Annotated in this window: 48 protein-coding genes (1 of these 48 running past the window's edge); 26 read left to right on the plus strand and 22 right to left on the minus strand. The window is 37.1% G+C overall.

All coding sequences use genetic code 11. The features are described 5' to 3' along the window. The first annotated feature begins 336 nt into the window (after positions 1–336). Positions 337–507 (plus strand): hypothetical protein, encoded by a 171-nt coding sequence (locus VKY50_RS07630; protein WP_324300501.1) that lies wholly within the window; start codon positions 337–339, stop codon positions 505–507. A 425-nt stretch (positions 508–932) separates the two neighbouring features. Here VKY50_RS07630 and VKY50_RS07635 read toward each other — a convergent pair whose 3' ends face one another. The 3 genes from VKY50_RS07635 to prfB form a co-directional block, all read right to left on the minus strand. Continuing rightward, on the minus strand, positions 933–3443 hold the full coding sequence (locus VKY50_RS07635; protein WP_324300503.1) for a TonB-dependent receptor: 2511 nt from the start codon (positions 3441–3443) through the stop codon (positions 933–935). A gap of 96 nt (positions 3444–3539) precedes the next feature. Then, complete coding sequence (gene arsC, locus VKY50_RS07640; RefSeq protein WP_324300505.1) at positions 3540–3881, minus strand: arsenate reductase (glutaredoxin); 342 nt, start codon at positions 3879–3881, stop codon at positions 3540–3542. 319 nt (positions 3882–4200) lie between these two features. Continuing rightward, the gene (gene prfB / locus VKY50_RS07645; protein ID WP_324300507.1) at positions 4201–5298 is read right to left on the minus strand and encodes a peptide chain release factor 2; all 1098 of its coding nucleotides are present in this window, start codon (positions 5296–5298) and stop codon (positions 4201–4203) included. A gap of 95 nt (positions 5299–5393) precedes the next feature. On the opposite strand from prfB, the gene VKY50_RS07650 reads away from it, so the two are divergent. Continuing rightward, positions 5394–6419: a threonine aldolase family protein gene (locus tag VKY50_RS07650; protein WP_324300509.1), complete on the plus strand. Its 1026-nt coding sequence runs from the start codon at positions 5394–5396 to the stop codon at positions 6417–6419. An 8-nt stretch (positions 6420–6427) separates the two neighbouring features. Here VKY50_RS07650 and VKY50_RS07655 read toward each other — a convergent pair whose 3' ends face one another. Beyond that, on the minus strand, positions 6428–6754 hold the full coding sequence (locus tag VKY50_RS07655; protein WP_324300511.1) for a YegP family protein: 327 nt from the start codon (positions 6752–6754) through the stop codon (positions 6428–6430). A gap of 183 nt (positions 6755–6937) precedes the next feature. After that, entirely contained in the window at positions 6938–7261 is a 324-nt protein-coding gene (locus VKY50_RS07660) for a YbaB/EbfC family nucleoid-associated protein (protein WP_324300513.1), read from the minus strand. Between the two features lie 62 nt (positions 7262–7323). Between VKY50_RS07660 and VKY50_RS07665 the strand changes: the two genes are divergently transcribed. From VKY50_RS07665 to capB, 5 genes are all read left to right on the plus strand, one after another. After that, the gene (locus VKY50_RS07665; RefSeq protein ID WP_324300515.1) at positions 7324–9462 is read left to right on the plus strand and encodes a S9 family peptidase; all 2139 of its coding nucleotides are present in this window, start codon (positions 7324–7326) and stop codon (positions 9460–9462) included. Between the two features lie 71 nt (positions 9463–9533). Continuing rightward, entirely contained in the window at positions 9534–10574 is a 1041-nt protein-coding gene (gene capA, locus VKY50_RS07670; protein ID WP_324300517.1) for a cysteate synthase, read from the plus strand. Between the two features lie 15 nt (positions 10575–10589). Beyond that, positions 10590–11450 (plus strand): cupin-like domain-containing protein, encoded by an 861-nt coding sequence (locus VKY50_RS07675; RefSeq protein ID WP_324300519.1) that lies wholly within the window; start codon positions 10590–10592, stop codon positions 11448–11450. 35 nt (positions 11451–11485) lie between these two features. Then, positions 11486–12346 (plus strand): SDR family oxidoreductase, encoded by an 861-nt coding sequence (locus VKY50_RS07680; protein ID WP_324300522.1) that lies wholly within the window; start codon positions 11486–11488, stop codon positions 12344–12346. 93 nt (positions 12347–12439) lie between these two features. Further along, on the plus strand, positions 12440–13702 hold the full coding sequence (gene capB, locus VKY50_RS07685) for a cysteate-C-fatty acyltransferase (protein ID WP_324300524.1): 1263 nt from the start codon (positions 12440–12442) through the stop codon (positions 13700–13702). A 119-nt stretch (positions 13703–13821) separates the two neighbouring features. Here the strand turns inward: capB and VKY50_RS07690 are convergent, their stop codons facing one another. Further along, entirely contained in the window at positions 13822–14940 is a 1119-nt protein-coding gene (locus VKY50_RS07690) for a GTP cyclohydrolase (protein ID WP_324300526.1), read from the minus strand. Between the two features lie 7 nt (positions 14941–14947). Next, the gene (locus VKY50_RS07695; protein ID WP_324300527.1) at positions 14948–15922 is read right to left on the minus strand and encodes a transporter; all 975 of its coding nucleotides are present in this window, start codon (positions 15920–15922) and stop codon (positions 14948–14950) included. Positions 15923–16129: 207 nt separating this feature from the next. Here VKY50_RS07695 and VKY50_RS07700 point away from each other — a divergent pair, with 207 nt between their 5' ends. The 4 genes from VKY50_RS07700 to VKY50_RS07715 are packed head-to-tail and all read left to right on the plus strand — an operon-like array spanning position 16130 to position 21649. Further along, entirely contained in the window at positions 16130–16399 is a 270-nt protein-coding gene (locus tag VKY50_RS07700; RefSeq protein ID WP_324300529.1) for a DUF4834 family protein, read from the plus strand. A gap of 17 nt (positions 16400–16416) precedes the next feature. Then, entirely contained in the window at positions 16417–18870 is a 2454-nt protein-coding gene (locus VKY50_RS07705) for a YfhO family protein (RefSeq protein ID WP_324300531.1), read from the plus strand. A 35-nt stretch (positions 18871–18905) separates the two neighbouring features. Further along, positions 18906–20183, plus strand: coding sequence for a glycosyltransferase (locus VKY50_RS07710; protein ID WP_324300533.1), 1278 nt, complete (start codon positions 18906–18908; stop codon positions 20181–20183). Beyond that, on the plus strand, positions 20183–21649 hold the full coding sequence (locus VKY50_RS07715) for a lipopolysaccharide biosynthesis protein (RefSeq protein ID WP_324300535.1): 1467 nt from the start codon (positions 20183–20185) through the stop codon (positions 21647–21649). Before VKY50_RS07710 ends, VKY50_RS07715 begins: the two co-directional genes overlap by 1 nt. Before the next feature lie 64 nt (positions 21650–21713). Here the strand turns inward: VKY50_RS07715 and VKY50_RS07720 are convergent, their stop codons facing one another. Together VKY50_RS07720 and uvrA are read right to left on the minus strand one after the other, a co-directional pair. Further along, positions 21714–22856 (minus strand): hypothetical protein, encoded by a 1143-nt coding sequence (locus tag VKY50_RS07720; RefSeq protein ID WP_324300537.1) that lies wholly within the window; start codon positions 22854–22856, stop codon positions 21714–21716. A 366-nt stretch (positions 22857–23222) separates the two neighbouring features. Further along, complete coding sequence (gene uvrA, locus VKY50_RS07725) at positions 23223–26009, minus strand: excinuclease ABC subunit UvrA (protein ID WP_324300539.1); 2787 nt, start codon at positions 26007–26009, stop codon at positions 23223–23225. 240 nt (positions 26010–26249) lie between these two features. On the opposite strand from uvrA, the gene VKY50_RS07730 reads away from it, so the two are divergent. Then, the gene (locus tag VKY50_RS07730; protein WP_324300541.1) at positions 26250–26831 is read left to right on the plus strand and encodes an RNA polymerase sigma factor; all 582 of its coding nucleotides are present in this window, start codon (positions 26250–26252) and stop codon (positions 26829–26831) included. A 224-nt stretch (positions 26832–27055) separates the two neighbouring features. Here VKY50_RS07730 and VKY50_RS07735 read toward each other — a convergent pair whose 3' ends face one another. Further along, a complete protein-coding gene (locus VKY50_RS07735; RefSeq protein WP_324300543.1) occupies positions 27056–27721 on the minus strand; it encodes an endonuclease III domain-containing protein in 666 nt (221 codons plus the stop codon). A gap of 56 nt (positions 27722–27777) precedes the next feature. Between VKY50_RS07735 and bcp the strand changes: the two genes are divergently transcribed. Next, on the plus strand, positions 27778–28239 hold the full coding sequence (bcp, locus tag VKY50_RS07740; protein ID WP_324300545.1) for a thioredoxin-dependent thiol peroxidase: 462 nt from the start codon (positions 27778–27780) through the stop codon (positions 28237–28239). A 108-nt stretch (positions 28240–28347) separates the two neighbouring features. Here the strand turns inward: bcp and VKY50_RS07745 are convergent, their stop codons facing one another. After that, on the minus strand, positions 28348–29817 hold the full coding sequence (locus VKY50_RS07745) for a TonB-dependent receptor (RefSeq protein WP_324300547.1): 1470 nt from the start codon (positions 29815–29817) through the stop codon (positions 28348–28350). Positions 29818–29997: 180 nt separating this feature from the next. Here VKY50_RS07745 and VKY50_RS07750 point away from each other — a divergent pair, with 180 nt between their 5' ends. The 3 genes from VKY50_RS07750 to VKY50_RS07760 all read left to right on the plus strand — a co-directional run bounded on the left by VKY50_RS07750 (position 29998) and on the right by VKY50_RS07760 (position 32275). Beyond that, positions 29998–30762: an MBL fold metallo-hydrolase gene (locus tag VKY50_RS07750; protein WP_324300549.1), complete on the plus strand. Its 765-nt coding sequence runs from the start codon at positions 29998–30000 to the stop codon at positions 30760–30762. Positions 30763–30824: 62 nt separating this feature from the next. Next, complete coding sequence (locus tag VKY50_RS07755; protein ID WP_324300551.1) at positions 30825–31319, plus strand: hydrolase; 495 nt, start codon at positions 30825–30827, stop codon at positions 31317–31319. A gap of 5 nt (positions 31320–31324) precedes the next feature. Continuing rightward, positions 31325–32275, plus strand: a complete 951-nt coding sequence (locus VKY50_RS07760; protein ID WP_324300553.1) for a TerC family protein — start codon at positions 31325–31327, stop codon at positions 32273–32275. A 137-nt stretch (positions 32276–32412) separates the two neighbouring features. On the opposite strand, the gene VKY50_RS07765 is transcribed toward VKY50_RS07760, so the two are convergent. The 6 genes from VKY50_RS07765 to VKY50_RS07790 all read right to left on the minus strand — a co-directional run bounded on the left by VKY50_RS07765 (position 32413) and on the right by VKY50_RS07790 (position 38270). Then, on the minus strand, positions 32413–33072 hold the full coding sequence (locus VKY50_RS07765) for an alpha/beta hydrolase (protein ID WP_324300555.1): 660 nt from the start codon (positions 33070–33072) through the stop codon (positions 32413–32415). Positions 33073–33081: 9 nt separating this feature from the next. Then, complete coding sequence (locus VKY50_RS07770; protein ID WP_324300557.1) at positions 33082–33411, minus strand: hypothetical protein; 330 nt, start codon at positions 33409–33411, stop codon at positions 33082–33084. A 9-nt stretch (positions 33412–33420) separates the two neighbouring features. Continuing rightward, positions 33421–34680 carry a dihydroorotase gene (locus VKY50_RS07775; protein ID WP_324300559.1) on the minus strand — a complete coding sequence of 420 codons (1260 nt, stop codon included), beginning with the start codon at positions 34678–34680 and terminating at the stop codon, positions 33421–33423. Then, complete coding sequence (locus tag VKY50_RS07780) at positions 34677–36584, minus strand: BatA domain-containing protein (protein ID WP_324300561.1); 1908 nt, start codon at positions 36582–36584, stop codon at positions 34677–34679. The genes VKY50_RS07775 and VKY50_RS07780 overlap by 4 nt, the downstream gene beginning before the upstream one ends. 214 nt (positions 36585–36798) lie before the next feature. Then, entirely contained in the window at positions 36799–37563 is a 765-nt protein-coding gene (locus VKY50_RS07785; protein ID WP_324300563.1) for a TIGR02757 family protein, read from the minus strand. A gap of 47 nt (positions 37564–37610) precedes the next feature. Continuing rightward, on the minus strand, positions 37611–38270 hold the full coding sequence (locus VKY50_RS07790) for an ABC transporter ATP-binding protein (RefSeq protein ID WP_324300565.1): 660 nt from the start codon (positions 38268–38270) through the stop codon (positions 37611–37613). 154 nt (positions 38271–38424) lie between these two features. Between VKY50_RS07790 and folE the strand changes: the two genes are divergently transcribed. Together folE and VKY50_RS07800 are read left to right on the plus strand one after the other, a co-directional pair. Next, positions 38425–39021 (plus strand): GTP cyclohydrolase I FolE, encoded by a 597-nt coding sequence (folE, locus tag VKY50_RS07795; protein ID WP_324300567.1) that lies wholly within the window; start codon positions 38425–38427, stop codon positions 39019–39021. A 42-nt stretch (positions 39022–39063) separates the two neighbouring features. Then, entirely contained in the window at positions 39064–39357 is a 294-nt protein-coding gene (locus VKY50_RS07800) for a hypothetical protein (protein WP_324300569.1), read from the plus strand. Between the two features lie 66 nt (positions 39358–39423). Here VKY50_RS07800 and VKY50_RS07805 read toward each other — a convergent pair whose 3' ends face one another. Together VKY50_RS07805 and VKY50_RS07810 are read right to left on the minus strand one after the other, a co-directional pair. Next, complete coding sequence (locus tag VKY50_RS07805) at positions 39424–41661, minus strand: TonB-dependent receptor (protein ID WP_324300571.1); 2238 nt, start codon at positions 41659–41661, stop codon at positions 39424–39426. A gap of 468 nt (positions 41662–42129) precedes the next feature. Then, a complete protein-coding gene (locus VKY50_RS07810) occupies positions 42130–42426 on the minus strand; it encodes a DUF6787 family protein (RefSeq protein WP_324300573.1) in 297 nt (98 codons plus the stop codon). Between the two features lie 1124 nt (positions 42427–43550). Here VKY50_RS07810 and VKY50_RS07815 point away from each other — a divergent pair. Genes VKY50_RS07815 through VKY50_RS07835 form a run of 5 tightly spaced genes read left to right on the plus strand, consistent with a single transcriptional unit; the run spans position 43551 to position 49268 of the window. Beyond that, positions 43551–44774: a sulfite oxidase gene (locus tag VKY50_RS07815; protein ID WP_324300575.1), complete on the plus strand. Its 1224-nt coding sequence runs from the start codon at positions 43551–43553 to the stop codon at positions 44772–44774. Then, complete coding sequence (locus tag VKY50_RS07820; protein WP_324300578.1) at positions 44774–45265, plus strand: monoheme cytochrome C; 492 nt, start codon at positions 44774–44776, stop codon at positions 45263–45265. Before VKY50_RS07815 ends, VKY50_RS07820 begins: the two co-directional genes overlap by 1 nt. Positions 45266–45314: 49 nt before the next feature. After that, positions 45315–47405, plus strand: a complete 2091-nt coding sequence (locus VKY50_RS07825; protein WP_324300579.1) for a M1 family metallopeptidase — start codon at positions 45315–45317, stop codon at positions 47403–47405. A 22-nt stretch (positions 47406–47427) separates the two neighbouring features. Next, complete coding sequence (locus tag VKY50_RS07830) at positions 47428–48330, plus strand: patatin-like phospholipase family protein (RefSeq protein WP_324300582.1); 903 nt, start codon at positions 47428–47430, stop codon at positions 48328–48330. Positions 48331–48350: 20 nt separating this feature from the next. Continuing rightward, complete coding sequence (locus VKY50_RS07835) at positions 48351–49268, plus strand: patatin-like phospholipase family protein (RefSeq protein WP_324300584.1); 918 nt, start codon at positions 48351–48353, stop codon at positions 49266–49268. A 5-nt stretch (positions 49269–49273) separates the two neighbouring features. Here the strand turns inward: VKY50_RS07835 and VKY50_RS07840 are convergent, their stop codons facing one another. Further along, entirely contained in the window at positions 49274–49792 is a 519-nt protein-coding gene (locus VKY50_RS07840; RefSeq protein ID WP_324300586.1) for a DUF7935 family protein, read from the minus strand. Positions 49793–49813: 21 nt separating this feature from the next. Continuing rightward, on the minus strand, positions 49814–51418 hold the full coding sequence (locus VKY50_RS07845) for an FMN-binding glutamate synthase family protein (protein WP_324300588.1): 1605 nt from the start codon (positions 51416–51418) through the stop codon (positions 49814–49816). Positions 51419–51917: 499 nt separating this feature from the next. Here VKY50_RS07845 and VKY50_RS07850 point away from each other — a divergent pair, with 499 nt between their 5' ends. Further along, positions 51918–54248 carry an ATP-dependent helicase gene (locus VKY50_RS07850; protein ID WP_324300590.1) on the plus strand — a complete coding sequence of 777 codons (2331 nt, stop codon included), beginning with the start codon at positions 51918–51920 and terminating at the stop codon, positions 54246–54248. A 26-nt stretch (positions 54249–54274) separates the two neighbouring features. Here VKY50_RS07850 and smpB read toward each other — a convergent pair whose 3' ends face one another. After that, positions 54275–54736 carry an SsrA-binding protein SmpB gene (gene smpB, locus VKY50_RS07855; protein ID WP_324300592.1) on the minus strand — a complete coding sequence of 154 codons (462 nt, stop codon included), beginning with the start codon at positions 54734–54736 and terminating at the stop codon, positions 54275–54277. A gap of 116 nt (positions 54737–54852) precedes the next feature. Between smpB and VKY50_RS07860 the strand changes: the two genes are divergently transcribed. Further along, on the plus strand, positions 54853–55599 hold the full coding sequence (locus tag VKY50_RS07860) for a DUF6503 family protein (RefSeq protein ID WP_324300594.1): 747 nt from the start codon (positions 54853–54855) through the stop codon (positions 55597–55599). Positions 55600–55956: 357 nt separating this feature from the next. Beyond that, positions 55957–57671: the 5' portion of a T9SS type B sorting domain-containing protein gene (locus tag VKY50_RS07865; protein WP_324300596.1), read on the plus strand. The gene runs 439 nt beyond the window's last position; 1715 of the gene's 2154 nt are visible here — the first part of the coding sequence; it begins with the start codon at positions 55957–55959; its stop codon lies off the right edge, out of view.

A 57671-nucleotide genomic window follows, 5' to 3' on the forward strand; every position in this document is an offset into this window, starting at 1 on the left:
TTCTAGAACGTTCTGTTTGCGCTCCCCATAGCTTGTCTGAAGGCACCTGAACTTCTCCCATGGTGTCTTTCTCAATTCTGTATTCCATAATAAATATCGAAGTTTTATTGATAGCACAAATGTACAGTATTTATTTTTTTAAACTCTTAAATTGCCTCGTTACATTTTAAGTCAAACACTTAAAAAATATACGATGGACTATGTATTGATGAAGGCATGCTGGATTAGAGATAAATGATATGAAATGCGGAAGGTTAATTAAATTAATTGATTTATTGATGTGTAAATTAAGAATTGTACTTATCTTTGAATCGAATTCAGAAAATTTCCGGAATTATGTTCGAATTTGATCAGTATCTGGGCTTTTTAGCAATTATGACTGTAATGGTCATAGGGTTTTGGTTAATGATTTTTTTATTAACCTTCGTGATACCTTATTGGTTAGGTGGTTCAATTATTGAAATCATCAAAGAAAAAAAAGCCGCTAGAAAGGCACAGGAAAATTAAGAAACAAAAAAGAAGCTCAAAAGGCTTCTTTTTTAGTTTCTAACCTCCCCTGAAAAATAACCCAGTTTAAATTGTTTTTAGCTTTTGGTGGAGCAGTTTTAACATATTTAAAATAATACTCTTTTGCTTATGTGCCTATTGTCGCCGTATAAAAGGTAAAGGGTTATACAGTTGTAATGGAAATTGAGTAGGAGGATAGGGATTAATTCTCTATATGTCCTCTGGCATTACTGCGCATACAGTAGGGTACAGGACGGTTCCTTTAGATGGACACCCTTGCCTTAAGCTAACATTTACCCTTCTAGGGCGTGCTCGGGACTTGAACCCTATAATCGCCCATGCTAGGCGCACATAAAAAAAAAGAAGCCGAGAAAGGCTTCTTTTTAAACTTCTATTATTTGTATTCTAATTACGAAACTCTTTTACTATCCCTGGAATCCTCCTCCTTGTTCATCATCCATGTCATTACCATTGGGACGATTTTGATTTCTTTCGTTTTTAGGTTGGTTAAATCGGTATACAAATGATACGGTGAATTGACGTTCTCTCCATTGAAACTCATTATCAGAGGTAAAAGATAAATCACCAACATCGTTATAAGATTGTGTGAATGAATTTCTTTTACGAGAGTTTAATAAATCACTTACATTCATTGAAATGGTTGCATTATCTCCCATGATGTCTTTGCTAAGCGCCATATCCACTGATAACATACCATCTGATTTTGTTTGTGAGTTCTCACGTGGTCCCATGTAAAAGGCGTTGGTTTGCCAAGCTACTCTTGCTGGTAAATCTACCTTAGCACTAAGTCTTGAGAACCAACTGGTGTTATCTGTACCATAATCCACTCCCTGGTATTCTCCATCTGTTTTAGATTTAAATAAGTTGAAACTTCCGTTTAGTTGTAACCAATCAATTCCACCGTACATTAAACCGATTTCTCCACCATATCGTTGGTTTGTTGAGAGGTTAATAGGAATGGTACTAATGATATTAATACCATCGGAGGTTTGTTGACCAGTTTCTCTTTGCACTCGGTCAAAAGATTCTGTTTCTCTTTGGTAATACACAGAGGAGGTTAATGTCAAGTCATCCCATCTTTTTAAATAGCCTAAGTCAAAAGCATCTGCGAATGCTGGATTTAAATCTGGATTTCCTTGAAAGATGTTTGTTCTACTTGAGCGGGATGGGAATGGGTTAATGAACCAACCTCTTGGTCGGTTGATTCTTCGGTTATACCCTAATGAAATATTTTCGTTTTCTCCCAATTCATAAGTAAGGTTAACGGTCGGGAATAATTCTAAATAGTTCTTATCGAAATCTGGATCAAATTCGAAGCCTAGGGTATCCATAAGCTGCTCATTAGTTAGATCTGAAGTTACCTTACCCTTTAATTGGGTATTCTCTAATCTCAATCCTAATAGAAATGAGAATTTACCAAATTTGTTCCCATACTGGGTGTATAAGGCATGTACATTCTCTTCGTAGTCAAAAACATTTGTCAGCCCGTAATCCACTGTGAATTCGTCAGTTTCTGGATTGTAACGCGACAACTCATAATCGTTTTTAGTATGTTCTAAATCACCACGATATCCCGCTTCAAACTGAGCATCTCCCATGGGAAGTACATAATCCGCTTGGATTAAATATTCGTTTTCTACATCGGTTTCAAATACTCTTTCTCTGTCGATATAGGCCTGACTAGGGTAGAATTGATTTTCAAAAACATCCGTATTGTTAGTCTCATCATCGGTGGAGTATTGAAAATCAGCCGTTAGTTTATGACCTTCGTCGTTAAAGTGATTGGTGTAGTTTAAAGAAATTTGATAGGACTTATCATCCTGCTTTTCCAATTCTTCACGAAGCGTTCTACTATCGATGGTGGTATCGATATATCGTGTGGTTGAGTTCTTAGTATCGTCCTGCTCATCCGAAAGTCGAGTGAACACACTAGCGGTAATGGAAGATCGATCCGTTAGGAAGTATTCCATCCCTAAATTTACATTGAATCCATTATCTTTTCTTATCATCTCTCGATCCTCAGTAACCCGATCGAATGCCGATCCCCCAAAGTAACGATTGTCGAAATTTGCTCTCCCAGGAGGCTCCCGGTAGAAATGACCCAAAGTGGTAAAGATGTTGAATTTATTGGTTCTTAAATTTAAATTGGCACTGATACGGCTTGTCGAAGGGTATCCTGTAGTTAAGCTTACCGATCCGTTAAATCCAAGTGTTTTTTCTTTCTTTAATACAATGTTTAGAATCCCAGCAGTACCTTCAGCATCATATCTAGCTGAAGGACTCGTGATAACTTCTACCTTTTCAATTGCATCCGCAGGCAGCTGCTTTAAGGCATCAGTAGAACCAAAACCTGCCATAGCAGATGGTTTCCCGTTGATAAGGATTCGTACGTTTTCGTTACCCCTTAGACTAATAGCGCCTTCAACATCCACAGTCACGGAAGGAACATTGTTCAATGCATCTGTTACGGTAGCTCCACTTGTGGTAAGGTCTTTTCCTAAGTTGTACACCTTTTTATCTAACCGAACTTCTACAGTAGTTTTTTCACCAACGACCTCTACAGCATCGAGTTGCGCTACGTCGATAGCTAGTTCAACTGTACCGAGATCTTTATCGTTTGTAATGTTTTGATTGTTCAGGGTGAAAGGGCGGTAGGAAATGAATTCTACCCGCACATTATATCTTCCAGCGGGTGCCTCAACCCTAAATTCTCCGTTTTGATCTGTGATTCCACCTGTGATAACATTCGGGTCATCCACCTTTTGTAATACTAGTGTAGCAAACTCTAAAGGTTCAGAAGTGTCGGCATCAATTACCTTGCCTGTAACAGTAATTTGCCTATTTGGACCTTGAGCATAGCTTAAAGTGGCTAGAAAAATTGCCGCAATAGCGCAGCACAATGTTTTAAATTTCATAGTAAGCGTCTAAATAAATAATTAGTTCGAATAAATTACGTTTGTATTTCAGACGCCAAAAATATAGGAAGGTTTAAGCGGAAATGGTTAAACTTTTCATAAAATTGCCTCTATATTCTTAAGAGGTCGGCCAATAACTGCCTTGTTGTCATGAATCACTATTGGACGCTCGATAAGCCTTGGATTTTCAACCATTGCAGCGATAATCTCTTGGTCACTTAAGGCTAGATCTTTATATTTTTTTTTCCAAATTTCTTCTTTGGTTCGAACCAGTTCGATAGGTGAAATCCCTAGAGTTTTAATAATTTGGGTAAGTTCAGAAATAGTAGGGGTATCCTCTAGGTATTTAATTATCTTAATCTCTTTACCAGTGCTCTCTAGGAGTTGTAATCCTTCACGAGATTTCTGACATCTTGGATTGTGGTATATCTTAATCATGATTTCTTTATTTTATAGTTAGGCATTTCCCGAAAATAAGATATTAAATACGCAAAAGCGTTTATTTTATTGGTTTATCTTGAGTTTTTTACAAGGTGAACTTTTTAAAACAGTTGAGTTTTGTAATAGCAAAAATACAAAAACATAACCCTAAAAATAGTTTCTAAGGAAAATATCATGGCTAAAACAATACAGACCAAGTCAAATGTGTATTTTTCTTAGTCATGTAATTTCTTGAAAAAAAAACCATAGTATTTCTGTACTCGCTTTAAAAAAAAAATACAAGTCCAGTTATACTCCCGAACGATGTGGATTTTGGTTATTCTTCGTGTTTTTGTCCCATCATCATTAAGTAAGCTTTTAGAAATTCATCTAGTCCGCCATCCATTACATTATCGACATTTCCTGTCTCGTGCCCAGTTCGTACATCCTTTATAAGTTTATAGGGATGCATCACATAATTTCGTATCTGAGAACCCCACTCAATTTTCATTTTTCCTGCCTCAATTTCATCCTTAGCAGCCTGTCTTTTCTTGAGTTCAATTTCATATAATTGCGATTTAAGCATTTGCATGGCTTTTTCTCTGTTCTCAAGTTGAGATCGCGTTTCTGAATTATGAATGATAATTCCAGTGGGGTGGTGCGTTAGAATGGCTTTGGTTTCAACTTTGTTTACATTCTGTCCACCGGCACCACTAGATCGTGCAAAGTCCCAGGAAATTTCGGAAGGATTTATGTCAATTTCAATGGAATCATCCGCTAGTGGATAAACATATACAGAGGCGAAAGAAGTATGTCGTTTAGCATTACTGTCAAAAGGTGATATTCTCACCAGACGATGAACACCATTTTCTCCTTTGAGCCATCCAAAAGCAAAATCTCCTTCAAATTCAAGAGTAACTGTCTTTATCCCGGCCACATCGCCATCTTGATGATTGAGCTCTTTTATTTTATATCCGTGCTTCTCTCCCCACATGATGTACATTCTCATCAGCATAGAGGCCCAGTCGCAGCTCTCTGTTCCACCTGCCCCGGAGGTGATCTGCAACACTGCACTCATATTATCACCTTCTTCTGAGAGCATATTTTTAAACTCTAAGTTTTCAATGAGATCTTTAGCCCTATCAAATTGATTAATTACATCCGCTTCCTCGGCTTCACCTTCTTTGTAAAACTCAAGTAAAACTTCAAGATCACTGACCATTGTTTTAACGAGTTGAAAATCTTCTACCCACTTTTTCTGGGTCCTTAAGGTCTTCATGATGATTTCGGCTTCCTTGGGTTTGTCCCAGAAATCAGGCGCAAAAGTCTTTTCTTCTTCATTTTGAATTTCGATTAGCTTTTGCTCTATATTGAGATATTTCCTAAGGTCTTCCGTTCTTTCAGAAAGATTTTTCACCTGTTCATGGCTGATCATATCGTAATTTTTTCCAAAAGTATAATATCTTTTTTTAATCTTGATAAGTTTTTCACCGCCGATGTTTAACTTTAGCGATTGTTAAACTAAAATTGATGGAAGTAAATTTAGTTAGTGATACCGTTACACAACCAACACCAGCCATGCTAGATTATATGTTTAAAGCTAAAGTGGGAGATGATGTATTTAAAGAAGATCCTACGGTGAATGCTTTGGAGAGAAAAGTGGCTAAAATGTTTGGGAAACAAGCTGCTCTTTTTTTTCCCAGTGGTACTATGGCGAACCAAACGGCTATAAAAGTGCATACACAGCCTGGGGAGCAACTAATTGCCGATAAGGATGCTCATGTGTTTAATTTTGAGGGCGGGGGTGTGAGTTTTAATAGCGGTGTGAGCTGTAGGCTTATCGATGGTTTATATGGGGCCTTTACTGCTGAACAATTGAAAGGTCAGATCAATACTCCAGAATTTTATCATACACCCATTACTTCCTTGGTCTGCATTGAGAATACTGCCAACAGTGCAGGGGGAACCTGCTGGGACTTAGATGAGATTCGACAAATCCGTACGGTATGTAGAGAACATGATTTAAAATTGCACTTAGACGGCGCTCGGATATGGAATGCCATGGTGGCCAAAAACGAAAATCCCATGCAATACGGTTCACTTTTTGATTCTATATCAGTTTGTTTAAGTAAAGGGTTAGGTTGCCCTGTAGGATCCTTGTTAATAGGGGATGAGCAGTTTATTTCAAAAGCACTGCGCGTTAGAAAGGTACTAGGAGGGGCAATGCGACAAATAGGATACTTGGCAGCAGCTGGCCTTTATGCCTTGGATCATCATATAGATCGTTTAGAAGATGATCACCAAAGAGCCAAGGAACTTGCAGCGGTTTTGAATGATAAAAAGTTTGTGCGATCAATTGAGCCCGTACAAACCAATATTGTGATTTTTTATTTAGACCAAGGGGTATTAGTTACTGAGTTTTTAAAACTGTTAACACAGCATGGAATTAAAATTATCCATCTAGGTCAGGGAAAGTTACGAATGGTAACCCATCTGGATTATACCAGTGAAATGCACGCTAGAACATTACAGGTGTTAAGGTCACTGGAGCTATAAAATCTCCTTTAAATCGGTAGTTTGATTTGTTTTGATTTCGAATTGTTCTTAACGGCAAGAATACCGTTCTCCATACCAGCCTCGGAGGAGTACATTTGACTTTGGCCTAATATAACACCGTTGGCATTTTTTAAGTTGAAGTAGAACTTTCCTTCGGGGGTGGTTTTACGTTCGTATCTGCTCATATTTAAGGCATTCACTTTTACACTTTCAATTTCTTTTTCTGCAGTTTCTATACTGTCAAATGCAATACTTTTAAGGAGGATATGTCCGTGTTCTGCCAGCAATAAAAAATTAAAAACATTCCCAGAATTTGATCTCTCAATCTTATACATAAGGTTACTTGGCTTAATTGATCATTTATAAGGAGCATCGCTCAACATTCCATGTGAATTTAAAAAATATATTGATAACTATATCAATACTTCTCAATTTTTCCTTCGCTCATGGATTTAAGAGAGATGATTTTGCTTTGGAAAGAGGATCCCAATGCACCAAGTATTCTTCTAATTGTGCTACTATTTAAACATGTCCATTCCAGGAATGTTGGGCATACCTTCCTTGGCAACAGCAGCTAACTCAGCTTCGTTTATTTTGGATGCCTGAGCAATGGCTTTATTGATATACAACACCAAATAATCTTCTAACTGTTCCTTATCTTGTAGGAGCGAAGGATCAAGTTCGATAGATTTTAATTCTCTGTTTGCAGTAATTGTCACCTCAATGAGCTTATCAGAGCTTTTCTCGCGAAGTGTTACGGTATCGAGTCTTTTTTTGGTTTCTTCTACTTTTTGTTGGGTTTCTTTTAATTTGCCCATCATTCCCATGAGATCTCCAAACATAGTTTTAAGTTTTTGCATCAAATTTACTAAATTACTTCAGTATTACACTAATTAAAATTTATATGAGGTACATTACTTTTATTCTTATAGTAAGTTATATTTTTGTGAGTTCCTGTAAAGAGAAACAACAAGAAGCTATGACAAAAATTACCCCACCAGTTGCAGATAAAAAAGAAGTTATTTTAGAGAAACATGGTGATATAAGAGTGGATAACTACTTCTGGCTAAATGAACGAGATAACCCAGAGGTGATAGACTACCTAGAGCGCGAGAATGATTACTACAATAAAATGACTGCGCATACCGAGGATCTTAAGAAATCACTTTTTGAAGAAATGAAATCTCGTATAAAAGAAGATGATTCTTCCGTTCCCTATAAATATAATGGGTATTGGTACTCCACTAAGTATGAAAAGGGGAAAGATTATCCGATCTATTTACGAAAAAAAGATGAAGAAGGGGCGCATCACGAGGTGCTCTTCGATTGTAATGAAATGGCAAAGGGCCATTCGTACTTTAATTTAAATGGTATTAATATAAGTCCTGATAATACTCTAGCGGTGTTTGGAGTGGATACTGTAAGTAGAAGAGAGTACGTTCTGCAGGTTAAAAACCTGGTAACTGGAGAGGTTTATCCATTACGTATAGAGAATACTACGGGATCAAGTACCTGGGCGAACGACAATAAAACATTTTTTTATACCAGAAAAGATAAACAAACCTTGCGCTCTGATAAAATTTTTAAGCACGTGTTTAATACCCAAGGTTCAGGATCCAAGGATCAGTTAGTCTATCACGAGCCTGATGAGACCTTTAGAGCTTTTGTCTATAAAACCAAGTCTCAGAAATATATTGTTTTTGGTTCTGGGAGCACCCTTACAACAGAGTTTAGTTTCATTGATGCCGATCATCCAGATCAACAACCAAAGGTTTTTCAGCCAAGAGTCAGAGGTTTGGAGTATAGTATTTCACATTATAAAGATACATTTTATATACTCACCAATGCCGATGGTGCCACCAATTTTAAACTTATGAAAACCTCAGTGGATAACACCTTGAAGGAGCATTGGGAAGAGGTTATTGCACACCGACCTGAAGTGTTGTTGGAGGATATTGATATTTTCAAAGATTACCTGGTGATTAGTGAACGCTCTGAAGGATTAAACAAAATTATGATTCGGCCATGGGACAAAGGGGATGCTTACTATATCCCATTTGACAATGAGACTTATACAGTTTTCACCTCCACTAATTTGGAGTTTGAAACAGATACGCTTCGTTTTGTGTACAACGCTTTGACCACACCGGCCAGTACTATTGACTTTAATATGAAGACTAAAGAAAGAGTGGTCAAAAAAGAACAACAAGTGCTAGGAGGTACCTTTGATAAGGATAATTATGCCTCTGAAAGAGTATGGATCCTGGCAAATGATGGGACTAAGATTCCTATTTCACTTGTTTATAGAAAGGATATGAGAAACAACGGTGGCAATCCATTATTACTCTATGGATACGGATCGTACGGCGCAACTATTGACCCTTATTTCTCCTCAGTGAGGCTTTCGTTGCTCGATAGAGGATTTATCTATGCTATTGCTCATATTAGAGGTGGAGAATACTTAGGAAGGCAGTGGTATGAAAAAGGGAAGCTCCTAGAGAAGAAGAATACATTTACGGATTTTATCAATTGTACAGAGTTTCTAATTCAGCAGGGGTACACCACCAAAGAGCATATGTATGCCATGGGAGGTTCTGCTGGTGGTTTGCTTATGGGAGCTGTGATAAACTTAGCACCAGAGTTATACAACGGTGTAATTGCTGCTGTTCCATTTGTCGATGTGTTAACTACCATGTTAGATGAATCCATCCCACTAACTACTGGTGAGTATGATGAATGGGGTGATCCAAATAAAAAGAAGTATTACAATTACATAAAGTCATACTCTCCCTATGATAATGTAGCATCAAAAGAATACCCAAATTTACTAGTGACCACAGGATTCCATGATTCTCAAGTACAGTATTGGGAACCTGCTAAGTGGGTAGCAAAGTTAAGAAGTGTTAAAAAAGGAGAACAAATATTGCTTTTCCAAACCAATATGGATGCTGGACACGGCGGTGCTTCGGGGCGTTTTGAAGCTTTAAAAGAAGTAGCCCAGGAATATGCTTTTATTTTAGATTTAGAAGGAATTCACCAATAGTTTTAAAAAAAGTCTTTAAATTTGCAAGGTTTGGAGGAATTCAAATCTATTTTGTATCTAACCAAATTTCTATGAAACAAAAGATAAATGCTTACGATAATGTTTTAGATTTAATAGGTAATACACCCTTGCTAAAACTAAGTAAAATAACCCAAAATCTTATTGGAAACTTCTTCGCTAAAGTTGAGGCTTTTAATCCAGGTCATTCGAGTAAGGATAGGATTGCACTTCATATTATTGAAGAAGCAGAGCGTAAGGGAATATTAAAACCAGGAGACACTATTATAGAAACGACCTCGGGTAATACAGGATTTAGTATTGCCATGGTTAGTGTTATTAAGGGATACGACTGTATTTTAGCGGTAAGCTCAAAGTCTTCGCCTGATAAAATTGATATGTTACGCGCTATGGGGGCAAAGGTATATGTGTGTCCTGCACATGTTAGTGCAGATGACCCTAGGTCATACTACCAGGTCGCTAAACGAATGCACGAAGAGATGAAGGGTTCGGTTTATATTAATCAGTATTTTAACCAACTCAATATGGAGGCTCATTACAGGACAACTGGTCCTGAGATATGGGAACAAACAAACGGACAAATTACACATCTTATTGCCTGCAGCGGAACTGGAGGAACTATATCTGGAACAGGACGTTTTTTAAAAGAAATGAATCCTAACATAAAAGTGATAGGAGTAGATGCCTATGGTTCTGTTTTGAAAAAATATCATGAAACACGTGAATTTGACACCAACGAAATATACCCTTATAGAATTGAGGGATTAGGGAAAAACCTTATACCAGGTGCAACAGATTTTGATGTTATTGATGAATTTATCAAAGTGACAGATGAAGAGAGTGCACATACTGCTCGAATGATATCAAAAACTGAAGGCTGTTTTGTAGGCTACACAAGTGGTGCGGCATTTCAGGCTGCCAAGCAATTGGCTGAGCTCGGTGAGTTTGATGCGAATAGCAATGTTATTATGATATTCCCAGACCACGGATCACGCTATATGAGTAAAATATATAGTGATGAATGGATGCGGGATCAAGGGTTCTTTGATTCTGTCAATACGGAAGCAATACAAAAAATTGAATATATCAAATAAATCAAAACTTATACCATGTCGGATTTCAATTTGGTTGATAAGGTTGAGGGGATCACCAAAGAGGAATTTAAAGAGCATTATCTTTCTGCCCAGAGACCTGTAATTTTTAAGGATTTAACTAAAGACTGGCCTGCTAGAGAAAAATGGACCTTTGATTTTTTTAAAAGGCAGTATGGTGAATGGGAAATTCCAATGTATGATGATTCTTATCATGAACCTGGTAATGGCTATATGAAGCCAACAACTTATAAAAAGTTCCGAGATTATTTAGAAATAATTGCGAATAAACCAACAAGCTTAAGGTTTCATAATTTTCAAATTATGAAACGTGCTCCAGAACTCTCAAAGGACTATCAGACGCCCACGATTATGGATGGCTTTATGAAATTCGCATTGATGTTCTTTGGAGGGCAAGGCTCGGCGCTTAATCTACATTACGATATTGATTGTTCTCATGTGTTTCTATCACATTTTCAGACGCAAAAAGTAGTCTACTTATACCCACCTGATCAATCTGATTTTTTATATAAATTGCCTTATACCAACCATTCTCATGTGGATGTGCTAAATCCCGATTTAGAAAGGTTTCCAGCCTTTAAATATGCAAAAGGATTTAAAGCGGTTATTGAACACGGCGAAACGTTGTTTATCCCTAAATTATGGTGGCATTTTGTATACTACTCAAAAGGAGGATTTTCACTTGCTTTACGGGCTAATGATTCCTTGAAGACTAAAATTCAGGGTGCATCAAATTTACTACGGCACTTTGCTTTTGACAGCGGAATGAATTACTTGGCAGGAAAGCATTGGAAAGATTATAAGGATAATAAAGCAAAACAAAACGCCCATAGGGCAATGATGAAAATGGGCGTTTGATAAAACGCCTTTTTTCTCAATAGTAAAAAATACCTATGAAAAGTATATTGATCACTGGAGTGTCCTCTGGAATAGGGTTGAGTACCGCAAAATTATTTCTAAAACGAGGTTACTTGGTTTTTGGAAGTGTCAGAAAACAAGCTGATGCTGATGGCCTACAAGGAGAATTGGGAGTAAACTTCCATCCACTAATCTTCGATGTAACAGATTTAAAAGCCATACAAATTGCCTATCAAGACGTCAAAGCTATTTTAAAGGATAAACCCCTGGATTGCTTAGTGAATAATGCTGGAGTTTCGGTCAATGGTCCTATGGCTTATATTGCCTTAGAAGAATTTTCGCAGCAGCTAGATATTAATGTATTAGGCCTAGTTAGAGTTTCTCAGACCTTTTTGCCTCTGCTTGGATTTAACAATAACCTCCCGAAAGGAAAAATGATCAATATCAGTAGTGGAGCTGGTCGTGTGACCCGTCCATTTATGGCACCATATGCTGCCTCTAAACATGCAGTGGAGGCGATTTCTGATGGGTTTAGAAGGGAGTTGTTGGATTTTGGTATTAGTGTAACCATTATCGAACCTGGACCTATACAGTCTGAAATATGGAATAAGGCAAAGGCGGAATCTGCCGAGCAGATCAATAAATACAAAGGCACGCCATATGAGCGGATCTATGCCAAGATGGATAAAGCTGTACAAGGGATGGAAGGAGCGGCTCTGGATGCCAGTATTGTAGCCAATTTAATATACGACATTGCAGAGGGTAAAAAAACCAGAACAAGATATTTAGTCGCTCCAAAAAAATGGCTGTTTTGGCTGGCTATACATGTATTTCCAGATAAATTCTTAGATAAGATGTTCCAAAAACAATTTCGTAATCTTTTACAAGATTCGTAAATATGTTATGAAAAGACCTTAATTTTAGTTACTTTTGGCCTCTGTTAAGTAAACACAAAATACAATTTAAAAGAATAGAAAACCTCCATTTACATGAGAGACTTATTTGATAGAATTATTGAGAATAAAGGTCCATTAGGAAAATGGGCTTCTCAGGCTGAGGGATATTTTGTATTTCCAAAATTGGAAGGACATATCTCAAATAGAATGAAGTTTAATGGAAAAGATGTTATCACCTGGAGTATAAATGATTACCTCGGGTTGGCAAATCATCCGGAGGTACTTAAAGTAGATGCTGAGGCTGCTGCTGAACACGGCGCTGCATATCCTATGGGGGCGCGAATGATGAGTGGTCATACCGACTTGCACGATCAGCTACAGAATGAACTCGCTGAATTTGTTAACAAACAAGCGGCATATTTATTGAATTTTGGATACCAAGGAATGGTGTCGTGTATTGATGCTTTAGTAACCAAGGACGATATTATAGTATATGATGTTGACTCACATGCGTGTATTATTGATGGTGTGCGACTTCATATGGGTAAACGTTTTACATATCAACATAATGATATGGAAAGCCTTGAGAAAAATCTTGAGCGTGCCACAAAAATGGCAGAACAAACAGGAGGAGGAATCTTAGTGATTTCAGAAGGAGTGTTTGGTATGCGTGGAGAGCAAGGCCGTTTAAAAGAAATCGTTGCCCTTAAGACAAAGTACAACTTTAGATTACTAGTCGATGACGCTCACGGTTTCGGTACCCTTGGGAAAACTGGTGCTGGAACAGGAGAGGAGCAAGGAGTTCAAGATCAAATCGACGTTTATTTTGCAACCTTCGCCAAGTCTATGGCTGGTATTGGTGCATTTTTAGCTGGTGATAAAGAAGTCATCGATTATCTTAAATATAATCTTCGGTCTCAAATGTTCGCTAAGTCATTGCCAATGATTTATGTGAAAGGAGCATTGAAGCGCTTGCAAATGATGAAGACGATGCCTGAACTTAAAGAAAAACTTTGGGAGAATGTAAATGCGCTTCAAAATGGCCTGAAAGTACGTGGGTTCAATATTGGAACGACCCAGAGTTGTGTGACACCAGTATACTTAAATGGAAGCATTCCTGAGGCAATGGCTCTTGTGAAAGACTTACGTGAGAATTATGGGATTTTCTGCTCCATTGTAGTGTATCCTGTTATACCAAAAGGATTGATTCTTTTGCGTATGATTCCGACCGCTACCCATGATCTAGAGGATATACAACTGACATTGGAAGCGTTCTCTGCCATTAGAGATCGTCTTGAAAATGGAACATACAAACGTCTTTCTGCAGCTGTCGAGGCCGCTATGGGCGATAAGTAAATAAATAGACAACTATTAGAAAATTTTCTAATGGATTAAAAAATAGAAGCTCTAAGTACATTAAAGGTATTTGGAGCTTTTTTTGTGCATGTTATTTTATTGCGATGGATTCTAATTCTCTAAAGGTACAGGCGATAGGTACGCCACTTTTTAATGAGTTGTGGGTTGTAGTTTTTCCATAATGCTTGTACTTGGCTGTTGGTTTCCAGCTCAGGGTTGGTTTCCATAACCTGGGTACCTTTTTTAACAAAGGACTTATAAGTCTGGTCAAATATAATGGCAGTTAAACCTTTACGCATGTACTCAGGGGCGATTCCGATTAATAAAAGAGTTACTTTCTCGCCCGATTTTTGAGCTTTTAATAAGTGATAAAATCCAAACGGAAATAGTTTTCCGTTGGCTTTTTGAAGTGCTTTTGAAAATGAAGGCATTATGACAGAAAACCCAACTAACTGGTCATTTTCATCTGCTATAAGGGTCACGAAATCGGGGTCTAAGAATTTTAAGTATTTGTTTTTATAATGCTCTACTTGATACGGTTTAATTGGTGTAAAGGACTCCAAATGCTGATGTGACCTGTTCATTAAATCAAATATCTTTTCGGCATAGGGTAGAAGGGATTTGGTGCTGGGTAGGTCTAAGACCCGTAAATTATATTTTTTTTGCAGCAGGACAGCAAATTTGGATAACTTATCAGGTACTTCCTTTGGCATAATAATTTCGTACTCCTTCCAATCAACTTCTTTTTTTAACCCGTATTTTTCCATCAGTTCTGGATAATAGGAGTAATTGTAGTTGGTCGGCATACTTCCAATTCGATCAAATCCTTCTATAAGCGTACCTGCTTTATCCATGTTTGAAAAACCTGCTGGTCCTTCGATGTATTTTAATTGGTGTTCTTGAGCGATATTTAACACTTGATCTAATAGGATATTACAGACTTTTTGATCATTAATAAAATCAAACCACCCAAATCGTAATTTAGGATTACCTTGTTTTTTCACCTCATCCCAGTTAATGATAGCACATATCCTCCCTACGATTTTTTTATCTAGATAGGCAAGGAAAAACCATGCTTGAGCATCCTTAAAGGCTGGGTTTTTAGATTTGTCAAAATTATTAAGCTCCTCGCTAATAATTGGTGGCACCCAATTTTCGGATGATTTGTATAAACTAAATGGAAATTTTACAAATTCCTTTATTTGCTTTTTCGTCTTTACTTCTATAATCTTTAACATATAGGTATTAATCTTCTATCTCTTCAAAAGGATTGGTGTTTTTTCTTTTTTTCTTGGCTTCTTTTATAAACTCTCTGTCCTTTTCTGAGAAATTGTCATACTGGTGTTTAGGGTCTCTATGAAAATCAAATCGATAAGAAGCTCCTATGGCTCCAAAAAATCGAGCAGGCGTATCTTTTATATTGATTCCAAAAGAGGCATCTAGCTGTAAATCCTTGGTAAACAAACGCGCTGCGCCCATCTTGAATATACCATCGGAATAGTAATCACTTTTAAACCCTTGATGTTCTACAAATATAGTATATCTAGGGTCACGAAGCGCATGAGTAAGTGTCAAAACATAGCTGTATAACGGATTATCAGAGGTGAATTTATCATAGGAGAAATTCATGACAAATACCCAATTAGGGGTAAGGTGGTGTTGGGTAGCCAACATCACCTTTGGCGTTAAACTTTCTTGTTCGGGATAAAATGGGTTATCACCGAAATTTAAATTAACCCCTGCATAAATAGCCACCGCTGGGATAAGATTTCTCCACTGCAGGTGGTTGTTCGCCTTCCAGCTATATAGATCTGGTTTGTTTCGTTCCGGATCTTTAAATGGATCGTAAATTAAATATTTTAATCCAAGGGTGTTTTTGGTGAAATCGTTTTGATTGTATTTCCTTGGGTTACCAATAGAGTTATCGATAACCTTTGCAAAGGTATACTGTCCATCATAAATAAGTTCAAGTTGTTCAAATAGAAAGCCATAGCGAAATACGATATCCATAGCGTAACGATTAGACTTGGTTCGGAGTCCCGAGTGATCCCATCGTTCGTAATAAAAACCACCTTCTATTTGGAAAACATTTTTTCCAACAGAAAAAGCACTATAGGAAGCGCCAGGGCGATTGGAATTAATTACCTCTGTGTACTGTGCATTTAATTCATGTGTGAGAGCGATCAGGGCGATAGCAACTAAGTAGATGGACTTCTTCATTGGTTTTGTATTTGAATTACGAATTTATCAATTTAGCGGCAATTTAAAAGGAATTTTTAAAATTCAATGTTTGATCCATAGATCAAATAATGGATTGCAAGCTTTGGGTAAGTGTATTTTGCTGATTTTATTATATTTTTAGCAGTTATAACCTGTAATTACGCCCAATGTGTTGTATTTTTGAATTTATTTTGAAAGCGAAATGTTATGCAGTTAATACGAACAATATTAATTATTATTCTAGTTTATTACGTGTTTAAAATTTTATCACGTTTGTTTGCGCCTTATTTAATGAAGTACGCTTCCAAGAAAATGAGCGAGAAGTTTGAACAGCAATACAAGGCTCAACAACAATATAAAAGAAATGGCTCACAATACAAGGAAGGGGAAACCGTAATTGATAAAAAACCCAAATCAGCAAACTCAAATTCTTCAAATAAAGTTGGAGAATACATAGAATTTGAGGAAATTGAATAACTAAATCAATTTGTTAAATGACTAACCAGTTAAGGAAAATACTACCACATAGTGTAGTATTTTTAATTTTTATATTGACTTCACTTATTTATTTTTCACCCGTTCTGCAGGGCAAGCAAATATTCCAAAGCGATATTGTTCAATATATTGGGATGGCCAAAGAACGTAATGACTTCAAGGAAAAAACAGGAGAGGAGTCCTATTGGACCAATTCTGCATTTGGTGGTATGCCCACCTATCAGTTGGGTGCCAATTACCCTCATGATTATGTAAAAAAACTGGATAAAGTTATTCGCTTTTTACCCAGACCAGCGGATTATTTGTTTTTATATTTTGTTGGGTTTTATGTATTGTTAATGGTCCTAAAAGTCGATTGGAAATTGGCCTTAATAGGATCTTTAGCCTTTGGATTCTCAACTTACTTAATCATTATTCTCGGAGTAGGACATAATGCCAAAGCCCATGCAATCGGCTATTTTGCTTTTGTACTGGCAGGAATATTGTTAGTCTTTCAACGAAAATATATCACAGGATTCTTACTCACCGCATTTGCTTTGGCACTGGAGATTAATGCGAATCACTTCCAGATGACCTATTATTTAATGTTTTTGGTACTTATTATAGGGGTGACTTACTTGGTGATGGCCTACAGGGAAAAATGGCTGCCACGATTCTTTAAATCTGTCGGAATACTTCTTGTAGCTGTTTTGTTAGCAATTGGTACAAATGCGCCTAACCTATTAGCGACCCAGGAGTATGCACAATGGAGCACAAGGGGGCCAAGTGAACTTACGATCAATCCTGATGGAAGTCCTAAAGAAGATACTGCAGGACTTGATAAAGAATATATCACCCAATATAGTTATGGGCTTTTTGAATCTTTTAATTTACTTATCCCACGTCTTGTTGGGGGAGGAAACGATGAGGCTCTTAGTACTGATTCAAAGACGTATGATTTTCTAGTGGCCCAAGGGGTCGCTCCATCGCAGGCAAGAGATTTTGTTGAAAATCAAGCGGCCCATATGATGTATTGGGGAGATCAGCCAGGAGTAGCAGCCCCAGCTTATCTAGGTGCGGTTATTTTGCTATTATTTGTCATCGGTCTGGTACTTATTAAAGGACCAATAAAATGGTGGTTAGTGGCAGGTTGTATAGTGTCATTACTACTTTCCTGGGGTCATAATTTTAGTAGTCTCACGAATTTTATGATTGATTACTTCCCGTTATATAACAAATTCAGAGCTATCACCTCCATTCAGGTTATCATCGAACTATGCGTACCTATTTTAGCGACCCTAGGATTGAAAGAATTTTTAAATAAAAAGGTTGATTATAATCAGAAGATTAAAGCCTTGAAATGGGGGGGAATTGTTTGTTTAGGGATCATCTCAGCCATATTTCTACTCAAAGGTACTTTTGATTATTCTCATGTCAATGACGCATATTACCGCCAGCAATTTGATCAAATGGGATTATCCCAGCTTATGGGGAAAATTAAGGAGGACCGGATGGGGCTACTCACCTCGGATCTTATTCGAAATTTCTTACTCATAGGGATCGCTATTGCAGTGCTGTGGCTCTTTATTAAGAATAAACTTAAAACCAATTTGTTGCTTATTGCAGTAGGAACCTTAATTCTAATTGATCTAGTGGGGGTCGATCGACACTATGTGAATCAAAAAGATTTTGTATCCGCACGATACTTAAGTCGCCCATTCCCACTAACGCCCACTGATGAACAAATCCTACAAGATAAAGGGCATTACAGAGTATATAACAGTCAGGAAGGACTCAACGGCGCCTCCACCTCGTATTATCATAAATCACTTGGTGGATACCATGCTGCAAAACCAAAAAGACTCTCTGACTTGGTTGAATATCAGCTAGCCAAAAACAACGTCGGGATTTTAAATATGCTCAATGTAAAGTACATCATCAGACCAGATGACCAAGGTCAATTGTATCCAGCCAACAATCCATATGCCAATGGCCCTGCATGGTTTGTACAGGAACTTAGAGCTGTGGAGAGTCCAGACCAGGAGATGGCAGCTTTGGATAGCATCAATACCAAAACAACTGCCGTTTTTGATCAAACTGAATTTGAGGATGTTTTACCAGCTCGTTTTAATGTCGATTCCACCGCACAGATTACGCTGAAATATTACAGCCCTAATGTACTGCTTTATGAGTCTTCAAACAACAATAATGGATTAGCCGTATTTTCGGAGATGCATTACCCTTACGGGTGGAAAGTTACTATTGATGGTGAAGAAGTAGAACATTTTAGGGTCGATTACGCGCTAAGAGCTTTAAGAATTCCTTCAGGAGAACATGAAATTAAATTTGAATTTGATCCCCAGGTGGTCAAAACTGGAGCAGCTATAAGTCTTTCCAGTACAATTGTATTATTTCTTTTACTGTTATCTGGTGTATACTTTAAGGTGAGAAAGGGAACCGAAAAGGTCGATTAAGCGCTAATTAGGAGAAATTATTTATTACTTTTGTTATGGATAAAGTTTTAATTATAACGTATTATTGGCCGCCTGCAGGAGGGCCAGGAGTACAGCGTTGGTTAAACTTTATAAAATTCTTGGCGGAATTCAACAAACAAGTGGTCGTTTATATTCCTGAAAACCCTAACTATCCATTTAAGGATGAGAGCTTTTTAAGTGAGGTACCTAGTACGATCACCATCCTAAAAAAACCAATCATAGAACCGTATAAATGGGCTTCGATATTTTCGTCTTCAAAAACCGCACAAATCAGTAAAGGGATAATCACCACTAAAAAACAATCTTGGATCGAGCGTGCGATGCTTTGGATAAGAGGTAATTTTTTTATTCCTGATGCTCGTGTATTGTGGGTGAAGCCTTCCGTTAAATTTTTAAGGGATTATATAAGTAAACACCATATAAAGACTATTGTAACAACAGGTCCTCCACATAGTCTGCATCTGATAGGTTTAAACCTAAAACAACGCAATGAACAGTTGCGTTGGATCGCAGATTTTAGAGATCCGTGGACCACAATAGGGTACCATTCAGAATTAAAACTCCTTAGAGTCTCTGAAGAAAAACATCAGAATTTGGAAGCGACCGTTTTACAAATGGCTGATAAAATTATTACCACAAGTCCTACCACTAAAAAGGAATTTGAGCAAAAAACCTCAAAGCCAATCAAGGTGATTACCAATGGATATCTAGATTACCCATCGCAGCCGATAGCCTTAACGGAGAAATTCAGTATTTCGCATATCGGATCGCTTTTAAGTGGTAGAAACCCAAAAGTATTATGGGAAACCCTCGCTCAGATTTGTAACGAGCATCCTGAATTTTCAAATGATTTAGAATTGATATTGGCCGGCACTGTGAGTGATCAAGTAATTGAAAGTATCAAGGCATCTGGTCTGGAAAAAGCAGTGCATTTGAAGGGATATTTGGATCACCAGCAGGCCATAGCTCTTCAGCGAAGTTCTCAGCTGCTTTTACTTATAGAAATTGATGCAGATAAGACCAGGGGAATTATACCTGGGAAGTTTTTTGAATACATGGCAGCTAAAAGGCCTATTTTGGCGTTAGGGCCACGTGGTTGGGATGTAGCCAAATTAATTAAACAAACTCAAACAGGACGTTTTTTTAACTATGAACAACGGAAACAACTCAAAGACTATATCCTGGAGGCTTACATGGACTACAAGAATAATAATTTACAGGTGTGTTCTAAAGGAATAGAGGCCTTTCACAGAAAGGAATTAACCAAAGCATTACTTGAATTTATAAGCTGATGGGGATTGTTGCAAGCCAAACTATAAAAAATACCCTAGTTACCTATTTTGGATTTGTAATAGGTGCCATAAATACGTTGTTCCTATATACTAATTTTTTGACCCCAACCTATTACGGGGTTGTTGGTTACTTACTTTCAGCCAGTACCATAATGATGCCTATTTTAGCTTTTGGAACACAGAATACGCTCATTAAGTATTTTAGTTTTTATAAAGATCAGAGCCAGAAAAATGCCTTTACTGGACTTGTCTTCCTATTACCTGTATTAATTGCGATTCCAGCAGCCATTATTGGTTGTATTGGCTATGGCTGGATTGTAGATATTGTCGCTTCAAAGAATCATATTCTTGTGCCCTATGTGTGGACTATCGTTGTGCTGGCTTTTTTTATGGCTTATTTTGAGCTATTTTATGCCTGGGCTAAGGTGCATTTAAAGTCCGTCTATGGAAACCTCCTCAAGGAGGTATATCATCGGGTTATGATAATGGTTTTACTCCTTGGTGTAAGTTTGGAGTTATATCCTGTTGAGACTTTTATATATTTATTAATGGCCGTTTATGGATCGCGATTGGTCCTTATGGCCATTGCAGCGATTTGGATAAAGAAACCTACTATTGCATGGTTTTTACCTAATAATTATAAAGAAGTGCTTCATTATTCTTTACTAATTATACTTACTGGTTCTATCGCAGTTGTTCTTCTAGATATCGATAAAGTAATGCTCGGCCAATTTATGAGCATTGATAACATAGCCTATTACAATGTAGCGGTATTTATGGCGGTGGTCATTGCGGTTCCTGCCAGAGCGATGCATCAAATCACCTATCCTATTACTAGTAAATTTATCAATTCAAATAATATGAATGAACTAGCGGTGCTCTATAAAAAAAGTTCTATTAACTTGTATTTGGTAGCAGGAGGAATTTTTTTGTTGGTCACCTTGAACGTGAATGCGTTGTATGAGTTACTTCCTCCAAATTATGAGCAAGGGGTGATGGTGGTTTTTTTAATAGGGCTTGCCAAGGTCTTTGATAATCTTATGGGAAATAACAATGCCATAATTTTTAATTCGGATTATTATCGAATAGTGCTTTTCTTTGGGTTGCTATTAGCAGGTCTAACGGTATGCTTGAATATTATTTTTATACCGGTTTGGGGATTAAACGGTGCTGCTTTTGCCACCTTGTTGTCTTTTATAATTTACAACTCGACAAAACTTATTTTTGTATATCGTAAACTAGGGATCCACCCTTTTACAAAGGCAACCCTTAATACCACTATGGTGCTGGTGGTGATCTTTGTACTATTTTTCTGGTGGGACTTTGATTTTCATCCCTTGATTAGTATTCTTTTAAAATCTATTCTTATCGGCTTGTTGTTCGCTTTGGGAATTTATTTATTAAACCTATCAGAGGATATCACGGCCATGATCCATGGTTTTAAAAGGAAATATCTTAAAAAGTAAAAATCCGCAGGTAAAATTACCCACGGACTTTTCCTATTTAACGAACGATTTAATTTATACCTTTCTATCTTACTCCTCTAGAATTACTTCTACTTGATCTGGCAGTAGGAGCAGATCTGTTTGATGAGGAATTTGAACTTCTATATGTTTTACTCGAGGCGTTTCTACTACTTCTTTCAATTGTAGCCTTTGGTCGAGCTGCTCTTGAGGTACTAAGACTATTTACCTGCACTGGACTTCTTTTCGATACAGTAGTAGTCTGAACCTTTTGTCTAGGTACACTTTTAGTTTGTACTGCATTTCTATTTGATGCATTGGAACTACGAATGGCTCTATTTACCGACTTAGAAGGTTGATACTTTACAGCCCTTGAACTTCTTACAGAGTTAGAAGTGTTATCCCGAGAGGCTCTCGCGGAGGAACGATTAATATTCCCATGATTTGCACCTCTACTTACTCTACTGGTATTCCTAGGCGAGACACTATTTTCACTTCTTGCTCGAATACTTCTAGTAATGGCAGCATCATTTCTTCTACTTACTCTTTTATCATTCTCATAAATACTTCTTCTTGAGTTATTGCCTTTATGATGATATGTTTTTCCAACGCTAACATACGATCTTCGATGGTTGTTCCTATAAGGCTTATAGTATGTATATCGTTCTGGAACATAGTACTTTCTATAAGGTCTATAATTTACCATACAAAATGCAGGGCTTGGTCTTCTAAAATACCTGTGGAACGGTCTGTGGACATAAACTCTATTGTACCCGTTTATAAAGCCAGTATAATGGCTAAATATACCATGGGCATTGAAATAGATGTGCATTCCACCAATTCGCCTTAAATAGTTCCCGTTATAAAGAATATTGATATTACCAATTCGTGTTACACGTCCATAGAAATCATAATAGATAGGCGTGTTTTCAATCTGTATAACTGCACCATATGCATCGTACTGTACATAAGGATCATAGGCATATCCAGAGTTAAAAGTAATGCTCACATTTCCTGTATGAACTCCTGCAGTAATTCTTGGAGTATCAATATAAAAATCGAACTCCCCATCAGGATACACTGAAAAGTTGATTCCGTTTTCTACGAAGATAAAGGAATTCCCATATCCTCTTATACTGCTTTGTGTGGAGGCAAAACTATTTTGACCACCAAAAACAAGTGCTATCAGTAATATAAATAATTGTTTCATGACTAAAGGTTTTGATTCAACAATGTTTTGGTTTTCATATTTTTTGGTCGGTCTTGCTAGTGTAAGCTCAAACTATGTGCCATAAATTAGCTTAATTCAAAAAATAGCCCATAACATACTGTAAATCAGTGTTTATAATCTTTAAAAAAATGCTATGTCTCATTCGGAAAATGTTAGATAAGTTATTTTTACAAAAAAAACCCTGAACAAACTTTACGCTGTATCAGGGTTTTCTTAACTAACCAACCAAAAAAATTATCATGAATTTTCTAGACTATAAAAGACAAATAGTATGCCAAAGTAAATGATCAATTAACTTTAGCACCACCCTTTGGGTTAAAGTATGTACAAATTGCGCTTTGGTAATTATGGTGAGTTTAATTTGTCTTTTAAATACTGCCCTGTGTAACTTTCTTTGATGTTACTTAATTGTTCGGGTGTCCCACTACCCATGAGATAACCTCCGTTTTCACCTCCTTTAGGCCCTAAATCAATGATGTGATCCGCACATTTTATAAGATCCAAATTGTGTTCAATAACAATAATGGAATGTCCGTTATCCAATAAAGCATTGAATGATTTAAGAAGTTTTTTAATATCGTGGAAATGAAGTCCTGTGGTAGGTTCATCAAATATAAATAAGGTTTTTGTGGTCGTGCTTCCTTTTATGAGGAAGGAAGCGAGTTTAATACGCTGTGCCTCACCTCCAGAGAGGGTAGAGGAGGACTGCCCCATTGTAACGTACCCGAGCCCTACATCCTGTAGTGATTGTAATTTTGAAATGATCTTTTTTTGCTTGTGATTTGAGAAGAATTCAATAGCTTGGTCAATGGTCATATTGAGAATATCATCAATATTCTTATCCTGGAATTTTACCTCCAATACTTCCTTTTTAAATCGTTTTCCAGCACATGTCTCACATTCCAGATGAACATCTGCCATAAACTGCATCTCGATGGTGACTTCTCCTTCTCCTTTACAAGTTTCGCAACGTCCTGCATCTATATTAAAAGAGAAATGTTTGGGCTGATAGCCTCTGATTTTAGAAAGTTTTTGTTTAGCAAACAAGTTTCTAATATCGTCATAGGCCTTGATGTATGTTACCGGATTAGACCTTGAGGAGCGTCCTATTGGATTCTGATCCACAAAATCAACAGCGCCAAGGTTGGAGAAATCACCACTGATACTTGAGAATTGGCCAGATTTCTCACCATAGCCTCCAGTGGCTTTTAATATGGCTGGATAAACAATCTTTTTCACCAAGGTTGTCTTTCCACTCCCAGAGAGTCCAGTAACTACTGTTAGCGCATTGAGAGGAAATTCCACGTCAATGTTTTTTAGATTATGCTCACGCGCACCTTTAATAATGATGGAGTTCTTTGAGGTTCTTCTCTTTTCAGGAATTGCTATTTGATCCTTTCCATTTAGGTAGTTGGCCGTTAGGGTATCCAATCTTATAAGCTCCTCATACGAACCAGTCCCGACAACTTCTCCACCATGTGTTCCTGCTTCTGGTCCTATATCAATGATCTGATCTGCAGCTTTCATGATATCTTCATCATGTTCGACCACAATTACTGTATTGCCGAGATCTCTTAATTGTTTTAAAACACCAATAAGGTTTTCTGTGTCTTTTGGATGTAATCCGATGCTAGGTTCATCCAGTATATACATTGAGCCTACCAAGCTACTTCCAAGGGAAGTGGCCAGATTTATACGTTGTGATTCTCCTCCTGACAAACTATTAGACTTGCGATTTAGACTCAGGTAGTTTAGGCCAACATTGTTTAAGAATTCTAATCTTGTATTAATTTCTTTAAGCAAACGACTGGCAATTTCCTCCTGGTGAACATCAAGTTTAAGAGCGTTAAAGTGTTCTTGCAATTTAGTGATAGGAATATTTACAAGGTCGGATATGGTTTTATCCCCAACCCGAACATAATTGGCTTCTTTACGAAGTCTTAGTCCTCTACACTCCGTACACCTGGTTTTTCCTCTATAGCGAGATAGCATTACTCGATTTTGAATCTTGTAGCTTTTATCTTCCAATTCTTTGAAAAAAGCAGTGAGTCCAGTAAAGTATTTATTTCCTTCCCAGACCAATGATTTTTGTTCCTCGGAAAGTTCAAACCAAGGTTTATGTATCGGGAAGTCAAATTTATAGGCGTTGTTAACCAATTGATCCCTATACCAACTCATGCTTTCACCTCTCCATGGAAATATGGCATTTTCAAATATTGATAAGGAAGTATTAGGTACAATGAGATCTTCATCTAATCCGATCATATCGCCGTACCCTTCACAACTAGGACAAGCACCATAAGGGTTGTTAAAGCTAAACAAATGCGTATTGGGTTCTAAGAATTCAATACCGTCCATTTCAAACTTAGTACTGAATACTACTTGCTCAGAGGTCCTGAGATCTTCAATAGTACAGATTCCTTTTCCTTCAAAAAAAGCCGTATCTACCGCATCTGCCAGACGGTTATAAAAGTCTTCATCATCTTTAACAATAATACGATCCACTACTAAGGAGAAGTTGTGATCGATTTCCTTGTCTATATCACTGATGCGATGTACTTTCCCTTGATACTTTATTCTCGCATATCCTTGTAAAGATAGAATTTCTAAGGTTTTCAAAACACTTCTTTCTTTGGGAATGTGTACTGGTGCAAGTAAGAGTAGTTTACTCCCTATCTCAAATGTTTTTACATAATCCAAGACATCAGATACTTGATGTTTTTTTACTTCTTTTCCGGAGATAGGAGAGTAGGTTTTACCTATTCGAGCATACAACAACTTTAAGTAATCATATATCTCAGTACTAGTTCCAACAGTTGATCTGGGATTGGTGGAGTTCACCTTTTGTTCAATTGCAATAGCTGGTGCAATTCCTTTGATGTAGTCTACCTTTGGTTTGTCGAGCCTACCTAGAAACTGTCGAGCGTAGGAAGAAAGACTCTCTACGTAACGCCTTTGACCTTCTGCATATAAGGTATCAAAGGCTAATGAAGACTTGCCACTACCAGATAAGCCCGTTATCACTACGAGCTTATTTCTTGGAATGACGACATTGATATCCTTCAAATTGTGGAGTTTTGCTCCTTTTATAATGATGCTATCCTTGGGATTAACTTTAGAAATATCTATCATAAGAAAACATAAATTACAAAGATAACAATCTAATTTGAGCTAGATTGCGCGTGGCAATTATTAAATGTAAGTTAATTTTTGAATTTAAATCTTGCATATTCTTCAATAATTATAGTATATTTGACATGAATAATTAAATCAAAAGCCTATAGTATACAATTACTTGAATAATTAATCTAATGAACCAACGATCGTTCCCATGAAATGGAATGATAGTTACATGATTGTAAAAGTAATTGTATGGAACAAACACTTCAAGATTCGGTATTAGTTGCCGACTATATAAAAGGCGACGAAAAAGCTTTAGAATTATTAATTAACCGGCATTCCCATCGTATCTACAGTTTTATCTTTTCAAAAGTATACGATAAAGATGTTACCGAAGATATTTTTCAAGATACATTTATTAAAGTCATTAACACCCTTAAACGAGGTAACTACAACGAGGAAGGAAAGTTTTTACCTTGGGTAATGCGCATTGCTCACAACCTGGTCATTGACCACTTCCGTAAAAATGCAAGGATGCCTAAATTTGAAGGAAGCGATGATTTTAATATATTTTCTGTTTTAGGAGATCAGGCATTAAATGTTGAAAAACAAATCATTAAGGATCAAGTAGAAGCTGATGTGAAAAATTTAATTAACGGACTTCCTGAGGACCAGAGAGAGGTGTTAATTATGAGGATGTATAAGGATATGAGCTTTAAAGAAATAGCCAAGCAGACCGACGTTAGTATTAACACAGCATTGGGAAGAATGCGTTATGCGATTATTAATTTGCGAAAAATGGTAGAAAAAAACCAAATCATTTTAACAAATTAATACAATATTCTATTATTGTTTGCGTTATTGATTCAAATCAAACAAACAATAGAATATGGAAAAAATTTACACGAATGAAAAATTACATGCAGAATCGTTAAAACCCAAGAAATCTACTATTGAATTCTTACTTAGTTATTCTAAGGCTTTAAGTGTTATTAAATACAAAAAGTTGGAGTTTGATACGCTTGTTAATTAAACTTTTCTAAAAAGACCCATTGGAATTAAATCTTATGGGTCTTTTTTGTTAGATAAGCTTTTAAAAGTGATTTTCTACCCACAGTTCGGGTAATAACATCTTTCTCTAAATCCCAACCCCTAGCGGGTGAATATTCTCTCGCATAGTAGATTATTTGTAAGTGCAGCTTATTCCATAATTCTTTTGGAAACAATCTTTTGGCGTCCTTTTCAGTCTGAATTACATTCTTACCATTGGATAATCCCCATCGGTACATTAATCTATGGATATGGGTATCCACAGGGAAGGCTGGAATACCGAACGCCTGAGACATTACCACACTTGCGGTCTTATGCCCCACCGCAGGAAGGGATTCTAGTGCTTGAAAATCCGCAGGAACCTCTCCGTTATACTTGTCAATTAAAATACGAGATAGCTCGTAGATTCCTTTAGACTTCATAGGGGACAGTCCTACGGGTCGTATGATCTCTCGAATCTCTTCAACCGATAGTTTAACCATTTGATAGGGATTCATAGCTCTATCGAATAGTATTGGCGTAATTTGATTGACGCGTTTATCAGTACTTTGAGCCGATAATAGAACGGCAATGAGTAGGGTATAGGGATCGGTATGATCGAGTGGTATTGGAACTGTTGGATAATATTCCTCTAAGGTATTAATGATATAGTCAACCTTTTCTTTCTTGGTCATTATTTAGTAATTTTGAGCAAACGTATTAGCATATAATTTAACAAAAATAAGCATTTATGGAAACATTGGAAGTAGGAAGTACTGTACCAGATTTTAAGGTTTTAGATCAAGATGGAAATACAGTATCAAAAGATGATTTTAAGGGTAAAAAATTCATTGTTTTCTTTTATCCCAAAGCGAGTACTCCTGGGTGTACCGCGGAGGCTTGTAACCTAAGAGATCACTATAAAGAACTTCAACAAAAAGGCTTCAGCATCCTAGGTGTAAGTGCAGATTCACAAAAAAGACAGACGAATTTTAGAAATAAATACGAATTTCCTTTTCCACTAATTGCAGATCAAGACAAAACGTTGATCAATGCCTTTGGGGTATGGGGTCCCAAGAAATTTATGGGAAAAAGCTATGACGGAATTCATAGAATGACCTTTATAGTGGATGAGCAAGGGGTTGTTTCCCATGTGATCCAAAAAGTAAAGACCAAAGATCATGCAGCGCAAATATTAGAATTAGTAGCGTAGTTACATAGAATCAATTAATCGCTCCAGTAGTTCTTTCTTATGCAGAATTAATGGAGCGATTCTTTACAATATCTCTTTATATAAGGGCAGGCAATTTAAATGAGCTAATTAGAGGTCGTTACCACTTTTAGAATTCAAAGCATTCTGAGGTTTATAATCAAATAAGCCTTGCTCTTTTATTAGTTCAGCAATTCCCTTTGGAAGAAGTTCCTCCCAGCCCTCTTCTCCAGTGGCAATTTTTTGCAATACATCTCGAGAGAAAATATGGAGCACGTCTTCATCGTAATCAAATATATCGACCACTTTTCCATTGTATTTGAAGAACTTATAAAGGCCTTTCATCCTAGGATGTACCTTGAGAGTATTACTGGTATTGGTAAGACCCGTGTCAGGATCGATCATAGGATAACAGTATACTTTAAGATCTTTGTAGAATAGTTTTCCAAAAGCCTCTAATATACCACCACTTAGGTGTCGGTAGTACTTCTCATCAAAAATATCAACCAAATTATTTACCCCCATCGTAAGTGCCATACGTTCTTTGGTGTACTCGGAGAAATACTCTACTAGTTTATAATACTCCTGGAAATTAGATATCATAACCGTTTGACCTAGGGAACATAGTAATCGCGCCCTATCCATGAAGTCTTCTTCATCAATTTCTCCTTCTGCGCGCAGGTTAGAAAGTGTAATCTCAAAAACCACTACAGTTCTATCCTCTTCAACTTTTTGCTCCCGAATAAAAATCTCATAAGACTTTTTGTACATATCCATATTCACCAAGGTCACTGGTCTGAAGCTACCTCTAAGGGCGAGTATGTTCTTTTTATATAGCATTGAAGCCGGAAGGATGTTATTGCCATCAGGGCCAAACATAACGGCGTCCGTCATTCCGTTTTTCACTAATTGCAAGCTCATTAATCGATTATCGACATCTTTGAACCGAGGTCCAGAGAAGTTGATAGTGTCTATCTCTATGGTGTCTCTATCAATATGATCATAGAGGTATTTGAGCAATTTTTTAGGTTTGTGGTATTTGTAGAACGCACCGTAAATTAAATTGACACCGACAATACCTAAGGTTTCTTGTTGCAAACGCGTTTCGTTCTGTTTAAAACGAATATGGAGTTGAATCTCATTGTACGCCTCGTTGGCTTCTAATTGAAACCTTATTCCTAACCATCCATGACCTTTAAACTTTTTTGCAAAATCGATGGTAGCCACTGTATTGGCATATGCAAAGAAGACCTTGTTTGGGTTGTCATCCTTAGGAATGCGTTCCTCCATCAGGTTCATCTCATGCGATAGCATTTTTTTTAGTCTTGTCTCGGTGACATATCGCCCGTCATCCTCTGTGCCATATATGGCATCACTAAAATTCTTATCATAAGCACTCATTGCCTTGGCAATAGTCCCCGAGGCACCCCCGGCTCTGAAGAAATGTCTTACGGTTTCCTGTCCTGCACCTATTTCGGCAAATGTGCCATAAATATCCTTGTTTAGATTAATCCGTAAAGCTTTGGCTTTTAGTGAAGGAATATTTTCAAATTCCTTGTCGCCTTTTAAAACTACTGTCATTTAAGCTAAAAAATTTGAGACAAAGTTAAAAAGATTCAAGGAGCAATTGGAATATAAATGATAAATTTGGGAAATATTTTTAAAGTTTTATGCCAAATTTATGGATAAGAATTCTCTGTCAAAAGATTTTCCATTTAATTTGGATTATAAACCTTTTAAAAGTTATTTAATGAACACCCCATGAAGATTACATTTTTAGGGACAGGAACCTCTCAAGGCATCCCCATCATTGGGAGTGACGATCCCGTATCCAACAGTACAGATATAAAAGATAAGAGGCTTCGCGTTTCCGTTATGATACAGTGGGAGCAGTTCTGTTATGTTATAGATTGTGGTCCTGACTTTAGACAACAGATGCTTGCCAATGACGTTAAGCGTATTGATGGTATTCTCTTTACTCATGAACATGCAGATCACATTATGGGAATGGATGATATACGGCCTTTTTTTTTCAGGCAAGGGGATATTCCGATTTACGCTCATAAACGTGTAATAAAATCTTTAAAAACAAAATTTGATTATATCTTTGCAACAAAAGATCGATATCCTGGTGCACCAGCAGTTCGGGTAAATAAGATAGAGAACAATGTTCCTTTTACCTTGGGTAATATAGAGGTTGTTCCGATTAATGCTTTTCACAATCGGTTGCAAGTCTTTGGGTTTCGATTCCATAATTTTGCCTACCTGACAGATGTAAAGACCATTGAAGATCAGGAGATTGAAAAGCTAAAAGGAGTCGATGTATTGGTGGTCAATGCCCTGAGAAAGCAAAAGCACCACTCGCATTTTAACGTTGTTGAGGCGTTGGATTTTATAAATAAGGTCAAACCTAAACGTGCTTATTTAACGCATATAAGCCCGTCGATGGGATTTCATGCTAAGGTACAAGAAGAATTGCCTCAGGGTGTATTTTTGGCTTATGATAATTTAAAAATTGAATTGTAGTGTATGCTAATTTGGATAAAAAGCATACCGATATGATAAAATATATAAAGTAAAAAAAAACTATGAGACGAAGTATTTTTTTGTATTTATTTATGTTTTCCCTGCTGTTCATTTTATATCAGTATGTAAGTGCAAAGAATTATTTTGAGAAAGAATCTGCTAAAATGGAACGTCTTGAATCCGAAGTGACACAATTGGAAGATTCAATTCATAGTCTCACATTAGAAAAGTTAAATCTTCAATATTTTTCTTTAGATAACAACGACGACGCGCTTTCCTATTACGATCATTTAGAGCTCAAGAACCCTTCTCGTTATATAGCGGATAAATTATTGGAGACCAACGAGAAACAAGGTAATAATCCTTTAGTCCCTTATGATGGAATGTCTGGATCTCCCATGAAACTTAATAAAATTAAAGTCTTAAACCACAAATGGATAGTGGTAGACTTTTCCGATGGTAAACATTGGGGCGAATTATTAATTGAATATAAATTGAAGGATGATTTAGGGATTGATTTTACGGTTCTTGATCATCTATTGTACACGAGAAATTAATTATTATGATTGTTTGGACTTTATTTATCACGCTTATTGTTATTTTCCTTGCACTGGATTTAGGAATTTTTAATAAAAACCCACATGAGATTTCCAATAAAGAAGCTTCCATGTGGACAGGTATTTGGGTGAGCGTTGCCTTATTATTTTCAATTGGAGTCTATTTTATATTCAAAAATGGATGGGTAGACAACGTAGATAACCTGACACCTACCACAGCAATGTTGAAGTATATTACAGGGTATTTGATTGAACTCTCTTTAAGCATTGATAATATATTTGTCATAGCAGTGATATTTACTTCTTTTAAAATCCCGAAAAAATTCCAGCACCGCGTGTTATTTTGGGGAATTATTGGGGCGATAGTCTTTAGAGCACTGATGATTTTATTTGGGGTTTTCCTTATAAAGAAGTTTGACTGGATAATTTATGTTTTTGGAGCCTTCTTAATTTTTACGGCCCTTAGAATGTTATTCGAGAAAGAAGATCACCATTATGACCCAAAACAATCATTTGTCTATAAGTCAGTTCGTAAGTTGATGCCCATTACAACGGTTATAAATAGTCAACAATTTTTTATAAGAAAACGTGGTCTACTAATTGCAACGCCTTTGTTTTTAGCATTGATATTAATTGAATTCACTGATATTTTATTCGCTCTTGATAGTATCCCTGCGATATTAGCTATTACATCGGATCCTTTCTTAGTATTTAGCTCGAATATCATGGCAATTTTAGGGCTTCGTTCGATGTATTTCTTTTTAGCTAATATGATAGAGCGATTTGGTTATTTAAAATACAGTTTGGTAGCTATTTTAACCTATGTTGGTGTTAAGATGATTCTAGCCCATCATATTGAAATTCCAGAGTGGTTCTCCTTGTCTTTTATTGGTTTGTCGTTAGCGCTTGGAGTACTATTTTCTTTAAGAAGCGAAAAGAAGGACAATATAGAATAATAAGTAGGAACCATCCAATTATAAAATTAAATCGCCCATGGCTAAGAAAGTCAAGGACGATTTATTTTTAAGGCACATCATTTGTCTAATGTTATTTATTTTAATCCCAAACTGCGCGATTAACAAGTAGCGATCTTTTAGATTCGTTGAACCAGCCATCGATGCAGAGAGATGAAATTTTGAGGAGCAACTCCGTGTCCTACAGGAAACTCTTCAAACACACACTCGATGTCTAACGCTTTTAAAAAGGATGGGGTTTTTCTTGCCCATTGTACTGGAATCACCTGATCGACCGACCCATGAGAACAATAGAAAGATAAATTAGAGAAAGAATTGGCCGTATACCCCGGAACTATAATGTCTTCTTCGATATAGCCACTTAGCGCAATTACGTTTTTTACTTTTTTCGGATAGGATAGCGCCAAGGCATAGCTTAGAATAGCTCCTTGACTAAAGCCTAATAGAGTGACATTTTTAGGGTCTAGTTCATAGGCCTCGATAGCCTGATCAATAAAACGAACGATACTGTTTAAGGAGGCTTTAGCTTGCTCTTTATCAGTCCATTTATTGGCATCTGCATCAAAATTAATGGCATACCACGCAAAAGAGGATCTCATCAGCTGATGTGGAGCACGAATGGATATTATACAGAGTTCTGATGGTAGTTCACCTGCGAATGAAAATAAATCATCCTCATTGCTACCATAACCGTGGAGCATGAATAAAACTGGCGTTTGGCCAATGGTTTTCTTTCCTGGTCTAACAAGGTGATATAATGATAAATCTTTAGTCTGCACGATTGAAAATTATTTAATAAATACGAACCATTTTTGAAAATAAGGGCCTATAATCGGCACAGGACTACATTTCTCTTGTAACATGGTTATAAATCCATAAAACCAGAGTACTGAAATAAAGATGTAAAATGCAGTGGAAACCCCCCAAGAATTAAAATATCCTGCGATGGTACCCAATAATAGATAAGTGATGTTAATCCCAAAGGCTTGTCTGATATGAAAACGAGCAAAAGCATTCTGCTTATCCATATTTAAAATAATTGCAACTATTGTACCGATCATGGTGATATAACCAATAATGGCGTTGGTTTTGCCCTGCTTCTCTGTTTTAACTTCCATGTGTTTACTTTAAGATGATTTGAGCGCTAAGCTATTGTTGGCGATAATTCCATATGTTTTTCCCTTTAACTGCTTGCCTGTAAAGGCACAGTTTTTAGATAAGGAAAGGATGTCAGTCTCACTAAACTTATAACTCGCATCAGGATTAAATAGCGATATATTTGCCTTGCTTCCCACTGCTATTTCATCCTCAGGTATAGCGAATCTTTCTTTGCCCGAGGTGAGTACTTTTATTACTGTCTCTAATGGAAACTCCTGTAGTAGGAGTCCAAAGCTCGCCTCCAGACCAATAGTTCCGTAAAGAGCGTGGTCAAATTCAATATTTTTGTTTTCAACATCAATAGGGTTGTGGTCTGTGGTAACAAAATCAATAATTCCGTCTTTTATTCCTTCCACAAGTGCTCTGCGGTCTGCCTCCTGGCGTAGGGGAGGGAGCAATTTGTAATTGGTGTCAAAATCTTCTAACGCACTTTCATTGAGCACTAGGTTGGCAAGTGCGACACTACAGCTTACATCAAGACCTTTTTCTTTTGCTTGTTTAATTAACTCAACACTTATTTTGGTTGAAATCGTAGGAATGTGAAGTTTACCTCCAGTATATTCCAAAATAAATAGATCTCGGGCAATTTGAAGCTGTTCTGCAAGCGCTGGAATCCCTTTTAGGCCAAGCTTAGTGCTGGTAACACCTTCATTTACAACTCCTTTTCCAATAATTTTGTTTTCCATAGGAAATGAAAGGACCAGACCATTAAAATTTTGTGTGTATTGAAGTGCAATTTTAAGTAAATTGGGGTTTTCTATAGGTCTTTGATAGTCTCCAAATGCTATAGCCCCGGCTTTATTCATATCGAAAAGTTCTGCCAGATCAACGCCTTTACTTGAAGCAGTTAATGCAGCTATAGGATATAGACTTGTAGCCATTGCTTGGCTTTTAGATTTTATAAATCCGATATCGGCATTAGTATCTGCTACAGGGTGAGTGTTGGGGTTAACTGCAACGGCAGTATATCCGCTCAAGGCGGCTGTACGAAGCCCGTTTTCAATTGTTTCTCTATCTTCAAATCCAGGTTCTCCAAAACTGACACTAGAATCAAACCAACCTGGAGAAACATGAAGATTCTCTAATGAAATTTCTCTAACCTCAATCGTTGGTTGGATTTGGTCTTCAATTTTAGATATCCTACCATCTATAATCAGAATGTCTTTGATCTGTTGATTATAACTTTGGTTAGGGGCGATTATCTTAGCAGACTTTATAAGGATATTCATTTGAAATATTTTTGGATAAGAAGTTCTAAACATAAAAAGAATAGTGCAAAAATAGCAAACCATTTCCAAAGCTCATTGATATTGTTTTCACTTTTTAATTGCTTAAAAATTTGGGATGCACTTTTAATTGCATCTGGGTGAAAATCGGCCTTGGATAAATATTCTTGCTGACTTTCATTGCGTTGATAATTAAAACTTAAGGAAAGTACTTTTTCCTGCTGTTTCTTTACCTGATAAGTCCCTTCCTTTGATGGGTATTCTCCCGTTGTAATGGAAATATAGTTTTGATTATTGACCTGTAGAGGAATAAAAGACTCGTGCGTGTTCTCTAAGGTGAGCACCTGATCTTGATCAAGCTGTGTGTTTATGGCTATAGTGTGAGGTTCCCCTAATTGATAATATAATGTGGCAATAGGGAGACTTTGCTGGGCCATATTAAAAAACACCGGAACAATCAAAGGTGAATTTTGAAAATTACCTGAAAGGGTGCTTAAAGGTGCCGTAAAAGCATAATTTCCATTAACCTCCACTAAAAAGTCGTTGCCGTCCTGATAGCTTAGTACGCTTTGATAATTCCCATCAATTTCAAAGCTATTTGATACTTTAGGATACTCGAAGTTCGCCACCTGAGATTCAAAAACATTTTCAAATAAGGGATGTTGGTACTTAATAGTTGTGATGTGCCTTTGGTTACTATTAGCTTTGGTGAATTTAAGATCTGCTAGAAATGGAAAAAGAGGTTGAGAGGAAATTATATAATCGTTCTTATCGGGAATTACACAAATTTTTACGCCATCCCTGCACGCTTGTTCTAAAGCGGCTATTAATGAATTTGGCAAGGAAGGAAGTTGGTTTAGAATAATTAAATTTTGCTGTGATAACCCATTGTAATTAAGATTGTTATACGGCATGCTTTTATAATTGAAAGCATCTGGAGTATAGATTCGTTGTAGGAATTGATCATCGGACCCATTGATACTAAGAACATTTATCTTTACTGAGGCATTTATGGAAAAATAGAGATTGTTGTCATAACTCATCCCTTTGTCATTTACTGAAATATGACCGTTTGTAAACTCCTTATCAACATTGAATGTTACCGTAGCACGATTGTTTTTAAATTCAGCAGAGGTCTTGGCATACATTTCATTGTTATGATACAAAGTCACAGGGGTAGCAGTGCTATCATCATTGTTTGACAATAAGACAGTAATTTGGTGATGCTCAGGAGTTTTTAGGGAAATATATGCGCTGTCGATCACTGTATTTACGGTGGATATTCCTTGAAGGGGTATAAAGTAAGTATTGATTTCTAAGGGAGGATTTTCTGGCAATTGCCGCTGTTGAAAATCGGAGAAAATGAGTAAGTTCTTCACTTTCACCTCTTGGGTAAAAAGGCGGTTTGAACTACGAAATATGGCCTCAAGTGACAACTGCTCATTACTGTAGGACGTTTTGATTAAATTATTCTTGATCTTCTCAATGGTAGTGTTTTTGAATGTGTCTGTATTGGTTAACAGGCTGAAGGTTTGCGTTTTTGGAAATTGCTCTAGAACCTCATTTATAGCTTCTTGTAGTAAGGTTCCTTTAGTACCCTGAAGCTGCATACTAAAAGAGTTGTCAATATAAATAACTGTTTCAACCTTGTGATTTTTGAGGTCTAGTTTTGACAAATATGGTTCCGCAAAAGCAATTACAAGGCAGAGAGTACTGAGAATTCGCATTAAAAGAATAAGCCATTTTTTAATTTGAGACTGTTTGTTGGTCTGACGACGGACCTCCCATAGAACTTGTACATTGGTAAAGGCTTCCTTTTGGTACTTTCGCAACTTAAAAAGATGAATAACAATGGGAATGAGTACAAGAAAGAGTGCCCAAAGAATTTCTGGATGTTTAAATTGCATTCCTAGTTTTTATTTGTCAAATCAAATATACAATTTAAGTTACATCACCCAACTAAGTAAACCACAATGTTTGTTTCATTAGAAATAATTTGAATACTATATGTAATGTCCTAAGGAGATTTGATTGGTCGGGTAATTTTATAACATATTATGCATTGCAAATAATTGAATTTTTAGTTTCAATAAATGAAAAACTATTGAAATTGTTTTGGCATCAAAATCCCTCAAATACACCTAGCCCAAAGAGGGCAAAATCGTATTTTACAGGATCTTTAGGATCTAGTTTTCGTAAAGAACGGTCAAGTTCTAATAAGGCTTTGGCATCATTTTGTTTGCGATGAAGCAGTCCAAGTTTTCTGGCTACTCTACCCGAATGTACATCTAAGGGGCAGGATAACACCGCTGGCAAAATGGAGGGCCAGATTCCAAAATCCACGCCGGAATTATCATCTCTAACCATCCATCTGAGAAACATATTAATTCTCTTGGCAGCTGATCCTTTTTCAGGGTTGGGAACATGCTTTTGTGTACGTGCTAAATGTTCGTTTTCAAAGAAGGTATCTTTCAATCGAGCAATGGCAGGTTGGGTAGATTCATTAGTGCTGTGTTTACTAAAGAACTGCTCCAATCCATGATGATTTACATAAATGTGTTGTAGGCTTTTAATAAATTGAATAAAATCGTATCCGTTAAATGTTCTATGAACAAAGGGAAGGAGTCTTTTTAGCTGCTGTTCTTTGTGATGAAGGACAAAGTCATAAGGACTCTCACCCATGAGCTCCATCATTTTAGTGGCGTTTGTGATGATACTTTTACGGTTTCCCCAAGCGATAGAAGCCGTTAGAAAACCTGCAATTTCAATATCTTCCTTAAGTTGAAATCTATGCGGGATTTGGATAGGGTCGCTCTCCACAAATCGAGGATGATTGTAATATGCTACTTTTTCATCTAAGAATTCTTTGAGTTCCTTATGAGTCAAAACCTTGAATTTATATTAAAATATGCTTTAAGTGATCTTTGGTGGGTTTAATGAAAATTACCATCTATCATGGTGAGCTTACGATCCGCCATAGCTGCTAATTCTTCATTGTGAGTAACAATTACGAAAGTCTGACCGAAGGTGTCTCTTAATTCAAAAAACAGCTTATGCAACCGTTCTGCACTCTCGGAATCCAAATTTCCACTGGGCTCATCTGCAAATACAACCGAGGGGTTATTCATCAATGCCCTTGCAACGGCTACCCTTTGTTGCTCTCCTCCAGAGAGTTCATTGGGTTTGTGATCACTACGATTAGAAAGTCCTAGAAAGGTGAGTAATTCCATAGCCTTTTTTTTGGCCTGCTCAACAGGTGTATTTTTAATAAAGGCTGGAATACAAACATTTTCTAAGGCAGTAAACTCGGGTAATAATTGATGAAACTGAAAAATAAATCCGATGTGCTGGTTTCTAAATTTTGCCAATTCTTTATCGGATAAGGTGGCCACCTCGGTGTCATTTATAATAAGGGATAAATCTGCTGTTTTGTCAGCTTTATCTAAGGTTCCGAGAATTTGCAATAGCGTGGTTTTTCCAGCACCTGAGGCGCCTACAATAGAGATGATTTCTCCTTTATTAATTTGGACATCTACTCCTTTTAAGACCTCTAAATCCCCGTAGGTTTTATGGATATTCTTTGCCTGTATCATCAATTCACATAATTATGTTGCTAAGGTAACTTGTTTCTAAAGAATATCAAATTAAAGAAACTTAGAGATTTTTCACTATATTTAGCATTTAAGAATCCTTTCATTTATTGGATTTGATTCCAATTAAGGAATTAGCTATATAAACCACTATTTTATGGGCTACAAAACCTTTAATGAGTATGCTATTCAGACCACAGATGCTCTAAAGAACAATTATACTAAAATAATTAATGAACTCGGAGAGGATACCCAACGGGAAGGACTTGTAAAAACTCCAGAACGCGCTGCTAAAGCAATGCAATTTCTCACTCAAGGGTACAATCAAGACGCTACACAGATCATTAAAAGTGCCATGTTTAAAGAAGACTACAATGAGATGGTCATTGTAAAGGATATTGAACTCTACTCCTTATGTGAGCATCATTTGCTACCATTTTTTGGTAAAGCACACATTGCCTATATTCCTAATGGCTACATTGTAGGTCTTAGTAAATTACCAAGAATAGTCGATGTGTTTTCGCGTCGGCTCCAGGTTCAGGAAAGATTGACCCATGACATTTTAGAATGTATAAATGACACGCTCAACCCTCAAGGGGTTGCTGTGGTTATAGAGGCTTCACATATGTGTATGATGATGCGAGGTGTTCAAAAACAAAATTCTACCACTACTACATCAGGGTTTAGAGGACAATTTGAGAAAATTGAAACACGGAATGAATTTTTAAAATTGATAAGTTCTGATTTATCCTAAAGATGGCACCTTTTTTGTTTAATGCTAACCAAAGCAACAAAGATGGAAAACACTAATAAATATACCAAACTTTTTCTTAGCTTATTGTTTGATGCTGTAGGCATGTTATCTTTTGTGATCCCAGGGATAGGGGAGTTTTCAGATGTGATTTGGGCGCCGATTTCTGGTTGGCTTATGACCCAACTTTATAAAGGCAAGATTGGTCGTACCGCGGGGGTAATTACCTTTGTAGAAGAGTTAATGCCTGGAATAGACATAATTCCTACCTTTACAATAACTTGGTTCTATACCTACGTGCTTAACAAGGAGCGGCTAGAACAAGCAGTCCATAATTAAATGGAAAAAACCCTGACAAATGAAACATTTATACAGGGTTTTTAACCTATAGGTTAGGGAGAGGTACTATAATGTTAGGGTTAATCCCAGATTAATATTCCTTCCAATATTGTATATCCCATCCGTTTTCAAACGTGACAAATGTGAAATATACTCGGCATTAAAAATGTTGTTGGCGGTTATTCTAAAGTAAATAGGTAGGTTTAAGATCTCGGCAGAGGCACCTACGCCTGCATTGAGCAAAGTATATGCTTCGGTAGGGTCTTCAAAAGTACCAATTTTATTTTGATTAAAGGTGCTTTCTAATGTTAAAAATGCATAAGAATCAGTTATTTTTTTTCCCTTAAACTCAACTCTTAATGTGTTGGAGAGTGTATTGGCAGGGATTAAAGGGATATGTTGACCGCTGTCGGATAATTTTCCAATAACCATTTCATAGGTGCTCTCAAAATGCATCCATTCTATAGCGTGGGGGTGTAGGTGTATCCCTACTTCACCACCGTATAATTCACTATCATTTTGGGTATACTGATACACCGGACTCTCACTGATAAAGTCCCCTGTAGGCTGCAAATATATATAGTTGTTAATGGTGTTGTAAAAGCCATTAGCATATACCTCTAAATGTCTATTGTTGTATTCCAAAGAAAGATCAAACTGAATATTTTGTTCATTTTCCAGGTCAGCTTGACCAATTTCGTATCGATTTGCGCCACTGTGTCCTCCATTAGAGGTGAGTTCAGAAAGGTTAGGGGCCCGAAATCCTGAAGCTACATTGATTCGAGAGATAAAATTCTCTAAGAACTCAAAGCGGTAACCAGCCGAGGCGTTAAAACTATTGTAGTTTTTTGTGATGGCAGGAAAATAGGATTCTTCACCTTCTACTGCAGCGCTCTTGGTGTCGATTTTTCGGTTGTCATATCGAACCCCAAATTGTAAGTCACTGTTTTCCATGTGGTAATGTGAGGTGGCCATGATGCCAAAATCTGTAGTAGAGGCGTCGGGAATTAGTAGTTCTTCCCCAAAATTTTCATTGGTTTGATGCATACCTTGCAAACCAAAAATGGTTTCAAGATCACCTATTTTCGGAAAATGATATTGAAGGTTATAACTAAGAGTTTTTAAGCGCATATCAAGAGCAGCTTCTTCTGCACTGTGGTGATGATCCTCTTGATGATGTTCCTCTTCATGGTGATGATGATGTTCTTCAAATTCCAATCGCTTGTTACTCGTGTAGCCCAAAATTATATCCAAACTGCTGGTATCAAAATTAAGCACGCTTTTAAGACTTAAAATATGATTGTCCAATTCTTGATAGGGCAGAATCGGTGTTCTGTGTCTGTTTTTTGTTCCAGCTTCCTCGGGTATGCCGATTTGTGAATGATTGTAATTATATCGTAGCTCTGTTTGGAAATTATCGAAATTATAAGCTATTCCCGTTTTTAAATCGTACTCTGAGAACCTTGAATTTGTTGTGTAAAGATCATTTCCAGCTTTGTAATCTGCATGCGAAGTGTGGGCCCCTCTTAAAAGAAATTTAAATAGGTCTGTGGATTTTTTAAAACCAGCATTGGCACTATAACCATCGGTGTTCGTGTAATAATCTAGGTTCACATCAGCTTTATGGGTATTACTTGCCGCGAATTTCTCCGGATTTAAATAAAGGACGCCTCCTAAGGCATCAGAGCCATAAAGCAATGAAGCAGGGCCTTTTATTACTTCTATACTCTGAATTCCAGCATCGTTGATTCCAAGACCATGTTCACCTCCAAATTGTTGGTTTTCTAGACGAATGCCTTGGGTGTAGACCAAAACACGGTTACCACTGAGTCCCCGAATTACGGGCTTTCCGATGCCTACCCCTGTTGAAAGGGTTGATACGCCAGAAATCTTGGAGATTCCATCGGATAGGGTAATAGCGCCTTGGGTTTTTAATTTTTGAACATTGGCCTGGGTAACTTTCATTACGTTTTCCCTTTGAAGCTTATGGAATGGTGTCGAGACAATAACTTCATCCATTTCTATGGCAGAATGAGTTAATTCCACTTTTAGTATCGTATCATTTGGAAAAGAAATCATCTTTGAAAAGGATTTAAATCCAATTGCCGAAATGATGAGTTGATATCTTCCATTTGGAATGCCTGTTAGGTTGAATCGACCATCAACATCGGTATTACTACCTTTTTCGAGTGTAGGTATATATATAGTGGCAAAGGGAATTGGCGTGTGCACCTGTGCTTCGGTTACAATACCTTTGAGATTATTTTGTGCAACAATGGAGGTCGTTGCTAAAAGCAGCGACATGACAATAAGTTTTTTCACTAAGCGAATGTATTAAAATATAAGGATGGTCTAGATGCCAGTATTGCATATAGCACCATGACCTTAATTTAGTTAAACTGAGTTTGATTTAGAGAAGGAAGCTCTCTTTTTTAGGACATTTAAACTAAAGGAGGTGCACGTAATGAAAAATAGCGCTTCTGTTGGTCGCTTAAATAGAGGTACGCACTGAAAATTAGTTCCCTTGTAGGCTCCAGAATTATAAAGGAATAAATTGGTGGGGTGTATAGCATCTGAGGTGCATGATGAAAATCGTACAATTTACAATGAAAATCGTATTGATGAAAGTGAGTTTGTTGATGTTCATCACAGCTAATGTGCTGATGGCCTACAGTAAAGTGAGTAAAATGCAGGATGGAAGGCGTCAGTATGCCAGTAAATAGCACAAAACTTAATAAAACAATAATATGTTTTTGAGGGTTTCTCATCCAATTATTTAATCCTAATTCCCATTCGTCTTAACATCTTCTTTTCAAAATTCCAGAAGAAGTCAAATTGGCCAAAAAGCCAACCTATGATAACAAGCAATATTTGGTATATTGGAAAGATCAAGATCAAACGAAGTACCCAATGGAGTATAGGATGAATTACATCCGAACTGATCCCAATAAGTTCCACAAATGGTCCAGCTAGTCTAGCCGAAGCAGAACCTGTAATGGCAAAAACGACAAAGATAACAACCAATTGAAAATTAGAAGAAATACCCCAGCGCTGTTTTAATTTTTCCATTTCAATATAATCAAAGCACAAATGTACATCAAATCTTAGGTTCCAAAAAATGAAAAAGCTTTAACTTCAAAAATCAACGGATAATTAACCTTGTTGTAAATCAAGAAGCTTTAATTTTTGGATGCTAAAAAATTAAGCTAACCTTCGATCCCTTTTAAGTGTAATTGGAGTCATCATTTCCTGCCTTAACCTTAAACTCTAGGAACTTCGTGATTGTATAAAGTGTTCTTTTTTACGCCATAAATCCTATGCTTTACTAGCCCATAACCTAGATCTCGCTTCAATGTTTCGCTTGTCTTCCACCTGTTTTAACCGAAGCTCTTTTTTCTATGGAGCACTTTAAAAAAGTTAGGGTAAAGCTCATCTTTAGTGCAACGAAGCTTTAGGACTAAGTCTCGTCTCGATGAAACAATCTACCATGTTATTTATAATGTTGCTATTGATCGCTGATTCGTTAAGCCATCCTATGAACGATTGATAGTCTAACGATTTCCTTTTAGAAGGAAAGGAATCCCAGTACTATTGCTTATGGTTGTAGTTCAATATAGATAACTGCCCCTTAGTTTTTAACTCAGATCTCATTTTTGCAATGAACCTTTGGTTGGATAAACCATTGCAGCGTCCATGTAGAAATAATGATATCCTTTTTTTAGTCTTAAAATTAAAAAGATCGCTAAAGAGAAGTGGAGGTTTTTTTATGTCTAATTAAAGTATGGGTTCAACACCGATAAACTGCTCTCTATGGCTGTGCCAATTACAGACCACATTATCAATATAATCCTTCTCATTTTGCATGAGCTCTAGTTGGACCACCCACCCCAAAACACATCTCTTATTTTAAAATAGGGATTAAAGGAATTGTCCACTATGGTATTTCTCGGGTCAAAAACCTTCAATAGCATCATCAAATTCACCACTGCTAATTTTATGGTGTTTCATCCTTTGATATAAGTTGCTGTTATTAATGAGCTTTGCGCAGTACTGATGTGTTTTAGGGTACTTTATAGTAGGGAAATTAGAAAAAATTCCAGATAATTATAACAATTTGCAGGTTAAATCCATCCGATAATTATTTATCAAACAAATCAGAAGTAGTATATTTAATCTTTAAATGCAACCGAATAATGAATAGACGAAACTTTATAAACTCCTCTGTGCTGTCTTCCATTACTTTGGCCTTAGGAACTACCGTTGTTTACGGTGAATTGATTCCAGAGGGGTATACTCCCTTAGCCATTCAGGAGCCAGATCCTTTCAAGCTTTTTAATATTTCTGATCAGATGACCGTTTTAAATGATCGCCCGTGGAATATAGAGTCCAAGGCGCATTTACTCAACGATAAGGTGACCCCAAATAAGTATATGTTCATCCGAAATAACGGTATTATACCACAGGACATATCTCTAGATTCATGGAAATTAACGGTTTATGGAGAATCCGCTCTGAGTTCTAAAGAATATACCTTGGAGGACCTTAGAAATAAATTTAAACAATATACCTATCAATTAACCCTTGAATGTGGAGGAAATGGGCGAAAAGAGTTCAACCCACCTGCTAAAGGCAATCAATGGGGTGTAGGCGCGGTGCATTGCTCCAATTGGACTGGAGTCCGGCTTAAAGATGTATTAGAAGATGTAGGGTTAAGACCCAATGCAGTATATGTGGCCTATTATGCGGCTGATCTACATTTAAGCGGAAACCCTGAAAAAGAACCTATCTCAAGAGGAATTCCTATTTCAAAAGCCTTAGAGGATGAAACTTTAATTGCGTTTCAGCTCAATGGTGAAGATATCCCTGTGGCACATGGATACCCGCTGCGGTTGGTAGTTGGGGGCTGGCCTGCTTCGGTTTCAGGAAAGTGGCTGAACCGAATTCGAGTTCGCGATGTAGTCCATGATGGTGCTAAAATGACGGGGCAATCCTATAGAGTACCAAAGTATCCTGTGGCACCAGGAGAAATCGTGGATGACAAAGATATGGTGATTATAGAATCAATGCCTGTGAAATCCCTCATTACTTCTCCAAAATCAGGGGCCATACTTACTGAAAAGCGCAGCTTGACCATAAGTGGCCATGCCTGGGCAGGAGATTTAAAGGTCGATAAAGTGGAGTATTCTATTAATTTTGGTAGCAGCTGGAAGCCTTGTACTTTAAGTGATCCTATAAATAGATTGGCATGGCAGCATTTTGAAGCAACGGTACAGTTCCCTGAAAATGGTTATTATGAAATATGGGCAAGAGCCACAGATGTTAACGGAAAGAGTCAACCCATGGTAATACCTGGATGGAATCCGAAAGGGTATTTGAACAATGCCTGCCATCGAATTGCCATAAAAGTAGAAGTTTAATGGACCTAAATCAGTTTAACCAGCAGCTCAGGCTTTTTCGCAATGGCCTTTGTCTTTTTATGATTGCCCTTATGACCATAGGTGGCTTTATAATGCTATATACCTTTTACCCAGAGAGTTCCTTGTTTTTAATGTCAGCGCCAATTGAAAAACAGATGGAATCCTCAGATTCCCTTGCTAGACCTCCTGTAAAAAGCATAGAGATCCAAGACGGAGTCCATTTGGAAACAGGTTTTGTGAAAGATGAAGGCATGCGTGTAGTTATTAATAATTGCACCAATTGTCACTCAGCAAAACTAGTTACCCAAAATAGAATGAGTAGAGAAGCCTGGCAAGCGACCATTAAATGGATGCAAGAGACACAGAATCTTTGGGATCTCGGTGAGAATGAGCCTATTATTTTAGATTATTTAGCAAAAAACTACGCCCCAGAATCTAAAGGGAGAAGACAAAATTTAACGATTGACAAGTGGTATGTGCTCGAGCAATAGAAGTGCTTATATTAAAATCAATATGAACAAAAATTACTGATACCTAACGATGCTAAAAAAGAATGTTCTCTGTAGTATGTTTCTAATTTGGAGCTGCTTGATAGAAATAGCCAATGCACAACAAATTCATCAGATCGATATTATTAAATCCGATGTTGATCTGGATCTCATTCCTTCACAAAAAAAAGTACATGGACAAGTTACTTATGATTTCAATATCCTACGATCAACAGATTCTTTAGTCATTGATGCTAGGGATCTTGAAATATTGGAAGTAAAACTTGATGATCATCCTGCTGATTTCCATTATCAAGATAAGTTAAAATTAAAAATTTACAATTCCTTTTACAAAAGTGGCAAACACAGCGTGGAGATACATTATCAGGCTAATCCCAAGAAGGCCATGTATTTTATAGAGGACTCAGTTGATGTGGTAAAGCAGATATGGACCCAAGGACAAGGGAAGTATACTTCCTATTGGTTGCCGAGTTTTGATGATATGAATGAAAAGATCATTTTTGATCTTACTATAAAAGCTCCAGAGGAATTTGTCGTCCTTTCCAATGGGAAATTAATACAAAAACACAAAATATCAGATCAAACGCTTTGGGAGTATAGTATGAAAAAACCCATGAGTAGTTATCTATTAGCCATTACAATGGGGCATTTTGATTATGTCCAATCCCATAGCAAGTCAGGAGTGAAGATTAAAAACTTTTTCGATCCTACGGATTTGGACAAAGTTGAACCAACCTTTCGCTATACGACTCAAATAATGGATTTCTACGAAAAAGAGATTGGGATAAAGTATCCCTGGCAGGAGTACAAACAAGTCGGTGTACAGGATTTTTTATATGCTGGCATGGAAAATACCACCTTAACTATCTTTTCAGATTCCTTTATGGTGGATACAATTGCACAAAAGGATCACTCGTACTTTAATGTAAACGCCCATGAATTGGCACATCATTGGTTCGGAAATATGATTACGGAGACCGAGGCCACGCATCATTGGCTTCAAGAAGGTTTTGCTACCTATTATGCACTTTTGGCGGCCAAAGAAATATTTGGGGATGACCACTATTATTTAGAGTTATACAAATCCGCCATGGATTTAAAAGCGCAAACCCCAGAGTCGTTACTTATTCCAACAGCAAGTAGCTTAACCTTTTACCAACGAGGGGCCTGGGTTCTAGTAGCCTTAAGAGAAACCATTGGAGAGCGAAGTTTTAAAAAGGCCATCAAAACCTATTTAAAAAAACACGCTTTTAAAAACGTAGATACGCATGATTTCTTTAATGTAGTGATGGCTAAAAGTCAATTGGACTTGGAAAACTTTATTGATAAATGGCTTGTTCAAAAAGAATTCCCTATACAGCAAGCTCAGGAAATTTTAAGACAAAATGAATTAACCGCTCAATTGTTAGATCTTCAGCAGCTCAATGATGTTTCTTTTGCGCAATTTGTGATGGAGAATCCAGGGATCTATAATGAAGCAAGAAAAACGGCTGTGGTAGACTATATGATTCAAAGAGCAGAGGAACTACCACAAGAATTACGGTTGAAGGTGTATAAAGGGGCTTTGCAATCAATTATACCAGAAAATAAACAAAGTGCTGCGGTGCATATTACCCAAATCCCTGAGATCTTAAAAGCTGATTTTGAGGCGTTATTATCCGCCCCTAGTTATAAAACCAAAGAGTATGCTCTTTTAAAACTTTCCACAAATTTCCCTGAATCATTGCCCAAGTATCTAGATCAGACCAAAGGGATTGATGGATTTAAAAATAAAAATGTCAAAACCCTGTGGCTAACCCTGGCCCTTATTACCCCAGAGTATCAAAAAGATAAAAAGCACATATATTATGATGCCTTAATAACATATACTAATACATATCAGCCTTACGAACTTCGCTGGAATGCTTTTCGTTATCTTGGACAACTAGGAGGTTTTAATGAACCGGCTATTAAAAATTTGATACAAGCCTGTTTACATCCCGTTTGGCAGTTTTCTAAATATTCGAGAGGATTATTGGATAGTCTGTTGACAGTGCCTGCTTATCGTGGGATTATAACAGGAATTAAAAAAGATTTAAATAAACAAGAGCGAAGGTTTTTAAATGACCGATTAGATCAGTAGATTTAACCCTAAATTAATAACAATGAGAGCATTGGTGATTTCTGGTGGGGGGAGCAAAGGAGCCTTTGCTGGTGGAGTTGCACAATATTTAATTCAAGACTTAAAAAAGGATTACAACCTGTTCTTAGGTACTTCAACTGGAAGTTTATTGGTGAATCATTTGGCCTTAGGGGATATTGAAAAAATTAAAAATGTTTATACCTCTGTAACCAATGAAGATATCTTTGATAGGTGTCCTTTTCTTATAAGATACAAGCACGGTTATCAGCATATCCGTATTAATCACCTCAATGTGGTACGCAATTTCATAAAGGGTAGTAAAACTTTCGGGGAGAGCAATAATCTGAGACATCTTATTGAACGTACATTTACTAAGGAAGAATTTAACCTACTGAGAACACTTAAAAAGGAGATAGTGGTCACCGTGAGTAATTTATCCTTAAATCAAGTGGAATATAAATCGATTTTGGATTTTGAATATGAGGAGTTTTGCGACTGGATTTGGATTTCAGGAAATTACACGCCATTTATGAGTTTAGTTAAGGTGGATGGTAGTGAGTATGCGGACGGTGGTCTAGGGACCATGGTTCCAATCGAGGAAGCTATTCGTAGAGGAGCTACAGAAGTAGATGCGGTAATTCTGCATACGGAAATTACTCAGTTCAACAGAATGCCTTCCAGGAATCCCTTTTCACTACTAACAACCATGTTTAGTTTTATGCTGGATCGTATTACATATCAAAACATAAGAATCGGTAAATTCGTAGCCTCTCATAATAATGCCATCATTAACTTTTACTACACCCCAACAGTACTAACGACCAATTCTTTGATATTCGATAAAGAGAAAATGAAAAGTTGGTGGCAAAGTGGTTATGAGTTTGCAAAAATAAAAAATTCGAATACCAACCAATTGAATGTTTAATAAATATAAAACAAAATAGTATGAGAGCATTGGTGATTTCCGGTGGAGGAAGTAAAGGCGCTTTTGCAGGAGGAGTAGCACAGCATCTTATTGAAGATCAGAAGCGAGAATACGATATGTATCTAGGGACATCCACAGGGAGTCTTTTAATCCCGCTATTGGCTAACAACAGGATAAAAAAGGCTCATGAGATGTACACCAATGTCACACAGCGTAAAATATTTAGTAATAATCCATTTATCGTTCGAAAAAGAGGGGAGAAGGAATATGTAGCGATGAACTATATGAATGTGCTCTGGCAACTTCTAAAGCGAAAGAGAACCTTTGGAGAGAGTAAAAACTTGCGTAAACAAATTCGAAAACATTTTTTAGAAGAAGATTTCGATTTGATTAGAGCGGCAGGTAAGGATGTCATTGTTACGGTCTCCAACCTCTCTAAGAACAGGGTGGAATACAAGTCAATTATGGATTTTGACTATGAAGATTTCTGTGATTGGATTTGGATGTCTTGTAATTATGTTCCCTTTATGTCATTGGCAAAAAAAGATGGTTTCGAGTATGCCGATGGTGGTCTGGGTTGTGTTATTCCTATTCGTGAGGCCATTAAGCGCGGTGCGACTACCGTGGATGCCATTATTCTAGAGACTGAGAATATGGAACACAACAAGGTTGTTGGTAAAAATCCGTTTTCCTTGATGGTAAACCTATATAGTTTTGTCCTTGACCAATTAGAATCTCGTGATGTCATCGAAGGGAAATTGGCCGCTATGAATAAAAATGTGAAACTAAACACTTATTTCACACCAACTAGGCTAACAGAGAACTCCCTTTACTTCAACAAGGATTTAATGCGGCAATGGTGGGCACAAGGTATAACTTATGCCCAAGATCGTGTAAAGATCGAACAAGATCCGAAACACGTTGGAATGGCTGGTTAGATCTTCTATCCTAATAATATTCTAACTTCCTTTTTGATATACCCAAGAGCGGTCGCTGAAGGGGCTTGTTTTTCCATTAAACGGTTCAGTATGTCCTGGCGAAAATCGTGGGTGTTTTCGGTCTCTTGAGAGGATTTTCGAATGAATTGTATGGTGGCGTTTTTCGAGGTTTTAATCACATTCCAACATTCTTCGGTGATATAGATTTGTTGGCTGAGATTGTGTTCAAATTCCCCATCAATAGCTCGAATTAATTCGAGCTCATAATTTTGTTTATCCATATTCTCGGGGTGAATACGGAGCACTAATTTTGACGGGTTAATGCGCTCTAGAAATAGCGCCATTCGTTCATAGGCTTGTAACTGCAAAGGAATGGCCGATTTTTGTGTCTCTTTGTGCAATAAAAATCGTCGTCGACCTTCTTCATTTTTCGTGTGAGCTGAGAAAAAATAATAGGCTACTAAACCTGTAATCACTGCAGGTAAGAGGTAAAAAAGTAATTCGATTATTGTTATTTGGTCCATAGATTTATCATTGGGGAATTATTAATATCGAACTTGTTTGTTTTTAAATTTAGCCAAGGCACCTTTGGTGGTGTATTGTCCACCTAGGTGTGGGCAGTTTAATGCTTTTTCCACCCCATCAAAAGGTACAATTACTTTGTTGTATCCATACACATTAGCTAAGGGTTGGGTCAGCATTTTATCACCTAAGTTAATGTCAACATCCTCCATAGTCAGCTGAGCTGGATGCTCATATCCACAGGCGTGGGTGATTTCAATAAGTTCTTTTTTGAAGTTTTTGAAATAATAACTCACGCGTTCTGCCTTATCTTCTATATTGATTCCATTCTGCAACCATTTTTTCTGCGTTGCAACACCACTTGGACAATTATTAGTGTGGCATATTTTGGCTTGAATACAACCAATACTCATCATGGCCTCTCGAGCCACGTTTATTAAATCTGCCCCCATGGCAAAGGCCATAGCCGCTTTTGATGGGAACCCTAATTTTCCACTTCCAATAAAGACAATGCGTTCTGTGAGCCCTTCGTCTTTAAAAATACGATAGACATCACTAAAGGAATAAATCCAAGGAAGTGATACATGATCCGCAAAACTTGGTGGTGCCGCACCTGTTCCTCCTTCACCACCATCGATGGTTATAAAATCAGGACCTTTATTAGTGGATTTCATAATACTAGCAAGTTCTTTCCACTGATCGAGTTTACCTATTGCTGCCTTAATTCCAACTGGTAGACCCGTTTTATCCGCAATGCGTTCCACAAGCTCAACCAATTCCTCCAAGGTTTTAAAAGCGGTGTGGTAGGCAGGTGATAGCACATCCTTTCCAATAGGGACGTGTCTTATTTCTGCAATCTCTTTGGTAATTTTAGATCCCGGTAATACACCACCTTTTCCTGGCTTTGCACCCTGAGAGAGTTTGATTTCAATGGCGCGTATCTGCGGGTTCTCCTGAACTAACTTAATTAACTTTTCAATTTCAAACTCACCCGCATCATTTCGAACACCAAAATATCCTGTTCCTATGTGAAAAACGATGTCAGCTCCTTTTTTATGATAAGGCGATAAGCCACCCTCCCCAGTGTTGTGGTATGCATGGGAGAGTGAACATCCAATATTGAGCGATTCGATCGCTCTAGCAGATAGTGATCCAAAACTCATTGCCGATACATTAATTATCGAGGCAGGTCTATAGGGCCTCTTACGCTTGTTATAAGCACCCATTACTTTGGCACAGGGCAAAAAGTATGGATCCAGCATATTGGGGTGATCATCTTTTATACGATATGGAATCATGGCATTATTAATAAAGACGTAATGCGCCTGATGAATATCTCTATCGGTTCCAAAACCTTCGTAGTTGTTTTGATTTTTGGCAGAGGCGTATATCCATCCTCTTTCGATACGATTAAAGGGGAGTTCTTCTCTATTGTTGGCTACAATATACTGACGTAATTCAGGACCGATACTCTCTAGCATATACCTTAGGTGTCCCACTACAGGGAAGTTGTGCATAATGGTATGCGTCTTGTTGAAGAAAATATCACGAATGGCTATTAGAGCAAGGACGATGAGTATCCATGCCCACCATGGAATTGTACCTAAGAATTCTAAAATTGATTCCATATTTATCAAACTATAGTTAACTTGTTTTTGTTAGATGACCAATGTAAATTTACTTTAATAACTATGCTATTTGAATGTTTTTAAACCTTGGTTACTATGCAGCTGAACGCTTTTTTTTCGAATTTAATTGTTTTCCTTTCAAATAGAAATTAAACCGATATATATTTTTGGGAGGAAGAAAAAATTCGGTGTCTTTGCCTTAATTTGAGTTTTGTATAACGAGTATCAAACAGCATAAAAAGTGAATTAATTACGGGATAAAATTAGTAATTAATTTGTTGGTATTCCAATTAAAGCTGGCAATTATTTTAAAAGAAATAACTACCTGTAGTGTAATGCCTTATGCTAGATGAAAAATCCAAAATGAATGAAAGATCCTTCATAAGTACTCATTATAATTAAAGAAGGGGTTGATGAAAAATTGACAAATTCAAAAGTTAGCTGTATTTTTGAAATGCCTTTTAAGCACTAGGGTCAAACACTAAAACTCACAGATCGATTGGAAAATTATTTAGCAGAATTGAACGATGCGCAACGAGCGCCAGTATTGCATAAGGATGGAGCATTGATGGTAATCGCAGGGGCTGGTTCGGGAAAGACACGAGTGTTGACCTATAGGATTGCTTATCTGATGCATAAAGGAGTGGATCCTTTTAATATTCTAGCGTTGACTTTTACAAATAAGGCGGCACGCGAGATGAAATCTAGAATCGCAAGTATCGTAGGAAATAGTGAGGCTAAGAATCTATGGATGGGGACTTTTCACTCCGTCTTTGCTAAAATTTTGCGTTTCGAGGCGGATAAGCTAGGATATCCTAGTAATTTTAGCATATACGATACGCAAGATTCACAACGTCTAATTAATGCCATTATTAAAGAAATGGGGTTGGATAAAGACGTCTATAAATATAAGCAAGTTCAAAGTAGAATTTCCTCTTATAAGAACAGTTTAATTACCGTTAAAGCGTACTTTAACAATCCAGAACTTATGGAAGCCGATGCGATGGCTAAGAAGCCGCGGTTAGGAGAAATCTATAATGAATACTGCGAACGCTGTTTCAAAGCTGGAGCCATGGATTTTGATGATTTATTGCTAAAAACCAATGAGTTATTAAATCGCTTTCCAGAAGTTCTAATGAAGTATCAAGAACGCTTCAAATACATTTTGGTGGATGAGTACCAGGATACCAACCATTCCCAATACTTGATTGTTAAAGCATTATCGGATAGATATCAAAATATTTGCGTGGTAGGAGACGACGCCCAGAGCATCTACGCCTTTAGGGGAGCAAATATAAATAATATTCTCAATTTCCAGAAGGACTACGATGATGTGGCGATGTATCGACTGGAACAAAACTATAGGTCTACCCGTAATATTGTTCAAGCAGCCAACTCCGTAATTGAAAAAAATAAAAGCCGTCTAGATAAAGTGGTGTGGACCGACAATGATGATGGTAATTTAATTAAAGTACACCGCTCACCAACGGATGCTGAAGAGGGACGTTTTGTGGCCTCCACTATTTTTGAGACCAAAATGCAACAACAAATTCACGAAGGAGAGTTTGCGGTGTTGTATAGAACTAACTCACAGTCAAGAGCCATTGAGGACGCACTCAGACGTAAAGATATTCCCTATAGGATTTACGGGGGCTTATCCTTTTATCAGCGCAAAGAAATAAAGGATGTGCTAGCTTATTTAAGGCTGATACTCAATCCAAAGGACGAAGAGGCGCTCATAAGAGTGATTAATTTCCCTTCAAGGGGCATTGGTCAGACCACTGTTGAGAAGCTTACTGTAGCTGCAAATCATTATAAACGTTCCATTTTTGAGGTCATGGAAAACCTCGATAAAATTGATTTAAAACTCCATTCAGGAACTAAAAAGCGATTGGATGATTTTATCACCATGATAAAAAGCTTTCAAGTGACTTCACAATCGTTGGATGCCTTCGAATTAACGGCTCAGGTGGTAAAGAACACGGGGTTATTTCAATTGTTTAAAAAAGATGGTACGCCAGAGGGTATTACCCGTATGGAAAATGTGGAGGAACTGCTCAATGGTATACAGGATTTTGTCGAGGGTCAAAAAGAACTCGCAGATGCTACAGGTTCAATTGCAGAATTCATGGAAGATGTCGCCTTAGTAACTGATCTAGATAAAGATACGGGTGATGACGATCGCGTGGCACTAATGACGATACATTTGGCCAAGGGATTAGAGTTCCCATATGTGTTCATCGTTGGTTTAGAAGAAGATTTGTTTCCCTCGGCCATGAGTATGAATACAAGAAGTGAATTAGAAGAGGAACGAAGATTGTTTTATGTGGCCTTAACTCGCGCAGAAAAACAAGCCTATCTGACCTACGCACAAAACAGGTATCGATGGGGTAAACTAATTGATGCTGAGCCAAGTCGTTTTATAGAAGAAATTGATGATAAGTATTTGGAATACCTAACCCCACCATTGGATAGTAGTTATCGTTATAAGCCTTTAATGGATACTGATATTTTTGGGGAGGTGGATAAGAGTAAATTACGTCTTAAAAAACCAGTTGCTTCAACACCACCATCGCATCACAAGCCCTCTGAAGAGAAGCTCCGAAAACTTAGAAAACTAAAACCAGATCTAGGACAACCATCCTCATCATCCAATTTATTTGATTCAGAGATGACGGTTGGGACCTTGGTGGAGCATACGCGTTTCGGTAAAGGTGAGGTATTAAAGCTCGAAGGAGTTGGAAACGATAAGAAAGCTGAAATAAGGTTTGCAAAAGGAGGGATAAAGAAGTTGTTGTTGCGTTTTGCCAAATTAGATATCCTAGGCTAGGAACCATAAGATGGATTTCATACCTATTAGTTATTAAAAGACTTTTTAATACGATCCAGGTGACGCTTGTTATCGCGATCCTTAATCGTTTCTCTTTTATCGTATAACTTTTTACCCTTGGCTAGTGCTATTTCCATTTTAGCCAACCCACGGTCATTGACAAAAAGTCGTAGAGGAACAATGGTAAGTCCAGAGACTTTTACTTCTTTATGCCATTTTTTAAGCTCACGTTTGTTGAGCAGTAATTTGCGTTCACTTTTAGGACGATGATTGAAATGAGTAGCATGAGAGTACTCCTCTACGGTCATATTAATTACAAATAGTTCACCCTTGTCATTAAATTCACAGAAACTCTCTGTAATTGAAGCGCGCCCGAGACGGATAGATTTTATTTCAGTGCCAGATAATACGATTCCTGCGATGTAGGTATCAAGAATTTCGTATTCAAAGCGAGCTCTTTTGTTCTTTATGTTAATGTGCTGATTCATCCAGGGCAAATGTAAAAAAAGTTTTACGATTCTTTAAAGCAAGTTGGATGAATTAAATTGAAATATGGTCACTGTTGTTAAATGTGATATATTTGAATATTCAAATTAAATCAACCATGATCAGAACATATTTGCTTCTACTGTCTTTAGTGGTCTTAATAATCAGTTGTACTTCACATCCAACGGCGGACCAGATTATAGACAGGGCTATTGATAGGGCTGGAGGTTCACAATACAATCATAGGAAAATCAGTTTTGAATTTAGAGGTAAAACCTATATTTCTTGCCGAGAGGATGGCTTGTTCTATTTAAAACGTATTACAGATGATTCCATTTATGTGGTAGATATACTTTCCAACAATGGTTTTAAAAGAATTGTCGATGGGCAACAAGTCGTACTAGCCGATACAACCATGGCCTCTTATGCCAACAGCGTTAACTCTGTACATTACTTTGCTTACCTTCCTTATGGTTTAATCAGTGAGGCAGTAAATAAAGAACTTTTAGGAGAAGTGATGATAAAAAACAAACCCTATTATAAGATCAAAGTATGGTTTAATGAACAAGGAGGAGGGGAGGATTACGAAGACATCTTTGTATACTGGATCGAAAAAGAGAATTACCAGATGGATTATCTAGCATATAAGTTTCATGTCAATGGTGGAGGGATGCGCTTTAGAGAGGCGTACAACAAAAGAGAAATTGGAGGGATTACCTTTGTGGATTATAACAATTTCAAGCCTAAAGACAATACGGTTTCACTGTTTGATCTTGATAGTTTATTTAAGCAGAATAATTTAGCGTTATTATCTACAATCGAATTAGAGAACCTGCGTGTGGAGAAGGTCGATTGTACGTTTTAATTTCAATAATTTTTAGCCTCAAGTAGCAGGCCTCAGAGATGAGGCAGGAAATATCCATGCTAGTACTTACCGCTTTATAAGTAGTCGTATTTTCCAAACTTTTTAACTTCACTTAAGGAAAAGTCCATCGCCTTAAAGGAAATTACTACCCTTTCGCATTATTATTTTCATATTACTTAATTGTTATATGTGATTTGATTTTATTTTCTAACCGTGCATTTCATCGAAAATATCGGTTTTTAATCGATTATTATTTTTTTGTTTATATATTTGTTATAAGCAAAATCATTGATGTTTATTGGTTTTGTTGATAGGAGTATCATTTTTTAAGAAGTCCCATTTTTAAATTAACTACTTATGAAAACCATATCTACACTTTTAATTGTTTTGTTTCTGTTTGTCGTTTCAAATAGCTTTTGTCAGAAATTGAATGCCCCAGAACTTGGTTTTGAATATGCCTGCGTATCTGATGGGTATAATAGTTTTCAAGCTACCTTTTCATATGATGAGAAACCATTTAAGGCGGATAATATATTTTATGTAGAGCTATCGAATCAGTTTGGTTCGTTCAACAATCCAATCGTACTTAGTGAGATCAAGGATCAAAATTTTTCATTTGAGTTTCATAGTACCTTTTCTTTGCCAAATTCAGTAGCAGGCGAGGGGTATAAGATAAGAGTTAGAAGCACCAATCCACAGTTAGTGAGTAAAAGCTCTGCAATGTTTGATGCTTATGTAATTAACCATCAAGAGTTAATTCTTAACAATTATAGCGATGTGAATCTTTGTGGTTCTGGGGCAACTACAATTGCCTTAAATATCGATATAGCGAAGGAATATGTTTGGTATAAAAATGGGGCGGTTTATAAAGTAACCAAAGAAAATACACTTGCAATTTCAGAGGAAGGAGAATATTATGTGGAACCGTATTATGGTAATTGTACAGGAAGTAATTATTCAAACCTGGTAATAGCTAAAAAGGCTGGGGATTTTACAGTAGCCATTACCTCTGAAAAAGATGCACAAGACTGCAGCGCTACTAAGGTAACCTTAACAGCTTCGGTTGATCATGAGTCCTACAACTATACTTGGTATAAAGATGATGTTGAAATAGATGGCTTAACTGGGTATTTTCCATCCCTAGAATTGGATTACAGCGATCAAAATATTGGTTCATACCACGTAGTAGTGACCAATCAGGGAGGTTGTACTGCGGTTTCAAATGATTATAGCTTTAAGCAAAATAGAGGAGCTGTAGTGGAGGTAACCTCCCCACTTAATGCAGTAATTATAGGAGATTTTTTTGCTACATTATCCATAAAAACAGATGTGAATGTTGGTGAAATAACATGGTATAAAGACGGTCAGTTATTAAAAGATGGGTATAATAGTAATACATTAAAAGTCGCGGAGCAGGGAGATTACTACGCGCTGGTTAGTGGGATCGATAATTGTGGAGGTACAGCCAAATCCCAGACCTTTAAAATATATGAGCCTATTTCTTATAATGTTCAAATAGCTGCATCAAAAGGCTATCAGCCTTGTATGACTACAGAGACAAGTTTGTATATAAAGTCTGTTAAAGGGGTGCTGAGTAATGGAGACATTATCACTGTAGCTAAAGACTTTTATCCTAATTTTCAATTCAATTGGATAAAAGAACAGGCACTTGTTTCTAATGGAGATAAACTAAATATTGATTACACTGATAGCGGGGTTTATACCCTAGAGCTGGATTACAAGGGAGACGTTTATAAGTCCAACACTCTTGAATTGATTATGGGACTACCTTCCATGTCGTTGATTGTGGAAAAGGAATTTTCATGTGATTCCTCAAAAGGAGTCCTGAGTGTAGATAAGGATCTTAAAGGAGCCGTGTATCATTGGTATAATAATGGGAAATTAATTGCTAGTACAGATGTTAATCGATTATCAGTTACAAAACAAGGAGATTACAAGGTAGCGGTACAGTACGCTGGGTGTAGTTTAACAACTACTTTAGTTTCTTTAAAAAGAGATACCGAAGATATGATTGCCATTTATCCAGGTGAGACTGCCACTATTGGTCCTGA

The organism is Galbibacter sp., assembly GCF_035306585.1.
In the GTDB taxonomy this organism is placed as follows: Bacteria; Bacteroidota; Bacteroidia; order Flavobacteriales; family Flavobacteriaceae; genus Galbibacter.

Coding starts and splice junctions, on each gene's coding strand:
- VKY50_RS07835 (WP_324300584.1), top strand. CDS start 48,351: ATGAGAGCATTGGTGATTTCCGGTGGAGGAAGTAAAGGCGCTTTTGCA.
- prfB (WP_324300507.1), bottom strand. CDS start 5,298: ATGATCAGCCATGAACAGGTGAAAAATCTTTCTGAAAGAACGGAAGAC.
- VKY50_RS07720 (WP_324300537.1), bottom strand. CDS start 22,856: ATGAAACAATTATTTATATTACTGATAGCACTTGTTTTTGGTGGTCAA.
- VKY50_RS07650 (WP_324300509.1), top strand. CDS start 5,394: ATGGAAGTAAATTTAGTTAGTGATACCGTTACACAACCAACACCAGCC.
- uvrA (WP_324300539.1), bottom strand. CDS start 26,009: ATGATAGATATTTCTAAAGTTAATCCCAAGGATAGCATCATTATAAAA.
- folE (WP_324300567.1), top strand. CDS start 38,425: ATGGGCTACAAAACCTTTAATGAGTATGCTATTCAGACCACAGATGCT.
- VKY50_RS07770 (WP_324300557.1), bottom strand. CDS start 33,411: ATGGAAGTTAAAACAGAGAAGCAGGGCAAAACCAACGCCATTATTGGT.
- VKY50_RS07790 (WP_324300565.1), bottom strand. CDS start 38,270: ATGATACAGGCAAAGAATATCCATAAAACCTACGGGGATTTAGAGGTC.
- VKY50_RS07775 (WP_324300559.1), bottom strand. CDS start 34,680: ATGAATATCCTTATAAAGTCTGCTAAGATAATCGCCCCTAACCAAAGT.
- VKY50_RS07780 (WP_324300561.1), bottom strand. CDS start 36,584: ATGCAATTTAAACATCCAGAAATTCTTTGGGCACTCTTTCTTGTACTC.
- VKY50_RS07755 (WP_324300551.1), top strand. CDS start 30,825: ATGAGACGAAGTATTTTTTTGTATTTATTTATGTTTTCCCTGCTGTTC.
- VKY50_RS07760 (WP_324300553.1), top strand. CDS start 31,325: ATGATTGTTTGGACTTTATTTATCACGCTTATTGTTATTTTCCTTGCA.
- VKY50_RS07665 (WP_324300515.1), top strand. CDS start 7,324: ATGAGGTACATTACTTTTATTCTTATAGTAAGTTATATTTTTGTGAGT.
- VKY50_RS07715 (WP_324300535.1), top strand. CDS start 20,183: ATGGGGATTGTTGCAAGCCAAACTATAAAAAATACCCTAGTTACCTAT.
- VKY50_RS07860 (WP_324300594.1), top strand. CDS start 54,853: ATGATCAGAACATATTTGCTTCTACTGTCTTTAGTGGTCTTAATAATC.
- VKY50_RS07730 (WP_324300541.1), top strand. CDS start 26,250: ATGGAACAAACACTTCAAGATTCGGTATTAGTTGCCGACTATATAAAA.
- VKY50_RS07845 (WP_324300588.1), bottom strand. CDS start 51,418: ATGGAATCAATTTTAGAATTCTTAGGTACAATTCCATGGTGGGCATGG.
- VKY50_RS07800 (WP_324300569.1), top strand. CDS start 39,064: ATGGAAAACACTAATAAATATACCAAACTTTTTCTTAGCTTATTGTTT.
- VKY50_RS07745 (WP_324300547.1), bottom strand. CDS start 29,817: ATGACAGTAGTTTTAAAAGGCGACAAGGAATTTGAAAATATTCCTTCA.
- VKY50_RS07635 (WP_324300503.1), bottom strand. CDS start 3,443: ATGAAATTTAAAACATTGTGCTGCGCTATTGCGGCAATTTTTCTAGCC.
- VKY50_RS07810 (WP_324300573.1), bottom strand. CDS start 42,426: ATGGAAAAATTAAAACAGCGCTGGGGTATTTCTTCTAATTTTCAATTG.
- VKY50_RS07695 (WP_324300527.1), bottom strand. CDS start 15,922: ATGAAGAAGTCCATCTACTTAGTTGCTATCGCCCTGATCGCTCTCACA.
- VKY50_RS07710 (WP_324300533.1), top strand. CDS start 18,906: ATGGATAAAGTTTTAATTATAACGTATTATTGGCCGCCTGCAGGAGGG.
- VKY50_RS07735 (WP_324300543.1), bottom strand. CDS start 27,721: ATGACCAAGAAAGAAAAGGTTGACTATATCATTAATACCTTAGAGGAA.
- capB (WP_324300524.1), top strand. CDS start 12,440: ATGAGAGACTTATTTGATAGAATTATTGAGAATAAAGGTCCATTAGGA.
- VKY50_RS07655 (WP_324300511.1), bottom strand. CDS start 6,754: ATGTATAAGATTGAGAGATCAAATTCTGGGAATGTTTTTAATTTTTTA.
- VKY50_RS07830 (WP_324300582.1), top strand. CDS start 47,428: ATGAGAGCATTGGTGATTTCTGGTGGGGGGAGCAAAGGAGCCTTTGCT.
- VKY50_RS07820 (WP_324300578.1), top strand. CDS start 44,774: ATGGACCTAAATCAGTTTAACCAGCAGCTCAGGCTTTTTCGCAATGGC.
- VKY50_RS07700 (WP_324300529.1), top strand. CDS start 16,130: ATGCAGTTAATACGAACAATATTAATTATTATTCTAGTTTATTACGTG.
- smpB (WP_324300592.1), bottom strand. CDS start 54,736: ATGAATCAGCACATTAACATAAAGAACAAAAGAGCTCGCTTTGAATAC.
- VKY50_RS07840 (WP_324300586.1), bottom strand. CDS start 49,792: ATGGACCAAATAACAATAATCGAATTACTTTTTTACCTCTTACCTGCA.
- VKY50_RS07825 (WP_324300579.1), top strand. CDS start 45,315: ATGCTAAAAAAGAATGTTCTCTGTAGTATGTTTCTAATTTGGAGCTGC.
- VKY50_RS07675 (WP_324300519.1), top strand. CDS start 10,590: ATGTCGGATTTCAATTTGGTTGATAAGGTTGAGGGGATCACCAAAGAG.
- VKY50_RS07750 (WP_324300549.1), top strand. CDS start 29,998: ATGAAGATTACATTTTTAGGGACAGGAACCTCTCAAGGCATCCCCATC.
- VKY50_RS07815 (WP_324300575.1), top strand. CDS start 43,551: ATGAATAGACGAAACTTTATAAACTCCTCTGTGCTGTCTTCCATTACT.
- VKY50_RS07680 (WP_324300522.1), top strand. CDS start 11,486: ATGAAAAGTATATTGATCACTGGAGTGTCCTCTGGAATAGGGTTGAGT.
- VKY50_RS07690 (WP_324300526.1), bottom strand. CDS start 14,940: ATGTTAAAGATTATAGAAGTAAAGACGAAAAAGCAAATAAAGGAATTT.
- VKY50_RS07630 (WP_324300501.1), top strand. CDS start 337: ATGTTCGAATTTGATCAGTATCTGGGCTTTTTAGCAATTATGACTGTA.
- arsC (WP_324300505.1), bottom strand. CDS start 3,881: ATGATTAAGATATACCACAATCCAAGATGTCAGAAATCTCGTGAAGGA.
- VKY50_RS07705 (WP_324300531.1), top strand. CDS start 16,417: ATGACTAACCAGTTAAGGAAAATACTACCACATAGTGTAGTATTTTTA.
- VKY50_RS07660 (WP_324300513.1), bottom strand. CDS start 7,261: ATGTTTGGAGATCTCATGGGAATGATGGGCAAATTAAAAGAAACCCAA.
- VKY50_RS07805 (WP_324300571.1), bottom strand. CDS start 41,661: ATGTCGCTGCTTTTAGCAACGACCTCCATTGTTGCACAAAATAATCTC.
- bcp (WP_324300545.1), top strand. CDS start 27,778: ATGGAAACATTGGAAGTAGGAAGTACTGTACCAGATTTTAAGGTTTTA.
- capA (WP_324300517.1), top strand. CDS start 9,534: ATGAAACAAAAGATAAATGCTTACGATAATGTTTTAGATTTAATAGGT.